The organism is Halorubrum laminariae (genome assembly GCF_024494655.1).
In the GTDB taxonomy this organism is placed as follows: domain Archaea; phylum Halobacteriota; class Halobacteria; order Halobacteriales; family Haloferacaceae; genus Halorubrum; species Halorubrum laminariae.
The window spans coordinates 395,836-451,910 of record NZ_JANHDL010000003.1; the positions used below are offsets into that span (position 1 = coordinate 395,836).

General features: G+C 66.2%; 55 protein-coding genes, 2 tRNA genes and 1 pseudogene (1 of these 58 running past the window's edge). 30 read left to right on the forward strand and 28 right to left on the reverse strand.

What is annotated here, in order from left to right; translation table 11 throughout:
• The 3 genes from NO887_RS08045 to NO887_RS08055 all read right to left on the reverse strand — a co-directional run.
• Positions 1–600, reverse strand: the 5' portion of a protein-coding gene (locus NO887_RS08045) for an aminopeptidase (RefSeq protein WP_256417945.1). The gene continues 480 nt to the left of window position 1, outside the view; the window shows 600 of its 1,080 coding nt (coding positions 1–600); its start codon is at positions 598–600; its stop codon lies off the left edge, out of view.
• Between the two features lie 73 nt (positions 601–673).
• On the reverse strand, positions 674–1,387 hold the full coding sequence (locus tag NO887_RS08050) for a haloacid dehalogenase type II (RefSeq protein WP_256417946.1): 714 nt from the start codon (positions 1,385–1,387) through the stop codon (positions 674–676).
• 245 nt (positions 1,388–1,632) lie between these two features.
• Positions 1,633–2,400: an IclR family transcriptional regulator gene (locus NO887_RS08055; RefSeq protein WP_256417947.1), complete on the reverse strand. Its 768-nt coding sequence runs from the start codon at positions 2,398–2,400 to the stop codon at positions 1,633–1,635.
• A gap of 189 nt (positions 2,401–2,589) precedes the next feature.
• On the opposite strand from NO887_RS08055, the gene NO887_RS08060 reads away from it, so the two are divergent.
• Together NO887_RS08060 and NO887_RS08065 are read left to right on the forward strand one after the other, a co-directional pair.
• A complete protein-coding gene (locus tag NO887_RS08060; RefSeq protein ID WP_256417948.1) occupies positions 2,590–5,070 on the forward strand; it encodes a DNA topoisomerase VI subunit B in 2,481 nt (826 codons plus the stop codon).
• Positions 5,071–6,156: a DNA topoisomerase IV subunit A gene (locus NO887_RS08065; protein WP_256417949.1), complete on the forward strand. Its 1,086-nt coding sequence runs from the start codon at positions 5,071–5,073 to the stop codon at positions 6,154–6,156. It abuts the gene before it with no gap.
• A 315-nt stretch (positions 6,157–6,471) separates the two neighbouring features.
• On the opposite strand, the gene NO887_RS08070 is transcribed toward NO887_RS08065, so the two are convergent.
• Positions 6,472–6,708: a CDGSH iron-sulfur domain-containing protein gene (locus tag NO887_RS08070; RefSeq protein ID WP_256417950.1), complete on the reverse strand. Its 237-nt coding sequence runs from the start codon at positions 6,706–6,708 to the stop codon at positions 6,472–6,474.
• A 124-nt stretch (positions 6,709–6,832) separates the two neighbouring features.
• Between NO887_RS08070 and msrB the strand changes: the two genes are divergently transcribed.
• The gene (gene msrB / locus NO887_RS08075) at positions 6,833–7,246 is read left to right on the forward strand and encodes a peptide-methionine (R)-S-oxide reductase MsrB (protein WP_256417951.1); all 414 of its coding nucleotides are present in this window, start codon (positions 6,833–6,835) and stop codon (positions 7,244–7,246) included.
• Positions 7,247–7,300: 54 nt separating this feature from the next.
• Here msrB and NO887_RS08080 read toward each other — a convergent pair whose 3' ends face one another.
• The 3 genes from NO887_RS08080 to NO887_RS08090 form a co-directional block, all read right to left on the reverse strand.
• Positions 7,301–8,443, reverse strand: a complete 1,143-nt coding sequence (locus tag NO887_RS08080) for a pyridoxal phosphate-dependent aminotransferase (protein ID WP_256417953.1) — start codon at positions 8,441–8,443, stop codon at positions 7,301–7,303.
• On the reverse strand, positions 8,440–8,928 hold the full coding sequence (locus NO887_RS08085) for an Lrp/AsnC family transcriptional regulator (protein ID WP_049982218.1): 489 nt from the start codon (positions 8,926–8,928) through the stop codon (positions 8,440–8,442). Before NO887_RS08085 ends, NO887_RS08080 begins: the two co-directional genes overlap by 4 nt.
• A 100-nt stretch (positions 8,929–9,028) precedes the next feature.
• Positions 9,029–9,139, reverse strand: a tRNA-Glu gene (locus NO887_RS08090).
• Between the two features lie 363 nt (positions 9,140–9,502).
• On the opposite strand from NO887_RS08090, the gene NO887_RS08095 reads away from it, so the two are divergent.
• The 6 genes from NO887_RS08095 (at position 9,503) to NO887_RS08120 (ending at position 12,994) form a co-directional block, all read left to right on the forward strand.
• Positions 9,503–10,501, forward strand: a complete 999-nt coding sequence (locus NO887_RS08095) for a phosphate signaling complex PhoU family protein (RefSeq protein WP_256417954.1) — start codon at positions 9,503–9,505, stop codon at positions 10,499–10,501.
• A 94-nt stretch (positions 10,502–10,595) separates the two neighbouring features.
• The gene (locus NO887_RS08100; RefSeq protein WP_256417956.1) at positions 10,596–10,979 is read left to right on the forward strand and encodes a DUF7971 family protein; all 384 of its coding nucleotides are present in this window, start codon (positions 10,596–10,598) and stop codon (positions 10,977–10,979) included.
• Positions 10,980–11,029: 50 nt separating this feature from the next.
• On the forward strand, positions 11,030–11,311 hold the full coding sequence (locus NO887_RS08105; protein WP_256417957.1) for a ubiquitin-like small modifier protein 1: 282 nt from the start codon (positions 11,030–11,032) through the stop codon (positions 11,309–11,311).
• Complete coding sequence (locus NO887_RS08110) at positions 11,308–11,715, forward strand: MoaD-like domain-containing protein (protein WP_256417958.1); 408 nt, start codon at positions 11,308–11,310, stop codon at positions 11,713–11,715. The genes NO887_RS08105 and NO887_RS08110 overlap by 4 nt, the downstream gene beginning before the upstream one ends.
• On the forward strand, positions 11,715–12,185 hold the full coding sequence (locus NO887_RS08115) for a DUF8048 family protein (RefSeq protein ID WP_256417959.1): 471 nt from the start codon (positions 11,715–11,717) through the stop codon (positions 12,183–12,185). Before NO887_RS08110 ends, NO887_RS08115 begins: the two co-directional genes overlap by 1 nt.
• 92 nt (positions 12,186–12,277) lie before the next feature.
• A complete protein-coding gene (locus tag NO887_RS08120; protein ID WP_256417960.1) occupies positions 12,278–12,994 on the forward strand; it encodes a fumarylacetoacetate hydrolase family protein in 717 nt (238 codons plus the stop codon).
• Between the two features lie 27 nt (positions 12,995–13,021).
• Here NO887_RS08120 and NO887_RS08125 read toward each other — a convergent pair whose 3' ends face one another.
• From NO887_RS08125 to NO887_RS08140, 4 genes are all read right to left on the reverse strand, one after another.
• Positions 13,022–13,933 (reverse strand): tetrahydrofolate dehydrogenase/cyclohydrolase catalytic domain-containing protein, encoded by a 912-nt coding sequence (locus NO887_RS08125; RefSeq protein ID WP_256417961.1) that lies wholly within the window; start codon positions 13,931–13,933, stop codon positions 13,022–13,024.
• A 176-nt stretch (positions 13,934–14,109) separates the two neighbouring features.
• The gene (locus NO887_RS08130; RefSeq protein ID WP_256417962.1) at positions 14,110–16,185 is read right to left on the reverse strand and encodes an AMP-binding protein; all 2,076 of its coding nucleotides are present in this window, start codon (positions 16,183–16,185) and stop codon (positions 14,110–14,112) included.
• A gap of 87 nt (positions 16,186–16,272) precedes the next feature.
• The gene (locus NO887_RS08135) at positions 16,273–16,707 is read right to left on the reverse strand and encodes a universal stress protein (RefSeq protein ID WP_256417963.1); all 435 of its coding nucleotides are present in this window, start codon (positions 16,705–16,707) and stop codon (positions 16,273–16,275) included.
• A gap of 82 nt (positions 16,708–16,789) precedes the next feature.
• The gene (locus NO887_RS08140; protein WP_256417964.1) at positions 16,790–17,743 is read right to left on the reverse strand and encodes a transcription initiation factor IIB; all 954 of its coding nucleotides are present in this window, start codon (positions 17,741–17,743) and stop codon (positions 16,790–16,792) included.
• Positions 17,744–18,101: 358 nt separating this feature from the next.
• On the opposite strand from NO887_RS08140, the gene NO887_RS08145 reads away from it, so the two are divergent.
• Positions 18,102–18,230: a hypothetical protein gene (locus tag NO887_RS08145; protein WP_256417965.1), complete on the forward strand. Its 129-nt coding sequence runs from the start codon at positions 18,102–18,104 to the stop codon at positions 18,228–18,230.
• 3 nt (positions 18,231–18,233) lie between these two features.
• The gene (locus tag NO887_RS08150) at positions 18,234–18,857 is read left to right on the forward strand and encodes an METTL5 family protein (RefSeq protein ID WP_256417966.1); all 624 of its coding nucleotides are present in this window, start codon (positions 18,234–18,236) and stop codon (positions 18,855–18,857) included.
• Between the two features lie 36 nt (positions 18,858–18,893).
• Here the strand turns inward: NO887_RS08150 and NO887_RS08155 are convergent, their stop codons facing one another.
• The 3 genes from NO887_RS08155 to NO887_RS08165 form a co-directional block, all read right to left on the reverse strand.
• Positions 18,894–20,702: a rhomboid family intramembrane serine protease gene (locus NO887_RS08155; protein ID WP_256417967.1), complete on the reverse strand. Its 1,809-nt coding sequence runs from the start codon at positions 20,700–20,702 to the stop codon at positions 18,894–18,896.
• A gap of 99 nt (positions 20,703–20,801) precedes the next feature.
• On the reverse strand, positions 20,802–21,557 hold the full coding sequence (locus tag NO887_RS08160) for a DUF2064 domain-containing protein (RefSeq protein ID WP_256417968.1): 756 nt from the start codon (positions 21,555–21,557) through the stop codon (positions 20,802–20,804).
• Positions 21,558–21,624: 67 nt separating this feature from the next.
• Entirely contained in the window at positions 21,625–22,275 is a 651-nt protein-coding gene (locus tag NO887_RS08165) for an NUDIX hydrolase (RefSeq protein WP_256417969.1), read from the reverse strand.
• A gap of 124 nt (positions 22,276–22,399) precedes the next feature.
• Here NO887_RS08165 and NO887_RS08170 point away from each other — a divergent pair, with 124 nt between their 5' ends.
• Complete coding sequence (locus NO887_RS08170) at positions 22,400–23,818, forward strand: ATP-binding protein (RefSeq protein ID WP_256417970.1); 1,419 nt, start codon at positions 22,400–22,402, stop codon at positions 23,816–23,818.
• A gap of 315 nt (positions 23,819–24,133) precedes the next feature.
• On the opposite strand, the gene NO887_RS08175 is transcribed toward NO887_RS08170, so the two are convergent.
• Together NO887_RS08175 and NO887_RS08180 are read right to left on the reverse strand one after the other, a co-directional pair.
• Entirely contained in the window at positions 24,134–25,138 is a 1,005-nt protein-coding gene (locus tag NO887_RS08175) for a sulfurtransferase (RefSeq protein ID WP_256417971.1), read from the reverse strand.
• 122 nt (positions 25,139–25,260) lie between these two features.
• The gene (locus NO887_RS08180) at positions 25,261–25,842 is read right to left on the reverse strand and encodes a class I SAM-dependent methyltransferase (RefSeq protein ID WP_256417972.1); all 582 of its coding nucleotides are present in this window, start codon (positions 25,840–25,842) and stop codon (positions 25,261–25,263) included.
• Between the two features lie 141 nt (positions 25,843–25,983).
• Between NO887_RS08180 and NO887_RS08185 the strand changes: the two genes are divergently transcribed.
• Positions 25,984–26,589, forward strand: a complete 606-nt coding sequence (locus NO887_RS08185) for a GNAT family N-acetyltransferase (protein ID WP_256417973.1) — start codon at positions 25,984–25,986, stop codon at positions 26,587–26,589.
• A 421-nt stretch (positions 26,590–27,010) separates the two neighbouring features.
• On the opposite strand, the gene NO887_RS08190 is transcribed toward NO887_RS08185, so the two are convergent.
• A tRNA-Gly gene (locus NO887_RS08190) sits at positions 27,011–27,081 on the reverse strand.
• A 199-nt stretch (positions 27,082–27,280) separates the two neighbouring features.
• Here NO887_RS08190 and NO887_RS08195 point away from each other — a divergent pair.
• The gene (locus tag NO887_RS08195; protein WP_256417975.1) at positions 27,281–27,805 is read left to right on the forward strand and encodes a DoxX family protein; all 525 of its coding nucleotides are present in this window, start codon (positions 27,281–27,283) and stop codon (positions 27,803–27,805) included.
• A gap of 13 nt (positions 27,806–27,818) precedes the next feature.
• Positions 27,819–28,109 carry a hypothetical protein gene (locus NO887_RS08200; RefSeq protein WP_256417976.1) on the forward strand — a complete coding sequence of 97 codons (291 nt, stop codon included), beginning with the start codon at positions 27,819–27,821 and terminating at the stop codon, positions 28,107–28,109.
• Between the two features lie 8 nt (positions 28,110–28,117).
• On the opposite strand, the gene NO887_RS08205 is transcribed toward NO887_RS08200, so the two are convergent.
• The 4 genes from NO887_RS08205 to NO887_RS08220 form a co-directional block, all read right to left on the reverse strand.
• Positions 28,118–30,712, reverse strand: a complete 2,595-nt coding sequence (locus NO887_RS08205) for a methyl-accepting chemotaxis protein (protein ID WP_256417977.1) — start codon at positions 30,710–30,712, stop codon at positions 28,118–28,120.
• Positions 30,713–30,772: 60 nt separating this feature from the next.
• Positions 30,773–31,405, reverse strand: a complete 633-nt coding sequence (locus tag NO887_RS08210; protein WP_256417978.1) for a class I SAM-dependent methyltransferase — start codon at positions 31,403–31,405, stop codon at positions 30,773–30,775.
• Positions 31,406–31,554: 149 nt separating this feature from the next.
• On the reverse strand, positions 31,555–33,714 hold the full coding sequence (locus tag NO887_RS08215) for a type II secretion system F family protein (RefSeq protein ID WP_256417979.1): 2,160 nt from the start codon (positions 33,712–33,714) through the stop codon (positions 31,555–31,557).
• Entirely contained in the window at positions 33,711–35,411 is a 1,701-nt protein-coding gene (locus tag NO887_RS08220; RefSeq protein ID WP_256417980.1) for a type II/IV secretion system ATPase subunit, read from the reverse strand. The genes NO887_RS08215 and NO887_RS08220 overlap by 4 nt, the downstream gene beginning before the upstream one ends.
• A gap of 135 nt (positions 35,412–35,546) precedes the next feature.
• On the opposite strand from NO887_RS08220, the gene NO887_RS08225 reads away from it, so the two are divergent.
• From NO887_RS08225 to NO887_RS08235, 3 genes are all read left to right on the forward strand, one after another.
• Positions 35,547–35,999, forward strand: coding sequence for a DUF5793 family protein (locus NO887_RS08225; RefSeq protein ID WP_256418021.1), 453 nt, complete (start codon positions 35,547–35,549; stop codon positions 35,997–35,999).
• A gap of 76 nt (positions 36,000–36,075) precedes the next feature.
• Positions 36,076–36,279 carry a type II toxin-antitoxin system HicB family antitoxin gene (locus NO887_RS08230; protein ID WP_256417981.1) on the forward strand — a complete coding sequence of 68 codons (204 nt, stop codon included), beginning with the start codon at positions 36,076–36,078 and terminating at the stop codon, positions 36,277–36,279.
• The gene (locus NO887_RS08235; protein ID WP_256417982.1) at positions 36,276–36,527 is read left to right on the forward strand and encodes a type II toxin-antitoxin system HicA family toxin; all 252 of its coding nucleotides are present in this window, start codon (positions 36,276–36,278) and stop codon (positions 36,525–36,527) included. Before NO887_RS08230 ends, NO887_RS08235 begins: the two co-directional genes overlap by 4 nt.
• Before the next feature lie 110 nt (positions 36,528–36,637).
• Here NO887_RS08235 and NO887_RS08240 read toward each other — a convergent pair whose 3' ends face one another.
• Both NO887_RS08240 and NO887_RS08245 read right to left on the reverse strand, forming a co-directional pair.
• Positions 36,638–37,474 carry an SAM hydrolase/SAM-dependent halogenase family protein gene (locus tag NO887_RS08240; protein WP_256417983.1) on the reverse strand — a complete coding sequence of 279 codons (837 nt, stop codon included), beginning with the start codon at positions 37,472–37,474 and terminating at the stop codon, positions 36,638–36,640.
• A gap of 44 nt (positions 37,475–37,518) precedes the next feature.
• Positions 37,519–38,049: a nicotinamide-nucleotide adenylyltransferase gene (locus tag NO887_RS08245; protein WP_256417985.1), complete on the reverse strand. Its 531-nt coding sequence runs from the start codon at positions 38,047–38,049 to the stop codon at positions 37,519–37,521.
• Between the two features lie 170 nt (positions 38,050–38,219).
• Between NO887_RS08245 and lonB the strand changes: the two genes are divergently transcribed.
• The 3 genes from lonB to NO887_RS08260 all read left to right on the forward strand — a co-directional run bounded on the left by lonB (position 38,220) and on the right by NO887_RS08260 (position 41,590).
• Complete coding sequence (gene lonB / locus NO887_RS08250) at positions 38,220–40,478, forward strand: ATP-dependent protease LonB (protein ID WP_256417986.1); 2,259 nt, start codon at positions 38,220–38,222, stop codon at positions 40,476–40,478.
• 56 nt (positions 40,479–40,534) lie between these two features.
• A complete protein-coding gene (locus NO887_RS08255) occupies positions 40,535–41,317 on the forward strand; it encodes a CBS domain-containing protein (RefSeq protein ID WP_256417988.1) in 783 nt (260 codons plus the stop codon).
• 78 nt (positions 41,318–41,395) lie between these two features.
• Positions 41,396–41,590: a cold-shock protein gene (locus NO887_RS08260; RefSeq protein ID WP_256417989.1), complete on the forward strand. Its 195-nt coding sequence runs from the start codon at positions 41,396–41,398 to the stop codon at positions 41,588–41,590.
• 124 nt (positions 41,591–41,714) lie between these two features.
• Here NO887_RS08260 and NO887_RS08265 read toward each other — a convergent pair whose 3' ends face one another.
• From NO887_RS08265 to NO887_RS08275, 3 genes are all read right to left on the reverse strand, one after another.
• On the reverse strand, positions 41,715–42,662 hold the full coding sequence (locus NO887_RS08265; RefSeq protein ID WP_256417990.1) for an oxidoreductase: 948 nt from the start codon (positions 42,660–42,662) through the stop codon (positions 41,715–41,717).
• A gap of 105 nt (positions 42,663–42,767) precedes the next feature.
• On the reverse strand, positions 42,768–43,511 hold the full coding sequence (locus tag NO887_RS08270; RefSeq protein ID WP_256417991.1) for a fumarylacetoacetate hydrolase family protein: 744 nt from the start codon (positions 43,509–43,511) through the stop codon (positions 42,768–42,770).
• A 54-nt stretch (positions 43,512–43,565) separates the two neighbouring features.
• A complete protein-coding gene (locus tag NO887_RS08275) occupies positions 43,566–44,774 on the reverse strand; it encodes a sensor histidine kinase (RefSeq protein WP_256417992.1) in 1,209 nt (402 codons plus the stop codon).
• 215 nt (positions 44,775–44,989) lie between these two features.
• Between NO887_RS08275 and NO887_RS08280 the strand changes: the two genes are divergently transcribed.
• Complete coding sequence (locus tag NO887_RS08280) at positions 44,990–45,712, forward strand: metal-dependent hydrolase (RefSeq protein WP_256417993.1); 723 nt, start codon at positions 44,990–44,992, stop codon at positions 45,710–45,712.
• A 26-nt stretch (positions 45,713–45,738) separates the two neighbouring features.
• On the opposite strand, the gene NO887_RS08285 is transcribed toward NO887_RS08280, so the two are convergent.
• Positions 45,739–46,398, reverse strand: coding sequence for a DUF1405 domain-containing protein (locus tag NO887_RS08285; RefSeq protein WP_256418022.1), 660 nt, complete (start codon positions 46,396–46,398; stop codon positions 45,739–45,741).
• Between the two features lie 212 nt (positions 46,399–46,610).
• Here NO887_RS08285 and NO887_RS08290 point away from each other — a divergent pair, with 212 nt between their 5' ends.
• From NO887_RS08290 to NO887_RS08325, 8 genes are all read left to right on the forward strand, one after another.
• Positions 46,611–50,036 carry a type II/IV secretion system ATPase subunit gene (locus NO887_RS08290; RefSeq protein WP_256417994.1) on the forward strand — a complete coding sequence of 1,142 codons (3,426 nt, stop codon included), beginning with the start codon at positions 46,611–46,613 and terminating at the stop codon, positions 50,034–50,036.
• Between the two features lie 27 nt (positions 50,037–50,063).
• Positions 50,064–52,094 carry a type II secretion system F family protein gene (locus NO887_RS08295; RefSeq protein WP_256417995.1) on the forward strand — a complete coding sequence of 677 codons (2,031 nt, stop codon included), beginning with the start codon at positions 50,064–50,066 and terminating at the stop codon, positions 52,092–52,094.
• The gene (locus NO887_RS08300) at positions 52,084–52,692 is read left to right on the forward strand and encodes a DUF7287 family protein (RefSeq protein ID WP_256417996.1); all 609 of its coding nucleotides are present in this window, start codon (positions 52,084–52,086) and stop codon (positions 52,690–52,692) included. The genes NO887_RS08295 and NO887_RS08300 overlap by 11 nt, the downstream gene beginning before the upstream one ends.
• A 2-nt stretch (positions 52,693–52,694) precedes the next feature.
• Entirely contained in the window at positions 52,695–53,339 is a 645-nt protein-coding gene (locus tag NO887_RS08305; RefSeq protein ID WP_256417997.1) for a DUF7288 family protein, read from the forward strand.
• Complete coding sequence (locus NO887_RS08310; RefSeq protein ID WP_256417998.1) at positions 53,327–54,262, forward strand: DUF7261 family protein; 936 nt, start codon at positions 53,327–53,329, stop codon at positions 54,260–54,262. Before NO887_RS08305 ends, NO887_RS08310 begins: the two co-directional genes overlap by 13 nt.
• Positions 54,255–54,752, forward strand: a complete 498-nt coding sequence (locus NO887_RS08315; RefSeq protein ID WP_256417999.1) for a DUF7266 family protein — start codon at positions 54,255–54,257, stop codon at positions 54,750–54,752. Before NO887_RS08310 ends, NO887_RS08315 begins: the two co-directional genes overlap by 8 nt.
• Complete coding sequence (locus NO887_RS08320; protein ID WP_256418000.1) at positions 54,749–55,543, forward strand: DUF7289 family protein; 795 nt, start codon at positions 54,749–54,751, stop codon at positions 55,541–55,543. Before NO887_RS08315 ends, NO887_RS08320 begins: the two co-directional genes overlap by 4 nt.
• 85 nt (positions 55,544–55,628) lie before the next feature.
• Positions 55,629–55,949 carry a transcription factor S gene (locus NO887_RS08325; RefSeq protein ID WP_256418001.1) on the forward strand — a complete coding sequence of 107 codons (321 nt, stop codon included), beginning with the start codon at positions 55,629–55,631 and terminating at the stop codon, positions 55,947–55,949.
• A gap of 3 nt (positions 55,950–55,952) precedes the next feature.
• Here NO887_RS08325 and NO887_RS08330 read toward each other — a convergent pair.
• A pseudogene (locus tag NO887_RS08330) lies at positions 55,953–56,075 on the reverse strand (IS630 family transposase); the annotation flags it as partial.

Here is a 56,075-nt window from a genome sequence, read left to right on the forward strand (position 1 = left end):
GTTGAGCGTGCGGTTGCCGGCGAGATCGAGCGTAAGATCCGTCTCGTCGCCCGAGCGGATCCGAACCTCGTCGGCGTCGTCGAGGATATCGACCATCTGCGCCTGATGCTCGCGTTGGGCGTCCCAGTCGAGCGAGACGGCGTCCCACACGAAGTTCTCGTACGCCTCGGTGCTCATGCCAGCCAACTGCGCGTGGCTCGCGGTCGGATACTGCGTGAGACACCAAGTCTTCGAGAGACGCGTCCGCTTGACCTCCTCTAGGGCACGGTTGTACGCCGCGTTCGTCTCGGGGTCCACGTCGGCGTCCTCCGTCGCGTTCGACCCGCCGCGGGCGATGACGAACACGTCGGCCTCCTCGTAGAGCGCCCGGCGGTGGCTCGGCTCGGTGAACTCGTCGGACGCGCGCTTGAACGCCCGCTGCGCGCGCTTCGAGTAGTTGAGATACACGGGGTTGGCACCGCGGTCTCCACAGATCTCGTGGAGGGCGACCGCCAAGTCTTCCGCCTCTCTCGGCAGTTGAATGACGACGTCGTCGCCCGCCTCGATGCCCGTGGAGTGGTCAGCGATCGTCTCGGCGTGTTCGCGGATGCGTCCGTCCATACGATCACTCGTCCCCCGGAGGGATTACCGCTTGTGGAAGCGGACGGCGCGAGCGACCAGCGCGGTATCTGACTCAGGCCGCGAGCACGTCCGCGAGCGCCTCGGTGTCGTCGACGACGATGTCGGGGCGCTGTGGCCACCCGCCGTAGGGGTTCTCGTGACGATTCAGGAAGGCCCCGCGCATGCCGACCGCCTTCGCGCCCACGAGGTCGAACGTGTGGGCGGTCGCGAACACCACCTCGTGCGGTGCCACGTCGAACGCCTCGCACGTGAGGTCGTAGGACGCCCGATGGGGCTTGTACGCACCCGCGTCGGCGACTGACACGACGCCGTCGAGTTCGGTCTCGAAGTTCGGACGGACGGCTTCCAGCATATCCGGATCGCCGTTCGAGAGCCCGACGAGCGTGTACTCCTCGCTCAGTCGATCCAGCGCGGCGTCGACGTCCGGGTACGGCTGGAGGGTCTTCCACTGTCGGATGACCGCTCGGACCTCCTCGTCGGGCACGTCGAGGCCGATCTGGTCGAGCCGGTAGCCCAGCGCGCGGCGGCTGATCTCCTTGAACGGCGTGTGCGGTCCCGGAATAAGCGAGTCGATCATCGAATCTCGGAAGTGCATGGCGAGGTACCGGCGGAGCAGGATCTCTGGGTCATAGTCGCTCCCGTGGTCGTCGAGCAGCGCATCGAGCGCGGGCACGAGCGTCGCTTCGCGATCGAGAAGCGTGTCCCAGAGGTCGAACGCGATCACGTCGGCCTCCTCGCGGATCGTCTCCGCAGCGATTGTGGACATGTAGCAATCAAAGTGGCGTCTCGATGGCGCTTTAATCTGACGTATGCGGAATAAAATCTGAATATTTTGTAATATCGGACGGGAACGGACGGAGAGAATATTCATTCGCCACTGTCGAACGATAATCTGTGTCAACTCGATCCCCATCTCTACTGAGACCGGCCACGACGACATCGTTACCGCAGGGAACACTGCCAGTCGATGCCCTCGGCCGTGTGTTCGCTATCGGTGAACGCGAAGGATCGTCAGAGGTAGGTGAGGTTGAGCGTGATGTCCTCGACCGCACCGATCAGTTCGTCGCGGTATCGCTCTCGTATCTCGCCGTTCGACGTGAGCCTGTGTGTCGGTCCGGAGACGCTGATCGAGCCGATCACGCGTCCCTCAGCCGAGCGGATCGGCGCGCCAACTGCCGTCAGTCCGTCGACGGTCTCGCCTTCGTTCGTCGCGACGCCCGCGTCTCTGATCGCGTCTAACTCCGCGAAAAGCGCCGCCTCGTCGGTGATCGTCTGGTCCGTCTGGGCCGGGAGCCCCCAGCGCTCGACTATCTCGCCGACGCGTTCCGACGGAAGGTGCGCGAGGATCGCCTTCCCGGAGGCGCACATGTGGAGGTAGCGGGGCCTGCCGAGCGACGTGTCGTTCGGCGCGCCGCGGTCGCCCTCTGCCTTCTCGACGTATATCCCGCGCCCGTGTTCCTCAACCATGAACTGCGCGCTCTCTCCCGTCTCGTCTGCCAGTCGCCGGACGTTGGCTCTGATCACGTCCAGACCCTCGATCCGGTCTTGCGCGTGGGTCGCGACGCGCAGGAAGCGGTTTGAGACCGCGTACTCGCCGTCGACCGTCACGAGGTACCCGAGATCGTGGAGCGTGGCGAGGTGCGCGTGGACCGTACTCGGCGAGTAGTCGAGCGCCCGCGCTAACTGGTTCACGCCGCCGTCCCCGTCCTCAACCATTTGTTCGAGTATGCGGACGGACCGCTCGACCGCGCCGATCCGCTTGCCCTCACCGGTGTCCATACCTCCACCACACCGCGGAGGCTGATAAGTTACCGAACCGCTCGGTCGTGCCAGCGGCGATTTCCGATCGACGCGTCGATTCCGGTGGCGGCGCGAACCTTCGGTCGAGACCGTCCCTCGTGACGGGATACACTTTCACCCCGCTGGCGGTGCGTTTTTAGGTGCCTCGGCGAAAGGAGGGGACACCGAATGACGTCCTTCCAGTCGACGATCGGCGACGAGGAGGGGATCGCGGAGGAGCTGGCCGAGGGTCAGCGCGAGATCTCCATCGCCGAGTTCTTCGAGAAGAACAAACATATGCTCGGGTTCGACTCGGGCGCTCGCGGGCTCGTCACCGCCGTCAAGGAGGCGGTCGACAACGCTCTCGACGCGACCGAGGAGGCCGGCGTCCTCCCCGACATCTACATCGAGATCGAGGAGGTGGGCGACTACTACCGGCTCGTGATCGAGGACAACGGGCCGGGCATCACGAAAGAACAGCTTCCGAAGGTGTTCGGGAAGCTCCTGTACGGGAGTCGCTTTCATGCTAGAGAGCAGTCGAGAGGCCAACAGGGAATCGGTATTTCGGCGGCTGTACTGTACTCCCAGTTGACTTCCGGCCAGCCGGCGAAGATCACCTCGCGCCCGAAAGGGCAGTCACGGGCGCAGTACTTCGAGCTCATCATCGACACCGACACCAACGAGCCGGAGATCAGGGCGGACGAGGAGACGACGTGGGACCGGCCGCACGGCACGCGGATCGAGTTGGAGATGGAGGCGAACATGCGCGCTCGCGGCCAGCTTCACGACTACGTGAAACACACGGCCGTCGTCAACCCCCACGCTCGGATCGAACTGCGCGAACCGGGGCTCGACGAGCCGCTGAAGTTCGAGCGCGCGACCGACGAGCTCCCGGCTGAGACGGAGGAGATCCGGCCGCACCCGCACGGCGTCGAACTCGGCGCGCTGATAAAGATGCTGGCAGCGACCGAGTCGTACTCAGTCTCGGGGTTCCTCCAAGAGGAGTTCACACGAGTCGGCAAGAAGACCGCGGACTCGGTCATTGACAACTTCCGCGACATCTACTACGGCCGGGAACTCTCGTGGTCGCCACCGCGCGTCCACGGCGACCGCGACATCGAGCGGGCAGTCGCGGACGCGGTCGCCAACAAGGGGAAGCGAGCGACGACCGCCTTCGCCGAGGGGGTCGCAGAGATAGTCAGGAACAACGACCGAATCGCCCGCTCGGAGCTCGCGGCCGTCATTGCGAATGTCGCCGAGACCGTCGAGGACGACACGGGCAAAACGTTCGGCGGGACCGTCCGCGACAACGCGGTCGATGCCGCGTGGGCGGCGATTACGGGAGTTGCCGCCGCTGACGCCGCCGAGGACGAGGACACCGACGGGGCGGCCGACGCTTCCGAGGACGCGGACGACGACCCGAACGAGTCGCCGCTGGTCGCCGATATCTACGCCCTCGTCGACGAGGCGACCTCGACGCGAAAGGACGACGCCGCGGTGCAGGCGATGGCCGACGCGCTCGCGCGCCGATTCCTGAACCTCGACGGCGACTCGTTCCGGATCGCCCGCGACGATCTCGATCGGCTCGTCGCGGACGCCGCGAGCTTCGTCGCCGAACAGCACGACGCGACGTTCGGCGAGACCGCTCGCGAGAACGTCGCCGAGGTGCTGTGGTCGCGAGCCCGGACGGTTCCGGACGACCCGCCGAAGGTATCGATGAGCGCCGACGACCGCGACGCAGCCGCCGACCTCCTGTCGGCGATGCGCGAGACCGACATCCTCGCGCCGCCGACCGACTGCCTCGCGCCGATCACGGCCGAACTCGTGGAGGCGGGGCTGCGAAAGGAGTACGACGCGGACTTCTACGCGGCGGCGACCCGCGACGCCGAGGTCCACGGTGGCGACCCGTTTATCGTCGAGGCCGGGATCGCCTACGGCGGGGAGATCTCGGCGGAGGGGTCGGTCGATCTCCTGCGCTTTGCGAACCGCGTTCCCCTCGTCTACCAGCGGGGCGCGTGTGCGACGACCGACGTGATCAAGTCGATCGGGTGGCGCAACTACGGGCTCGACCAGCCGGGCGGCTCCGGGATGCCGAACGGCCCGGCCGTCATAAGTATCCACGTCGCGTCCACGAACGTGCCGTTCACGAGCGAGTCGAAGGACGCCATCGCGAACGTCCCGGCGATCGAAGACGAGATCGAACTCGCGGTGCGGGAGGCGGCTCGGGAGCTGAAGTCGTTCCTGAAGAAGCGCCGTTCGATGCAGCAGCGCCGCGAGAAACAGGATGTCCTCGGCACGATCCTCCCGGAGATGGCGGACAAGGTGTCGGAGGTGACGGGGCGGCCGCGCCCCGACATCAGCGGGGCGCTCGCGCGGATCATGAACAACGTGAGCGTCGAACGCGAGATAGACGGCGGGACCGTGACGCTCGTCGTCGAGAACCACTCAAACGTGAACGAGGTGGTGGAGATCACGGACATCGTCTCGACGGAGCCGACGGACCTGTCTGACGGGACGGTCGTGGACATGGACGACGAGTGGTTCGTCCAGTGGACGCCCGAGATTCCCTCGGGCGACGAGCGGGAACTGACGTATCGGGTGACCGACGACGCCGACTTCGAGGTCAGCGTCGGCGGCGTCGAAACGGAGAAACTCACGGTGAACGCGTAAATGACGACAGAAAGCGACGCACGAGACGAACTGATCGACCTAGCGGCGGACTTCTACGACCAGTTCGCGGCCGGCAAGATCCCCGAGATGGAACTGCCGACGCGGACGAAGAGCAACATCGAGTACGACGAGGAAAGCGGCGTCTGGACCTACGGCGACCGCACGTCAACCCGAAGCGCGAACTCGGTCCGGGGCGCGCGAAAGCTGTTGAAGGCGGCGTACACGATCGAGTTCCTCGCCGCTCAGCTCGACGAGGACCGCTCGTCCACGCTGCGTGAGCTGTACTACCTCTCCGAATCGTGGGACAACAACGAGGCGCAGTTCTCCAGCCAGGACGAGTCGAATGACCTCGTCGAAGACCTTGAGATCGTCACGGGTGTGACCCGCGAGGACTTCCACATGCGGCCGGAAGAGTCGGGCGCGAAGGTGATGGGGCCCCTGAAGCTCCGCGAGCAGACCAACCGCGGCGACCGCGAGATCCACTGTCAGCTCGACGTGGGACAGGGCGGCTACCAGATCCCGAACAACCCCGACACGATCGAGTTCCTCGACAACGACGCCGAGTTCGTCCTCTGCGTCGAGACCGGCGGCATGCGCGATCGACTCGTCGAGAACGGCTTCGACGAGGCACACGACGCCTTGGTCGTCCACCTCGGCGGACAGCCGGCGCGCGCCACGCGTCGGCTGACGAAGCGGTTCCGGGACGAACTCGACCTCCCCGTGGTGGTGTTCACGGACGGCGACCCGTGGTCCTATCGGATCTACGGCTCTGTCGCCTACGGCTCTATCAAGTCGGCGCACCTCTCGAAGTACCTCGCGACGCCCGAAGCGCGCTTCATCGGCATTCAGCCCGAAGACATCGTCGAGTACGACCTGCCGAGCGACCCCCTCTCGGATTCGGACGTGAACGCGCTCGAATCGGAGCTTGAGGACCCGCGCTTTCAGACCGACTACTGGGAGGAACAGATCGAACTCCAGCTCGACATCGGTAAGAAGTCCGAACAACAGTCGCTCGCGAGCCGCGGCCTCGACTTCGTGACGGACACGTACCTCCCCGAGCGGCTCGGCGAGATGGGCGTGCTGTAACGTAGACAGCCACGATCAGCCGACCAGCCACAATTGCCCACCGGCGGCGCGCCGCCGAGCGGCCGACAGGCCGCGAGGAGCCCGCGAGGGAGGTCGGCGGCGGCCGCGCTGCGGTGCTGTCCGCGGCCGCCGCCGACCGAGGCTGGGGAGGCGTGAGGTGCGGTCGCGGTCAGGGCGGGATTCGAATTGAGGGCTTTGAGATTCGAATTGAGGGCTTTGAGATTCGAATTGAGGGATTCGAGGGTTCTCACCCGCACACTCGACCGTACGCAGGTGCGAAACCGTGACCCCACACAGGTGCGAATCCGCGACCGCTCACTCTTCTTCGTATACGATCTCGTCGATCGCGCGTCGCTCGCCGTCGGCATCGTCGTTTGCGTACTTGTAGACGACGCTCTCTGCCTCGTCCGCGGTCGCGTTGTGCGAGCCGTCACAGAGCGCCCCGTCGTCGGAGAGCCCGCACCGACAGACGTAGATCTGGTCGTCGTCGCCCATGTCTGACTCGTCGAGCACCGTCGGTCCCTGCGCCTCGTGGGTCACTTCGCGTGCCATGGTCGCGGATCGGCCGCGGGAGTCAAACCGCTTGCGTCGCGAGCGGTGCGGGATTTCCCTGCCCCCTCACGCCGGTGAGCCGACCCGCCGCAACCCCCTTGTCTGTGGGGTGCGTATCGAAGGTATGAGCGAGACGGGCGAGCGCGATCCGAGCGAGTTGACCGACGAGGAGTGGCGAGAGGGGCTCTCAAAAGAGGAGTATCGGGTCCTCCGCGAGAGCGGCACGGAGGCGAAATTCTCCGGCGAGTACGTCGATCACCACCCCGACGACGGGGAGTACCGCTGTCGTGCCTGCGGAACCGTGCTCTTCGACGCCGAGACAAAGTACGAGTCCGGGTGCGGGTGGCCCGCCTTCTACGCGGCCGAGGAGGAGGCGGTGACGACGACGCTCGACACGAGCCACGGGATGCGGCGCACCGAGGTGCGGTGTGCGACCTGCGACTCCCACCTCGGGCACGTGTTCGACGACGGCCCCGAACCGACCGGCAAGCGATTCTGTATCAACTCCGTCGCGATGGAGTTCGACGGCGACGCGTAGCGCGACCGATAGCAGGCGTGACCGACAGCAGGCGCGGCCGGTCTGCGGACCGCGTCAGTTCCGATCTGCCACGAAGTCTGCGATCCGATCGGTCGCCTCCTTCAGTTCGCGCATCGAGGTCGCATACGAGACCCGAAGATGGCCTTCGCCGCCATCGCCGAAGACGGAGCCGGGGACGACGGCGACCCCTTCCGACTCCAGCAGCTCCTCGGCGAACGCCTCGTCGTCGCCGCCGCAGTCGGGAAACGCGTAGAACGCCCCGCCGGGCTCGAACGTGTCGAGGCCCATCTCGTTGAACCGCGAGACGACGAGCCGGCGGCGACGGTTGTACTCGTCGACCATCTCCGCGACCTCGTCGTCACAGCGGTCGAGCGCTTCGATCGCCGCGTACTGGGGCGTCGTCGGAGCCGACAGCATCGTGTACTGGTGGATCCGGTTCATCGCGTCGATAGCCTCCGCCGGGCCCAAGGCGTACCCCAGCCGGAGCCCGGTCATCGCGTACGCCTTCGAGAACCCGTTGACGACGACCGTGCGCTCGCGCATCCCCGGCTGCGTGGCGATCGAGGCGTGATCGGTGCCGTAGGTGAGCGCGGCGTAGATCTCGTCGGCGATCACCCGCAGGTCGTTGTCGCGGCAGAACGCGGCGACCGCGGCGAGCTGCTCGTCGCTCATCGTCGCGCCCGTCGGATTGTTCGGGTAACAGAGCACGAGGAGATCCGCGTCCGCGGCACCTGCGGCTTCGAGCCGCTCGGGCGTCAACGCGAAGTCGTCTTCGGCTCGGGTCGGAACTGACAGCGGATCGCCGCCGGCCAGCTCGACGCCGGGGCCGTACGAGATGTACGTCGGCTCGTGGATCGCCACGGTGTCGCCCGGGTCGACGAGCGCGCGGAGGGCCAGATCGACCGCCTCGCTCGCGCCGGTCGTGACGAGCACCTCCTCTGCGGGATCGTACCGCTGGTCGTACCGCTCGTGGTGAGCGGCGATTCGCTCGCGGAGGGGGGCCATCCCGCGGTTGGAGGTGTAGGAAGTCCTGCCTCGCTCCAGCGAGTCGATCGCGGCAGTGCGGGCGGCCCACGGTGCCGAAAAATCCGGCTCGCCGACGCCGAGCGAGATGACGTCGTCGCGGGCCTCCGCCAGCTCGAAGAACTTGCGAATCCCCGACTCGGGGATCTCGCGGGCGCGGTCCGACAGCCTCATGGCGACACGGAGAGGCGGTCGTCGTCGTCGCCGTCCTCGAACCGCACCCCGCCGTCCTTGTACGTCTCCATAATGTAGTGAGTCACCGTCTGGGTGACTTCTGGCATGGGCGCGACCTGCTCGGAGATGAACTGTGAGACGTCCTGCATCGTCTCACCGAGCACCTCTACGGCGAAATCGTAGTCACCGGAAACGAGGTGTAAGGCGTCGACCGCCGGGAACTTCGCGATCTGGTCTGCGACCTCCTCGTACCCGGTCTCGCGGTCGAGTTCGACGTTGATCTCGACGACAGCGCGAATCTTCCCCTCGTCGACGCGGTCCCAGTCGATCACCGCTTGGTAGCCGTGGACGACGTGATCCGCTTCGAGCGTCTCGATCGCCCGCTCGACGGCTGCCGCGTCGAGGCCCGTCTGGGCCGCGATGTCGTCGATGTCCTCGCGGGCGTTCCGCGCCAACACGTCGAGTACCTCGCGCTCGGCGTCCATACCCGACGATCGATCGGGGGCGGTTTAGTAGTAGCGACCTCCGCAAGTCGGAGAGCGTCAGGGCGGGCGCTCACGGTATCTCGCGTGGCCCGCAGAGAAGTGCTCGGTCAGGGATTTGAACCCTGGTCGTCGGCTGTCTTCCAAACCGGTGTGCCGACACACCGCGTCTGTCGAAAGGCCAACATGATTGGCCGGACTACACCAACCGAGCGCGATTTACGCTAGCGGTGCACCCAATTTAACTCTTCTCAACTCCCGTCTCTGTGTGACTCGACACCACGGCCGTCGACATGCGGTTCGTCGCTGCGTAGTCTGCCCACTCGCCGGTTCCGTGTCGGTCGCGCCGCCCGTTCGGTCCGAGCGAGTTCCGACAGCGTGTATCGCATCCGATCGAGGGAGACTATCCTAGAATAAATAGAGATATATAGATATGGATGTGTCTCCAAATCCTTCCGATCGTGTCGGGTGTGTCAGGTGGATTTGGCCACCTGTGTCGTCTGTATCTATTTGCTTCCATAAGTGCGGGTATATATTTTGGAACAGATTTATAGTGAATAGACAGATAGTGTGTCGTATGGAGACGAGGAAGGTGCAAGTCACCGGCGGTTCGACGTATACGGTCTCGATTCCGAAGACGTGGGCGACCGACAACGACGTGGAGGCCGGGACGGAAATCGAGTTCCACCCGGACGGTGACTCGCTGTTTCTCACGCCGCAGTCCGAATCGGAGCGGACCCGCGGGACGCTCGACATTTCGGACCTGTCGGGACAGGCGCTCGCTCGGGCGGTGACGACGATGTACGTCAGCGGATTCGACACCATCGAACTGACGAGCCCGGATCTCACCACCGAGCAGCGATCGATGATCCGCGACGCGGTACAGAGTCTCGTCGGACTGGAGGTGTTAGAGGAGACGCGTGACACGGTCGTCATTCAGGACCTACTCGACTCCTCGGAGCTGTCCATCCATAACGCCGTCACGCGAATGCGGCTGATATCGCTGTCGATGCTCGAAGACGCGATCGCCGCGCTCTCCGACCACGACCACGACCTCGCCCGCGACGTGATCGGTCGCGACGACGACCTCGACCGGCTGTGGCTCGTCGTCTCGCGCATCTTCCGTGCGACGCTGCGCACGCCCAAGGCGGTCGAAGAGCTCGGACTGCCACGCGAGGTGTGTTTCGACTACCACTCCAGCGCTCGACAGCTGGAGCGGATCGGGGACCACGCGACGAAGATCGCCCACCTGACGCTAAACATCGAGGAACCGCTTCCCGACGAGGTCGTCGAGGCCGTCGACGAACTCCACGCTGACGCCGTCGAGGTGATAGACACCGCCATGGACGCGCTGTTCGACGAGGACAGCGAGTCCGCCACTCAACGGGCGAACGAGGCGCGAACGGGGGTCAGGGCGATCGACGAGCGCGTGCGCGCCATCGACGAACTGCTCCGGGACCTCGATCCGGCCCGCGCTCAACTGCTCGGGCTCGTGGTCGATTCGGTGTTGCGGTCGGCCGACTACGGCGGCAACGTCGCGGAGACGGCCCTGCAGAAGGCGGCTCCGACGCCGTGATCGGTATCGAGGCACCGCTTCCGAGAGCCCGATAGCTCACGGTCGTGCGGTCAAGTCGCGTGGGTTTTTCACCGTCCCGGCCGGACGGTGCGATATGCCACAGATCGAACTCGGCGTGCCGAAGGGCGTCGTCGAGTCGCTGCCCGAAGAAGAGGGCACGGCCGAACGCGACATGCGTCGAGCGATAGCCGGCATTCAGTCGCGGCTGAACGAGGAGATCGAGGGAGACGACGCTGCCGAGGCGGCCGAGGTCGTCGCCGACGCCGTGGAGCGCATGGAACAGCAGGCGAGCACGTACCACGAGTTCGTTCCGGAACTGCGGGCGTGGGGGCAGTCGCCCATCTACGCGATCGCGTGGCGGAACCTCTACGTCGAACTGATCGGCCAGCTGTACGACCACGACTGGCTCGGCGGCGACCTCGACCGCGAGCGGAACTTCCGGCTCGTCGAAGACGGGATTCGCCTGTCCGACCTGTAGCGATCGCCGTCGTCGCCCGTTTTTAAGCCGTCGCGTCCCGATGTACGTATATGGAACTTGAACTGCGGTTTTTCGCCACGTTTCGCGAGGCCGCCGGCGGGAAGACCGTCGAGGCGTCATTCGCCGACGGCTCGACCGTCGGCGACGTGTTGCGCGAGTTGGAAGACGAGTACGAGGGGATGGCGGGTCGACTGATCGTCGACGGCGATCTCGCTCCGCAGATCAACGTCCTGAAGAACGGACGAGAGGTGCTCCACCTCGACGGGCTCGACACGCCGCTGGCTGACGGCGACCGGCTCTCCGTGTTCCCGCCGGTCGCGGGGGGAACATGACCGATTCGGCCGAGGAGGCCGAGGAGGCCGACGAGACGGGTGTCCCCGACGACACCGTCGAGGCCGATGAGGCGGACGAGAGCAGCGGTCCGGGCGAGTCCGACGACCGTCCGCCGGCCGAACCGGGATGGGAGCGCAAGACGGTCGCGTACCGCGGCATCTCGCGGCGGCTCGCGGCCCACTACCTCGTCAACCTCGGCGGCGAACTCGTTGGTACGGACGACCCTGCGGACGCGACTCGGGTCGACGGGGACGGGTGGCGCGCGACGCTGCGTGCGGACTCCGTGACCGCCGCGGGATCATTCAGTCTCACCGAGGTCACCGTCGAGTTCGCCGGCGACCCGACTGTCCTCGCGGAACTGCTCCCCAGGTACCGCCAGAAAGCGATGCGGGCTGGCGGATGATGTCCAGAGACGATAGAGCAGAGCGGTCGGACGAGCCCGGGGATTCGGACGTGGATGCGGATGGGGACACGGGCACGGGTGTAGACGGTGGTTCCTATCCCATCGAAGGGCCAGCGCTCGTCACGTCGGCTGCGCTGGCGAGCGTCCCCGCGTCGCGACTCCCCGAACTGCTCGGGCGGGTCCAAGCCGACCTCGGTCCGCGGATAGACGCGTATCGACGGCGATACGAGCGGATCGCCGCCGATCCGGACCGCGAGGCGTTCCTCGTCGAGCCCGATCACTGGGAGACCGTCGCCGCGCGGTTAAATCTCACCGCCCGCGAGCGCGACGCCGTCGTTCGGGCGCACGAAGCTGCTGTCGTCCGCGTCGGCACGAGTAGTGCGAAAAGCGAGGAGTTCGAGACCGCCCTAGAGATCCGTTCCGGCGTCGTCATCGGGACCGATAAGGCGGATCAGAGGGCGGATGAGTGACGGATGTTCGCTGGCGGCCCGAGATAGGGATTCACCAACCCGAGACAAGTTTCTACCGACGCCTTTTCACGCCCGCGGAATGAGGTGAGCGCATGCGACTCGCACGCCTGCTCACTCCCGACGGCCCGGTGTCCGGACGCTACGAGGACGGCGCGATCCTCGCCGCCGACGGCAGCTATGAGGTCGGCCGCGACGGCCGCCTGCTCCCGCCGTGTGACCCGAGTGCGCTCTACTGCGTCGGCCGGAACTACGTCGAGACGCTCGATCAGATGGAGTACGAGCGACCCGAGGAACCGGACTTCTTCATCAAGCCGCCGACGAGCCTACTCGCGCACGGTGAGGCGATCCGCTATCCCGACTGGACCGACGAGCTGACCTACGCTGGCGAACTCGTCGCGGTGATAGACGAGCGATGCCGGGACCTTGACCCCGAAGACGTGCCGAGTGTCGTTCGCGGGTACACGATCATGAACGACGTGGACGCACTCGATCAACAGGGGCGGACCGCGCGGAAAGCCTTCGACGGATCGGGACCGCTCGGTCCGTGGATCGAGACCGACGTGGACCCGACGAACCTCGACATCTCAACCACGGTCGGTGGCGAACTGCGACAGGACGCCAACACCGAACTGATGCTTTTCGGCCCCCACGAAATCGTCGCGTACCTCTCGGAGCGGTTCACGTTCGAGCCCGGTGATTGCATCGCGTTCGGGAGTCCCGCAAACCCCGGCTTGGTCGAGCCGGGCGAGACGGTCGAGATCACCTATGAGGGCGTTGGAACGCTGTCGAACCCGGTCGTCGAACCGTAGCGAGCGGACGCGCTTTTCGGCCCCGACTCAGTCGAGATCGAGGTCGACGCCGCGTTGTAACCCGGCAGCTTTCACCGTGTTGTACAGCAGCATCGCGCGAGTCATCGGTCCGACGCCACCGGGGACCGGCGTGATCGCGCCCGCGACTTTGCTCGCGGAGTCGTAGTCGACATCGCCCACAAGCTCGTACCCCTTGTCCGTGTCCGCGTCGACGCGGTTGATGCCCACGTCGATCACGGTCGCGCCCGGATTGATCATCGAACCGTCGATGAACTCCGGGATCCCGGCGGCCGCAATCACGAGGTCGGCATCTCCGAGCTTCTCGTCCAGATCCTCGGTTCGCGAGTGACAGACGGTCGTGGTGGCGTTGCCGACAGGCGACTTCTGTATCAGGAGGTTCGCCATCGGCTTCCCGACGATGTCCGAGCGGCCGACGACGACCGCGTCCGCGCCCTCCGTCTCCACGTCGTACGCGTCGAGCAGTTTCTGTACGCCGTGGGGGGTGCAGGGCTTGAACCGCGCGTCGCCGGCGACGAGCCGACCGACGTTCTCCGGATGGAAACCGTCGACGTCCTTCTCGGGATCGACCTGTCGCAGGACGCTCCGCTTGTCGACGTGGTCCGGGACGGGGAGTTGGACCAAGATGCCGTGAACGTCCTCGCGCTCGTTCAGGTCGTCGATGGTGTCGTACAGTTCGCTCGCGGGGGCGTCGGCGTCGATCTCGACGTGGATCCCGTCGATCCCGACCTCCTCGCAGTCGCGCTGTTTCATCGACACGTACGTCTCGCTCGCGGGGTCTTCGCTCATCAGCACGGTGGCCAAGCCGGGCGTCACATCGGCGGCGGCGAGTGTCTCGACGTGACCCGCGACCGCCTCGCGAACGTCCGCGGCGACGGCGTTTCCGTCAATGATCTCAGGGTCGTCGCTGGTCTCGGTCATACCGGACCGACGGAGAGCCGATATAAAAACTGCGCGGGATCGTGTGCATATATTGGTTGTATGCTCACTATATATCCATGGAAGTGGATCGATCTGTCGTGTTCGGGGCGATGACCATCGTCCCCGTGACCGTCAGGTCGGTCTCGGAGATCGCGAGGTTCGCCCAGGGAAGCCGATCAGTGCTCGTCGGTCTCTTCCGCCTTGTCGATCTCTTCCGCCTTGTCGGTTTCTCCCGTCTCGTCGGTTTCTCCCGTCTCGTCGGTTTCTCCCGTCTCGTCGGTTATGTCCTCGTTTTCGGTGGCTTCGCCGTCTCCGGTCTCACTAGTGGTGTCGTCGTCGGTGTCGCCGTCGTCGCTACTGCTATCGGCGTCGTCGTCACTGATGACACCGTCGTCACCACCGCTGTCGCCGTCCGCTTGGGGTTCGGGTGGATCCGCCGGGTCGGCTGGTTGGAATCCCGCGGTCTCCAGTTCGGCTTCCGGCCCGTCTCGCGGGTCGTAGCCGCGCTCTCGGAGTATCTCGCGGACCTCTTCTCTGTTGACGGTCCCCGAGACTGTCCGAGGAAGTTCTTCGGCGTACGCGATTGTCTTCGGGATCTTGAACCCGGCGAGCCGCGTCCGGAGGACCGACAGGAGTCGCTCGTCGTCTACTGACGCGGGGTCGCTTTCACCGACATCCGCCGTTCGCACGGCGTCAGAATCGCCGACTCCGGTGTCGTCGTCATCGCCGATTTCGGTCGCCTCGGTGTCGTCGTCAACGTTCCCGCCGTCGCTCTCATCGCCACCGTCGTCGTCGGTTCCGTCGTCACTGTCGTTGCCTTCGTCACTGTCGCCGCTATCGTCGTCACGGTCGCCGTTACCTTCGTCGGTGTCGTCGCCCGCGCTGGGGGCGTTGGTTCCGACGACCCCCGAGTCGGCGACGAGCAGCGTGGCGACGCGCTCTCCCCACACGTCGTCGTCGAGACCGACGACGGCGGCCTCTTCGACGCCCGGAACGGCGTGGAGCGCGTCGAGCACCTCGCCCGGCTCGACGTTCTCGCCGCCGCTGATGATCCGGTCGTCGAGACGGTTGAGCACGTACAGGTATCCGTCCTCGTCGACACGCCCCACGTCGCCGGTGTGTAATCCGTGTTCGCCGAACGCCGACCGATCTAGTCGATCCGGCGCGTCCGGATCGACGTAGCCCGGCGTGATCGTCGGTCCGTCGACCACGATCTCTCCCGTCTCCCCCGGGTCGACCGGCGTTCCGTCCTCGTCGACGACCGTGACGGTAGTGCCGAACAGGGGCCTGCCGACGGTTCCGATCCGATCGGTCGTCTGGGTCGGTGTCGCGGTGGCGATCTGCGAGGCTGATTCCGTCATCCCGTAGGTCGGATACACCGGCACCGAGTAGTCGCGACACCGTTCAAGCAGGTCGTCCGGCGCAGGCGCGCCGCCGAGGAGCACCGCGCGCAGCGAGTCCGAGAGCGTTCCACGCCTGTCGAGCATCTGCGTGAGCATCGTCGGCACGAGCGACACGCCGGTCACGTCGTAGGCGTCGATGTCGTCCGCCGTCTCGCCCGGCTGGAACCCCTCGCGGAGCACGAGGGTCGTTCCGTACAGCACCGACCGATACACCGGTGCGAGCCCGCCCATGTGATGTAACGACAGGGACACGAGCCAGCGGTCGTCCGGGTCCACACCGAGCCTGAACGCGGACGCGACAGCGGAGCTGTACACGTTTCCGGCGGTGAGCGGAACGCCCTTCGGATTGCCCGTCGTGCCGGAGGTAAAGAGCAGACAGAGGTGATCGGAGAACCCCCACTCGACCGGCTCTACGGGCTCCGGATCGACAGCGTGGACGGCCTCGACGGCGTCGCTCGTCGGGTCGTCGACCGAGTACACCGGCGTGTTCGCGACATCGTCGACCGCAACGATCGCGGCATCCTCCGTCGGTTCCGCGCAGACGACGGCCGACAGATCGGTCCGCTCGACGCGCTCTCGCAGCTCGCGTCCCGTGAGATCCGGCCCGAGAGGCACGAACGTCGCGCCGATCCGCATCGCCGCGTGGACGAGCCCGACCGTCCCGACGTACGGCGGCGTGAGCACGCCGATCCGATCGCCTTCAGAGATCCCGCGTGCGACGAGCCGACCCGCCGTCTCTGAAACGAGACGGTCGAGGTCGGTGTATGTCCACGCCTCGCCGTCTTCGGCCCGCACGAGCGCGGTCTCGTCGGGCGAGGAGACGACCCGGTGAGACAGCCAGTCCCGCACGGGGATCACCGCGTCCCGTAGCGGAACGACGCCGACCGTTCGACGGATCGCCGCCGGGTGCGGATCGCCGGTAACCCTCCCGACCCGCTACTCATCCGTCGGCTGCCGAACCGTCAGTACGGGAACGTCTGCGGTCCGAACGACACGCTCCGTGACGCTGCCGAGGAGATACCGGTCAAGTCCCTTGCGACCGTGGGTACCCATGACGATCATGTCGATGTCGTTCGACTCCACGTAGTCGCGGATCGACTGGTAGGCGGTCCCCGTCGTGACGGTCGTCTCGCAGTCGACGCCCGCCTCGGCGGCGGCGTCCGAGATGCGGTCCGTCGCCTCCGTACCCTCCTCTTCGAGCGCCTCGACGACGAGCTCTGCGCCGGCTTCGAGCGAGGAGTACGCGCTTCCGTCGACCACGTAGAGCGCGTGGACTCGCGCGTCGTACCGTGCGGCGAGGTCGAGCGCGTGTTCGATCGCCGCGTCGGACGCTGAACTGCCGTCAGTCGGAACGAGAATCTCCGAGTACATTTCGGATGACGGTACGGCCGAAGTGAATAAAAACCCGATCACCGGTGTCGAACGCGAGCCTCCCCCGCCGCGGACCGCCCGATCACCGGAATCCCATCGCTTCGATCTGCTCTTGATACCGGTTGCGGATGGTGACTTCGGTCACTTGCGCGACATCTGCGACCTCGCGCTGGGTCTTCTTCTCGTTGCAAAGCAGCGACGCGGCGTAGATGGCGGCAGCGGCGAACCCCGTCGGGGACTTCCCGGAGAGCAGTCCCTGTTCGGCGGAGACGTCGATGATCTCAGTCGCCTTCGACTGGACCTCCTCGGAGAGCTGGAGCGCAGAGGCGAAGCGGGGAACGAACTGCTTCGGATCGACCGGCTTCAGTTCCAAGCCGAGCTCTTGGGAGATGTACCGATACGTCCGTCCGATCTCCTTTTGCGGCACTCGAGATACGTCCGCGACCTCGTCGAGCGAGCGGGGGATTCCCTCCTGTCGGCACGCAGCGTAGAGGGCGGCGGTGGAGACGCCCTCGATGGAGCGGCCGCGGATGAGATCTTCGTTGAGCGCGCGACGATAGATGACGGAGGCGACCTCGCGTACCGACCGGGGTACCCCCAGTGCGCTCGCCATCCGATCGATCTCCGAGAGCGCGAACTGGAGGTTGCGCTCGCCCGCATCCTTCGTTCGAATCCGCTCTTGCCACTTGCGAAGCCGATGCATCTGCGACCGCTTCTCTGAGGAGAGCGAGCGGCCGTACGCGTCCTTGTCCTTCCAGTCGATCGTCGTCGTCAGCCCCTTGTCATGCATCGTTTCGGTGATCGGCGCACCGACGCGCGACTTCGACTGCCGCTCCGAGTGGTTGAACGCCCGCCACTCTGGCCCGCGGTCGATGTTCCGTTCGTCAAGCACCAGCCCGCAGTCCTCACAGACGAGCTCTTGGTCGGCGTCGGTGACGATCTCCGTCGAATCACACTCCGGACACGAGACCGTCTCCTCGTCCGACTCTCGCTCCGTGTCCCGCTCCTGTTGGCGCTGACGGCTCGGACGTTCCATTATAAGGTTTCTGGTTACTGCCGCATTTAAGTCTTTGTCCGATCGGGCGGTCACGTGTCTCTGTCACGTCGGTGGGCCCGCGAACCGATCGCCCGACTGCGACGCCGCGATGGCGGTTCCGCGCATCGCTGTCGTGGCCCCGTGCTTCCGCGAACTGGCACGCAGCCCGTGTGGCGAACACGAAACGTGACCGTCGCTCGCGGTCGGGAGTCCCTATCGCCGTCTGCCGGCCCAGTTCGTCACGCGCTCGTGCCGGCTATCGCGCCGGCGTTCGTCGTTCGACGGCGATCGTCCGAGCGTGAGTATTACTTTTGAACATTCACGAACTGTTTTATCTTACTCTCTCGTGCGTCGCGGTATGCACACGACTGGGTCCGGCGGTGTCGACCAAGACAGTGTTCGGAATCTGAGGATCGGTGTGAGCGACGGACGAACCGAGACGATCGGACGGGTTATCCACCGTATCAGCGGCTCGAACGACACCTGACAGATGGCGTCGAAACGCTCGCTCGCGGCCAAACTGGGCGTCGTCACGGGCTTCGAGAACCCGCAGGCGTCCCTCGAACAGTATCCGACGCCGCCCGAGTTGGCCGCCCACGTGATTCACCTCGCCGACCTCCATGGCGACATCGACGGTCGGACCGTGATCGATCTGGGTACCGGCACGGGAATGCTTGCGCTGGCGGCGGCCCTCCGCGGACCCGCCCGCGTCTTCGGCGGCGAGATTGACCGCGCCGCGCTGGCGACCGCGACCGAGAACGAGCGCCGCGTCGCCGCGAGCGCGCCCATGCACTGGATACAGGCCGACGCGACGCGACTTCCGCTTTCTGTCCCCGACCCCGTCACCGTGGTGATGAATCCGCCGTTCGGCGCGCAGGACGGCCACCGAAACGCGGACCGCGGCTTCCTACTGACCGCGAGCCGCGTCGCCGACGTCTCCTACTCGGTGCACAACGCCGGGAGTCAGGAGTTCGTCGAGGCGTTCGCCGATGACGAGGGCGGCGAGGTGACGCACGCGTTCGCGGCCGACTTCGCGATCGACGCCCAGTTCGACCATCACACCGAGGCGTCCCGCGAGATCGACGCCGAGGTGTACCGGATCGTCTGGAGTTGATCACGGCGACCCGTCACGGTGCGGGGTAGTCCGTCCTCACTGCCGTCCCTCGTACTGCTCCTGCCGGGCGATCTGTATCCGCGTTCCATCCCGTTCGGCGTACACCCGAGACTCTTCCCGAACGACCGAGATCCCCAGTACCGTGACCGACTCGTTCGTCGCGGGGAGCGGTGCGGCCTCGGTCCGTTCCTCGTGTTCGACGCGGAGTTCGAACCCCTCGTCGACGGGAGCGATAGAGGCGTTTCGGCCGTCTATCCGACCGTCCACGCGCGCCGGTTCGCTCGCGAACAGGGTTGACCGCGTCTCGTTTCGGATCGCGTCGACCCGATACGCCGTCTCGCCGCCGGCGGCGACCCAGCCCGTCCGCTGGATCCAGACGGTCTCGCGCCAGCCCGTTCCTCCCACGTCGACGGCGCGGTACCCCCAGAACGCCAAGTTCCCCCGCGAGACGGCGGTCGTCCAGATCTCTCGATCCGGATTCGAGACGATCACCCCCGACGTGTTCACCGATGTCGACCGGCCGAACGCCTCGACGTCGACGGCGCTCACGAGTCGGTTCTCGACGTTCTCAGCGTAGGTGATCTGGTACCCATTGATCTCGATCGGGTCGCCCGGGAGATCGCCGCCGTCGTCGACGGTCACGAGGTTCGGAACGACCGCGGGACCCGCGACGGCGGCGAGCGCGGCGAGGAGACAGAGCAACCCGACCGCGGCCGGCGTGGCTGACCGGACCGCGTCGCGGACCGTCTCGGAGCGCGAGACGGCTCGATCGGGCCACAGCGGCTCGTCGCGACCGACGGCTGCGACCGCGACGATCGCCGCCAATAGGGCGAACAACCCGAGCCCGAGCGCGCGGTACAGCTCGAACCGCTCGCCGCCGAGATACCAGTAGATCGCCCAGAGTCTACGGGACGCGCCGAACAGCAGCACGCAGCCGAACACGGCGAGTGTGGCGACTCCCGACCGACCGTCGCCGGTGGGGACGCGAGAGCGGGCGTCGGAGCCGAAGCCGGAACCGAAGTCGAGCCCGGAGCCAGACCCCTTCTCGCGTCGGCGACGAACCAGCCACACCGCGGCGAGCGCGCCGACGATGAGCCCGAGCGCGTGCCCTTGCACGGCGACGTTCGCCCACCCCGGCGGGCCGTACGAACCGCTCGCCTCGCCGAGCGCCACCGGGCTGCGGAGCGTCCAGTAGACGACGCTCGCGAGGGTCGGGCCGGTCAGCGCCGCGAGCGACCGGACCGGGTAGTGGACCAAGGCGAACCCCCAGAGCGCGAAAACGGCGGTCGAAAAGCCGATCACTGGGCCGAGCGTGAACAGCGACGAGAGCACCGCGAACCCGAGGATTGCCCCCGGAACGACGACGAACGCACGGACGTACGGGTTCGAGACGAGCGCGCGGTCGCCGGCAGACTCGTCAAGGAGGTTGTCCGTGATCGAGGTGGTGCGGTCGCGTCCGCCCGCCCCGTGGCCGTAGGCGTACTCGGCGATACCGCCCGCGACAAGCGCGGACAGAAGGTTGCCGGTGAGGTGTCCCAGTCCAGAGTGTGCGAGCCCGGCCCACAAGAGCCCCTCCGGGTAGAAGTACGACCATGACCGAAACGGAATCACGACGGGTCGGTAGGGATTACTGATCCCGTCTTGGACGAACAGATAAACCGCGACGACGACCGCGAGCGAGATGAGCGTGCCCCACGGGACGCCGTAGAGGAACCGCGATCGCATCGCGCGCGTCCACGCGCCGTCGGGCCGGTCGAGCGCGTAGACGACGAACACCGCGACGGCGACGAGCGCGAGGCCGACGGCGAGGTGCGCGGCGTCCGAAAACACCACCCCAGTCACCATGTCGTACAGCAGCCGACCGTCGCATATCAATCCGCGGGTGGTTCTCCCTGCAACGAGGGTGGGCGTCCCGGTAATCTTCGGATGGCTCCCGATACCCGTTCAGTCGCGCACGACGCGCGTCTGGCCGTCCTCGACGACCACGTCGAGCCCGTGGTCGTGGACGAACGCGGCGGTGTGGTCGGGGACGACGCGCTCGGCGGCGAACCGAGCGCGCAACATCGGAATCGCGTCGAGCAGATCGCCGCCGTCGGAAAGCGACGGCGCGGGTTCGACGAACTCGACGTCGAGGCCGGCGTCGCGGCCGCGGGCCGCCAGCGTCGGGAGGCTCGGCGCGTCGAACGCCCCGTCGAAGTCTATCGGCTCGGTGAACCCCGCGTAGTAGGTCCGGCCGCGGGTCGAGGGACCGAGCACGACCTCGTTCGTCCGGAGCTTCATCGCGGCCGAGTCGACGAGGGTCCGCGAGAACAGTGGTGCGCTCGGCGTGACGACTGCGACGGAGTCGGCGTTCTCCTCGCGCAGCAGGTGCGTGACGGTGTTTCCGGCGCGCGCGCCGAACGACGAGCCGACCTGTCGCTCGAAGCGGACATCTTCGGTGCCGCCAAGCGTGTCGGCGACAAGCGACCGGAGTTCGGCCTCCGGGGCGATGTCGGTGCGGTGCTCGGCGGGGAGGTCGTCGTCGACCGGGTAGTTGACGAGGAGGTCGCCGCCGGAGCGGTCGACCGCGAGGACGGCGTCGCGGAACAGCGCCTCGTACAGTTCGGCGGCCTCGGCGGTCGACAGCGGTGTCGACTCCGCGATCCCGGTCGCGACGAGCCCCTCACGGGGCGGCTTCGCCAGCACGACGACGACGGTCATGTCTTGAAGCCAGTCGCCCGCGCGCCTTCAACTCGCCGTTTCGGTCGCGGCGGCGGCCGGTCCGAGATCAGGCGAAGTCGCGCCGCATCGCGATCTCGAACCACGGGCACAGCCGGAGTTGTCGGTACAGTGCCGGATTCTCGTGGAGGTGTTCGTAATCGGCCCACAGCATGCCGCCGATCTCCTCCTCGTCGGGGTCGATGTCGGTGTCATCAAGGGTGACTTTCAGCACCGCACAGACTTCCCACTCGACGCCCTCATTGGGGTAGTAGCGCTTGTACTCGAACTTGTCCGTCATCCGGAGATCGTCGTACTGGTCGGGCGTGATACCGAGTTCCTCTTCGAGCCGCTTCGCGGTCGCGTCTTCCTGTGACTGCCCCTCGACGGGGTGGGAGGCGACCGTGCCGTCCCAGTGGCCGTCCCACAGCCGTTTGTTCGGCGCGCGTTGGGCGAGTAGGATCCGCCCATCGGTGTCGTACACGAGACAGGTGAACGCGCGGTGCCGGATCCCGTCGCCAGTGTGGGCGTCGAGCCGGTTCACGGTTCCCTGTTCGACATCGTCGGGGTCGACGGCGATCACATCTTGGCTCGCATTTTCGTGCGGGGAGCCAGTGGCGGCTCCGCCAGCGTCGTCTTCGTCTGTGGCGGCCGCACCGGCGTCGCCGAGTGCGGCCTCGTCTCCGGCGTCTCCGGCGTCGACCGCGTCCTCAGTGCTCATGCTACACCGGTCTCTCACCAAGGATAATAAGCGTTCGATACGCGAGGTGGCGAGCGAGGGACGTGCGCGAACGGTCGGACGCAGTTCGACGCGCTTAACAGCGTCCCGGAGCTATATCGTGCGGATGAGTGATCCGGCGCTCGACGTCGTCGAGTTCGTGTTGACGACGCACCTCTACACCGAGAACCGCGATCTCGACGAAAACGACCTGCCACCCAGGTTCCGTCAGGTGTTCTGGTCCGACGACGCGGCCGAGGACGCGCCGGGCGGCGTCGATCGACCGATAAAGGCGACCGACGGGGTGACTCGCACCGCCACCGGCGTCGACCGTCCGTGGGAAGCCGTCTCAGAGCTGCTTTTCACCCAGCGAACCGACTTCTCCGGCGAGATATCGCTGACCCAGCCCGAGATGGCGCTGGAGTGGTACGTCGACCACGCGGACGACGACAGGATCGGGGCCAACCCGACGATCGTCGCCGCCCTCGCCGACGCGGACGACTTCGACGCGCCCGTGACGCACGAGGAGTCTAGGGACAACGTGCGTCCGGTGCAAGCCGATCGCGTCTGGATCGACGCCCTGCTCGATGAGTACTTCGACGAGGAGGAAGACGCCGAGATGCTCGATCTGGTCAACGTCCGCGCGCCCGAGGAGATCGAGACGACCCTCGACGACCTCGTGCTCACCGGCGACCAAGAGGGCGAGATCCAGAAGATCGTGAAGGCGATCGAACACCGCGAGTACCTCGCGAGCATCGGGCTCCGCGAGATCGGGAAGCTGCTGTTCGTCGGACCTCCGGGAACCGGAAAAACGACGATATCTCGCGCGCTCGCACACGAACTCGGTCTCCCGTTCGTCGAGGTGAAGCTCTCGATGATCACGAGCCAGTACCTCGGTGAGACGGCGAAAAACGTCGAGAAGACGTTTGAGGTGGCGAAGCGTCTCTCTCCGTGTATCCTCTTCATCGACGAGTTCGACTCCGTCGCGAAGACCCGCCGGAGCGACGAACACGCCGCGCTGAAACGCGCCGTCAACACCCTGCTCAAGTCGATCGACGAGGTCTCGCTGATCCGCGACGAGGTCCTGTTGATCGGCGCGACCAACCACCCCGATCAGCTCGACGCTGCCGCGTGGCGTCGGTTCGACGAGATTGTCAACTTCCCCAAGCCCGACCGCGACATGCGCGCCGACATCCTCCGTGTCGTCACAAAGGAGATGGAGATCGCCGACTTCGACCCCGAGGAGGTCGCCGACCGGACGAGCGGGCTCACGGGATCCGACCTCCGGATGGTGCTCCGCGAGGCCGTTCTTGGCGCACTCACCGAAGACCGGATGACGATCACACAGGAGGACGTGATGGCGGCCGTCGAGGACTTTGAAGAGCGCGATAACCTGAAGAATATGGATATGATCGACGGCGAGGGCGCAGAACTACTGGGAGAGACGGGCTCCGACGAACAGGACCACGCCCACGACGAGTCGACTGACGACGGCGCGCACGATCACGATCACGACCACGCCGCGCACGGCCCCTCACACGATTGAACCGCGCCGTGACTCTGTGAAGCGGCGTTCGATAGAACTCCGCAAGAGAGTAGAGTATATAACCGGACCCGAGCGACGGCGACGATCGTGGATAACTGTAAACAACTGGCGTTGCGGTGCGGTCGGCGCGCCGGTGAGCGACGCGACGCGGCGCGAACCGCCCGCGAGGGATGCGGCGAGCGAGGTGTGAGCGAAGCGAACACCTCGATTGCGAGCGGTGAAACCGCGAGCAGTGAGCCGCGAGGCTGGGGAGGCGTGAGGTGCTGGGCTGTGCGGTGAGACCCGAGAGGACAGCCGCGATACCGATAGTGTCGACTACGCGAACGTGTCGATCACCGTTCCCGTGTCCTCGCCCGTGGTGTAGTAGTAGCCGTTCTCTTCGGAGAGGGTTCCCCAGTCGGCCCAGCTCCCCTCGTAGTTGCGCACGTCCTCGAAGCCGAACTGATCGAGGACGAACCAGCCGACCGACGCTCGGATAGCGGTCTGGCAGTACGCGACGACCGTCTCGTCGCGCGAGAGGTCGGCGTCGTCGATCCACAGCGTTTCCAGTTCCTCGGGCGTTCGCAGCCGACCCGCCTCGTCGTCGATGCTCTGGACGAAGTTGAGATTGGTCGCGCCGGTGACGTGCCCGAACCGGCCGAGGTCACCGCGCTGATCGACACCGTAGTACTCCGCGGGCGAGCGCATGTCGAGTATCGGGACCGACGCGTCCGACTCGTCGACGTTCTCGGCGACGAACTCGCGGGTGGCTACCACGCCGGTGTCGAGTTCCGGCTCGTAGGTCGCGTCGCCCGACTCCGGTGACGAACCCGTCGTCTCCTCGCCCGCGGCGTCCCAGACGGTGAATCCGCCGTCGAGCAGACTCACCTGTCCCTCGTGGCCGAGGGCGTTGAGCGTGTAGATGGCGTACGTCTCCCAGAGGTTCGATTCGGCACCGTACACCACGACGTCGTCGCCCGATTCGATCCCAGCCTGCGAGAGTGTCCACGCGATCACGTCGGGGGATACCTCGAAGCCGTCCGGCGTCTCCTCGGCGTAGCTGTCGAGCATCTCCGAGTCGGGGAAGTGATGTGCGCCGGGAATATGCGCGTCGCCGAACGCCCCCTCGTCGCGGACATCGAGGAGGTGTACGTCCTCCAGATTCTCCGAGAGCCACTGGCTGTCGACGACGCCGTCAAACTCCGCCGCGGCGGGAGTGGTGTACGCCGCTGGCGGCTCGCTGTCGCCGCTCGAACCGAGGCAGCCGGCCGTCGCCGCGATCGCCGCGCCGGCCGAAGCCAATACCGCCCGTCTGGAGGTCCGCGTCTGTCGGTCCTGCATTCACTGACAGACACGGGCGTCACGGGCATAACCCTGTTACAGGAGGTCCGTCTTACCGCCGCGCGTGACGGAACCCCGCGCCTCGTCGCCGGCACCGGCCAGTCTTGCGAGGTCACGGAAAGTCATATTTTTCGTTTGACACCTGCGACCGTGTAACCGACGCCGCGGTCGACGATCCGCGGATCGAGCCCGGCGTCGTCGAGGGCGGCTGCGAGGTCGCTCGGAGCGCGGAACCGCGATGACATCCCGATCGCGTGCTCGGCGGCGACGAGGCCGCGGCCCAGCGGATGCGTCGGGTCGAACTCCCGGATCACGACCGCACCGCCGGGCGCGAGGACGCGCGATATCTCGTGAATCGCCGCCCCGTGGTCAGGCAGGTGGTGGAAGGCGTCGACGATGGTGACCGCGTCGACGCTCGCATCGCGGATCGGAAGTCGCCCGGCGTCGCCGGCGACGGCCGACAGCCCCCGCTCGCGACGGGCGCGAGAGAGCATCTCGCGGGAGGCGTCCACCACGAATATCTCCGGTCCCGCCAGCGCGGCCGCGGCCCGCCCGGACCCGCCGCCCACGTCGAGCAGTCGGTCGATCGGTCTGGTCGCGTGGGCGAGGCCGGCGGCCAGCGCCTCGCCGTCCGCCGGCGGCATCGCGAGGTCGTACAGCGGTGCCAACCGGTCGAAGAATCGAACGTCGCCGAGACCGTGCATATCTGCGTTCGGACCCGGCAGAACCTAAATCCTCTCGCGGAACGATTCCGGTTTGCATTCCGCGCGAGCCGACCAGACGCGGCCGCAGATGAGTCGTCGACCGTCCGGTCGCATATATGCGACCGAGCCGTAGCCGCCGGCATGGAGTACGCGCTCGTCTGTGAGCCCGGGGCGGATGCCACGTTGCGGCTCGACTACCGGGCGTTCGCGTACGCCGGGAAGTTCGTCCTCGGCGCGCCGGGAAAGGCGGTGTTGCGGACGGCGGACGGCTCGCCGGCCGTTCCGGAGTGGGAGCCCGACGAACCGCTGGCTCCGGCCGTCGACGAGAGCGCGTTCGACGACGACGTGGTCGCCGCCGTCTCCTTTTCACCGGACCGGACCGATCCGGACCGCTGCCGGATCCGATACGTCACGGTCCACGTCGCGCGGCGCGGCGAGGGACTCGGGCCGCGGCTGATCGATCGCACCGTCGAACGGCTGGCGAAGGCGGGCTACGACCGGGTTCGGATCGCGGTCAACAACCCGTTCGCGTACGCGGCGCTCTACAAGTGCGGGTTCGCGTACACCGGCGAGCAGACCGGAATCGCGGAGTTGGAGTTGGCTCGCCCGGCCGACGCGCCGGCCGACGACGACGCCGAACGCTACCGATCGGGACTCCGGGCGTTCCGCGAGACCGACCGCGACCTCGATCCGAGTGAGGCGCGATTCATCTCGGAGCGATTGGACGACGACGCCGGTCGTTCCTGATCGAGCTGGCCGGTGTCGCCGGCGGTCGCATCCGGACTCGATCGCGAGCGTAGAGCGATGTGGTCTGTGCGAACAGAACGCTCGGCGATTTCTCTCACTTCGTTCGAGAAATGCGCCGGCCGGGACTCCCGCGAGCGAAGCGAGTGGGAATACGGGCGGCGCACGACCGAAGGGAGTCTGCTGAGCGAAGCGAAGTAGACGTTGACTGACAGAGTCAGTCAGAAGTGCGCCGGCCGGGATTGTGAACCACGGTCGCTCTGCTCGCTTCGCTCGCGACGCTCCCTGATTCAAATCCCTCGCGCATCTTCCCGCACGCCTCACTCGTCGCTATCGCTCCTCGTTCGTAGTGGAGAAGATGCGCCGGCCGGGACTCCCGCGAGCGGAGCGAGTGGGAGTACGGGCGGCGCACGACCGAAGGGAGTGCGCCGGCCGGGATTTGAACCCGGGCCATGAGCTTGGAAGGCTCAGGTCCTACCACTAGACCACCGGCGCGCGTCTACACGTAGGCCGAACTGTTTTGATAAACGTTCCGTGTTCCGACGCCGTTGTGCACGTGTCGACCGATGCGTCATATAAAATACCACAGTATCGCGGGCCGTTCCAGCGCTCTTAGAACGGTTTTCAGACGTTTAGAACCGTTCTAGGTTTCTATAGGTGTAGCCACCCAACGTGCACCTGTGAGGTGACGACGATGTCATACCAAGCAAGCAATCCCCTGGTCGAAGACGTCGAGTTCGCCCTGGACGGTCCGTGGGCGGCGTACTGGATCGCGTTCCTGCGCGTCGTCACCGGGTGGTGGTTCCTCCACGCGGGGATCACCAAGCTCATCGAGGACGGGCTCTCGTACACCTACGGCACCGCGTACATGCAAGAGATGTCGGGAACGGCCCTCGGCGGCATCCCGGTCTGGATGGGGAACAACCTCGCGTGGCTCATCGAGCCGGGCGTGCCCCTGTTTGAGACGCTGATCGGGCTTGCGCTGATCGTCGGCGCGTTCACCCGCTTCGCCGCATTCGGCGGGGTCATCTTCATGGTCCTGTTCTGGATCGGCAACGCGGACTTCGCCAACGGCGTCGTCAACGGCGACTTCATGGGCCTGCTGTTGTTCATGACGGTGATCGCGCTCGCGGCCGGACGATACTACGGGCTCGACGCGGTCATCGAGAAGCTCGATGTCGTCGAACGACACCCCAAGCTCCGATACCTGCTCGGCTGAGAGGTGACCACCAATGACAACCACTGACATCATCGACAGAGCGGCGATGGCGCTGAGCGCGGGACTCATGCTGCTCGGCATCGTCGGCATGGGGATCGTCGAGATCCTCGCCGGCCAGCCGTACAGCCCGGTTCCGATAACCAACGAGGCGGGCGAGGTCGTGGCGACCCCGCTCATCTCGCCACAGCTCCGAACCGGCGTCGTGCTGGTCGGTATCGTGGTGCTCGGGCTGTACGCGGCCTACAAGATCGTGGTCCCGGTCCCCGAGGAAGAACGGACCGGCCACGAGACCGTCGCGGACTGAGCCCGCGGCTACTCTTCTGCGTCCACGTCGCGACCGCCAGCGACTCCGTCTCTGTTCTCTGTCGTGGCCGAGTCGGTCAGATCGGTCGCGTCGTCGTCTGGTGAACCGTCAGATCCGGAATCGGAATCGGCTGAGTCGCGGTCGATCCCGCCGTCGGCGCTCATCGCGCCCTCCGCCTCACCGTCGCTTCCGGCGTCCCCATCGACGCCGCTCGTCCCGAAGTCGAACTCGGTGTCTGCGGAGCGGTCACGTGCGGAGTCTCTGTCGGCCTCGTTCTCGCTGTCGTCGAAGGCGATATCATTCCCGTTGTCGGCGTCGACGCCGGACTGACTCGCGTCGTCGGTACCAGTCGCGATGTCGCCGGCAGCGTCGGTCGCGACCTCGAACCCCTCGGTCATCCGCCGCAAACTCCGCGCTCGGTTGGTCAGGTCGTGCGCCTGATCGGAGACTTCGCCGAGTGTCGCGGCCTGCTCCTCGGCGGTGGAGGCGACCGTCGTCGCCTCCGCGGTCGTCTGTTGGCTCACGCCGGCGAGGTCGTCGACCGCGCCGGTCACCTCGCTGACAGACGACGCCTGCGCGTCCATCGCGCCCGATATCTCCTGAACGCCGTCGTCGGCCTGTGTCACCCGCTCTTCTACCTCGTCCAGCGCGTCCTCTGCCCGCTCGACGGTCTCGACGCCGTCGTCGATCCCCTCGCGGATCGCCTCCATCTCGGCGACCGTCGCATCGGTGCGCTCGCGGAGTCCGTCGATCAGCGCCTCGACCTCGGCAGCCGATTCTTGGGTTTCTTCGGCGAGTGACTTCACCTCCTCCGCGACGACGGCGAACCCGGAGCCGGCCTCGCCGGCGCGGGCGGCCTCGATGCTCGCGTTCAGCGCCAGCAGGTTGGTCTGATCGGCGATCTCGGAGATGGTCTCAACGATCGCGTCAACCTCCTCCATCTCCGCCTCCAGCCGTGATATCGTCTCCGCGGCGGATTCCGAGCGGTCCTCGATGTCGTGGAGCTGCTCTGTTGCCCCGACGGTCGCCTCGCGTCCCGTCTCGGTGACCTCGCTCGCGCGCTGTGACGTGGTCGCGACCTCCTCGGCGGACGACGCGACCTCCTCGACGGTCGCCGACATGTCCTCCATCTCTCCGGCCACCTCGGAGAGACGGCGGCTCTGTCGCTCCGCGCCAGCCGATATCTCGTCGACTGCGTCGCTCGTCTCTCGACCCGCCTCGGCGACCTCGTCTGCGCCGTCGGAGACCGCCTCGCTCTTCTCTGCGACCGCCGCGGCGAAGGTGTCAACCTCGGCGATCGCCGTCTCGAGTTCGTCCATGGCTTCGTTGAACCCATCGGCTATCTCCCTGAGCGCCTCCGGGTCGTCGGCGTCAGCGTCGAGCCGGGCCGTGAGGTCACCGTCGGCGCAGTCGTCCATCGTCTCGCCGAACGCCGCCGCTCGCGCCTCCAGCTGCTCTGCGAACGCCTCGCTCTCCGATTTCGCCGTCTCAGCGCGTTGCCGCTGCGTTTCGGCCGATTCGATCTGCTCGCGCAGGGAGTCGCGCATGGTCGAGAACGCGCCGTAGAGGTCGCCGAACTCGTCGCGGCGGTCCGTGTCGAACGCCACGTCGAGTTCGCCCGATTCGAGCGTCCTCGCCTTCCGCTTGAGCTGGTTCAGTTCAGTGACGGTTCCGCGGCCAAGCGTCAGTCCGAACAGCCCCAATCCGACGACCGCGACGCCGACGATCAGAAGCAGATTTCGCCCGATCATCCCAGAGAGCGCGTACGCCTCTGTGAGCGGGACGTGGACCCCGACGTACCAGTCCTCCGTGGCGACCGGCGCGTACGCGGTGAAGTACTCGGCGTCGTCGGTGAACGCGAACATCGCAGAGGATACGTGACCGACCGCGGACCCGTTGACCATCTCGTCTCGCATTCCGTCGTCGTATCGCTCGCCTGCGACGGCGTCGCGATCGCTCGCGCCGATCGTCCCGTCGGCCTCGACAACCGTGGTGAACGATCCCGCCGTCGGCTGTCGGAGATCCCCGATGATCGACGCGAGCGATACCTCCATCATGAGGTAGTTGCGCCCCGGCGTGTGGGCGGCGTACGCGACGTGTCGCTCGCCGTCGCGCTCGTACGTCGGAGAGGTGTACGTGTCGGAACCGACTAGGAGGTCGTCGCTCATCCAGTCCCGATCGACGAGCGCGGCACCTCGGTCGTCGTCGGTCGAGGCGATAAGCGTCCCCTCCTTGCGGTTGACGTAGTGGAGCGCGACGATATCGTCGGCCTGCCAAGAGAGATGAGAGGTGAGGTAACTCTCTACTTGTTCGGGCTCCCTGTCGAGTCCGAAGGCGTCGTGGTCAGCGAGATCCCGGGCGGTCGTGCGGCGCTCGTTCGTCCACACGTCGATCTCCGTACCGCTCAGCTCCGCGACCGCGGTGTAGTCCTGTTGGGCAGACGATTCCAAGCTGTCGGTCGTCTCCGCGTACGTGACCGCCCCGACGGCTCCGATGGCTCCGACGACGAGCAGAACGACGATCGCGAACTTCGCGAGGTAACTGCGGGTGATCGCGTCGGGGGTCACGCGGCGGACCAAGCGACCGAGCGGCGTGGGACTCATTGTTCCGACGGGGACATCGAGGGTGCTTTAATCCTCACTCGAATATATCTGATCTGATAATCAGGAGTCGTCGCCAGCGACGACGGCGTAGCAGTTCCCGCTGGAGATGGTCGATTCGACGACGGTGAGGTCGCTCTCGGCGAGGTCAGACTCGAACTCCGGCGGCGCGTAAATGTGATAATACCGAGGGACGGTCTCACCGCCCGGTAACGTCCAGTCGACGGTCGTGTCGAATCCCTCCTCGCGGTCGAAGCGATCGTGCGCCGTGCTCCACGCGCTCACCAGCGCGACTCCGTCGGCGTCGAGGACTCGGGCCAGCTCATCGAGGCTGCGGACGCGCGCGTCCCGCGAGCGCAGGTGGTGGAGGGTCGCGACGTACACCGCGAGTCCGACCGCGTCGTCGGCGATCGGGAGCACTGCGGCGTCACCGTGGACAAACGACGCAACGTCGGCGAATCCCCGCTCCCGCGCTCGCTCGACGGCCTCGCTGAGGAGTCCGCGACTGAGATCCACACCGACAGCGGAGTGGGTGCGGTCGGCGAGCAGTTCCGTGTGTCGTCCGTTACCACACCCTACGTCGAGCGCGACCGCAGCCGTCCGGTCCGCGAGGAACGACTCGACCTCCGGCCACGGGTGCTCTCGCGTCTTCGAGAAGTGCACGGCGATGCGGTCGTAGGTCGCCTGCGGGTCCATACGGACGGCTCGGTGCCCGGCGATATAGGTCCGGTGACAGCGTCCGGTGCGTGGCGGAAGCCGCGATCGATCGGCGGGGCGGCGCTGGCGGCCTGCGAGGCGACGCGGCGCGGACGCCCTGGCGTATCGCCTCCGAGGTCGGCGCGGCCTCAGACGAGGCCGATCAGGAGGAAGGCGACGAGCGTCACTGCGAGCAGCACGACGACGTGTTTCACGCCGTCACGGACCGATCCCTCGCCGAGCTGTCCGGCGACCAGCCCGGAGCAGACCGCCTGCACCGCCGCCGCGTGGAAGAACAGCTGCTCGTAGGCGAACGCCTCGATGTCGCCCAGCCCGTCCACGATCCCGGACTGGCCGCCGGGGAGGCCGCCGCCGGCTGGGTCGCTCGGGATCGCCGCCGACTCGACGGCGGGAATGAACGACACCGAGAGCGCGGCGATGATCCCGAGGAAGACGAAAAAGGAGATGTAGATCACGACGAGGTACGTGAGCATGACCTGCCGGCGCTCGCGCCGAAGCGACCACGTCGCGCGCGACTCTTCGGCGGCGATCCGGAGCACAGGGCCGATGTCGCCGCTCGCGTACATCGCGTTCGCGACGAGCGTGACCGCCCGCGAGACCATCGGCGATCGGACGCGCCGCTCCAACCGCCATAGCGCCGTGGCGGCGTCGGCTCCCCAGTCGATGTCGCGTCGCGTCCGTCGCACGTCCGCCGTCAGCGCCTCCAAGTTCGAGTCGGCCACGCGTCGGATCCCTCCGACGACCGAGGTTCCGGCCTCGTTGACGCTGGCGAGCCGATCGAGGAAATCGGGGACCGCCGCCTCCCGTCGCCGTACCCGGCGTTTGCCGACCTCGTAGACCGCCGCGTACGCGCCGAGCACGGCCGCGGTCGCAGCGATGAACGGCGTATCGAACTGATCGACCACCTCGGTGGGCGTTCCGCCCGTCACCGGAAGCACCGCCGCGAGGAATCCGACGAGGGCGACCGGCACGGCGACGACAAACACCGTGTGCGGCTCGGCGAGGACGCTCGCGAGCGGCGATTGTATCCACTCGCGGACCCCTCGGAGGCGGTCGTACACGCGGAGCCGCTCCCGGCTCGCCGTCCACGGATCGGTCGAGCCCCCGCCCGCGCGCTCGACGCCGGCCGCGTCCGGAGCGCGGGCCGTCGATCCGCCGTCGGCCTGTGTCGCCGCCGAACGGTCCAGCGCCGCGCCGCCGCGGGGCGACTCGCCGTCGGACGCGTCGGAGACGGTGACGGTCTGGGTGCCGCCCACACCCTGCGCGACGCTGTCCACGTAGATGACGAACCCGAAGGTCGCGAGGGGTAAGCCGACGTACACGACCACGCGGAGCAGCGGGAGCGTGTCCTGTAACACGAGCCCGATCACGACGAGGATCGTGATGAAAAACAGCGGCCCGGCGACGAGCGCGGTGACGTACGCCTCCGCGAACGTCGAGAGCAGTTCGAGGTACTGCTCCTGTTTCGACTCGGCCTCCTCTTGATACCGATCGTACTGATCGCTGAGAAACGTCGATATCGGCTGCCCGGTGCCGAGCACCGACGCGAGGTTCTCCGCGAAGTCGGCGAGATCCTCGCTCGGCGTCCGGCGTGCGGTTCGCTGGAGCGCGGTGAGCGCGTCGGTGCCGAACGCGTTCATGTCGCGCACCGCGATCGACAGCTCCGTCGCGGCCTCGCCGTAGACGGCCTCGTTCTCCGCGACCGTGTCCATCACCCGAGGGAAGGCCATCCCCGACCGCGAGAGCGCGTACATGAACGCGACGGTCCGCGGGAGCGTGGCGTCGATCTCCGTCGACCGCGTGTGAGCGCGCTGGCGCAGCAGCTCCCAGCGACCGTAGTACGTCCCCGCCGCGAGCACGCTTCCGACCGTCGCCGACGCGAACGCCAAGAGGAGGAACAACCGTAGCGGTCCAATCTCGGTGAGTCCCGCGACGCCGGCGAGAAACGAGAGCGCCTCGGGGAGCACGCCGCGCAGCGTCGCCTCGCCGACCTCCAGCATCGAGAGGAGCCCGCCGACGGCGTACACCGCGATGACGCTGCCGGCGACGCCAAGCACGCCGGCATATAAGAGCGTCTTGGACGCGTACACGCGGTGGGTCCCGGCGACGTGCGCAGCGCGAAGCCGGTCGCGCTGTCGTTGCCGGCGCTCGGCATCGGTGACGACCGCGTCGCCGAACGCCAGCAGCGCGATTCGGGTGACGAACAGGTTTGCCCGGCGGCTGACTGCCGGAAGCAACACGCCCATACACAACGCGATCGCGACGATAAGCGGGAGGTACGCGATCATCCCTGTCCGACGCCGCCGTCGGTGGCTCCCGTCACCTCTTCGCCGTCGTCGGTGGCTCCCGCCCCGTCGCCAGCGTCGTCCCTCTCGTCGACGCGCGATTCGAGCCGCTCCATCACGCGTTCGGCGTCCGCGTAGTACTCGTTGACGAGAGAGGTGAACGTCCGGTAGTCGGTGACACCGAGGTCTCGGAGCAGTTCGAGGAAGCGCTCGCGGCGCTCGATCTCGCGGAGCAGCTCCGATCGAGACCATCCCCGCTCGTCGGCGATCTCGTCCATGAGCGACGAGTCGTTCCGTCGGAACTCGTCGCTGTCGGCGCGCCACTCGAACGCCGAGGAGTAGTCGAGTTCGCCGGTTCGCTGATCGATCCCGCCGATCTCGCCGATGGTCTTCGCGCGGCGCACGCGCTGCTCGCCTGACCGCGTCAGTGTCTGGATCGAGAGGATGTCGAGCGACTGCACCATCGCGCGCGGGACATTAATCGGCTCGTTCTCCAGCCGGTTGATCACCGTCTCGATCGAGTCGGCGTGCATCGTCGAGAACGTCGTGTGCCCCGTGTTCATCGCCTGAAACAGCGTGATTGCTTCGTCGCCGCGGACCTCGCCGACGATGATGTACTCCGGGCGGTGTCGCAGCGCGGAGCGGAGCAGGTCGTACATGTCGATATCGGTGCCCTCGTAGCGACGCTCACGGGTGACAGAGGAGAGCCAGTTGTCGTGGTACAAGGAGAGCTCTCGCGTGTCCTCGATGGTGAGCACCTTCGCGCGCGGCGGGACGAACATCGACACCGCGTTCATGGACGTGGTCTTCCCGGAGGCGGTGCCGCCCGCGAAGATGAGGCTCTTGTTGTGCTCGATACAGAGCCAGAAGTACGCCATCTGCTCGATCGAGAAGGTGCCGTACTCCACGAGATCGATCGGCGTGAACGGGTCCTCGGCGTACTGGCGGATGGTGAACGCGGAGCCGCGAGGCGTCACCTCCTCGCCGAGCGCGAGCTCCGCGCGCGAGCCGTCCGGCAGCGTCGTCTCCACGATCGGGTCGCCGACGGAGACGTGTCGGCCGGACTGCTGTGCGAGCCGGATCACGTAGTTGTCCAAGTCCTGTTTGCCGAACGAGACGTTCGTCTCGATGTCGGTGTACTCGTCGTGGTAGACGAATATCGGCAGGTCGTAGCCGTCACACGAAACATCCTCGATGTGGCGGTCGTTGAGGAGGGGATCGATCCGTCCGTAGCCGCGGAAGTCGCGGTAGAGGTAGTACGCGAGCGCGTGAAAGGTGTCCATCCCGGCGTCGACGCCGTAGCTTTCGAGCAGCGACTCTAGTTCCTCGCGGAGCGTCGCCGTGTCGGTCTTGCCGGTCCCTTCGCGGTAGAGAAGCGGGTCGCGGATGTCGTCGACGACGCGGTCGAGGAGGTCGGTCTCGAACCGGTCCAAGTTCGGCTCGACCGTGTAGTACCGGTGTTCGCTGTCAGCGTCGTCGTAGGTGACGACGACGTACGCGTACGGCGCGTTCACCCAGTATCGGTCGACTTCGCGTTCGCCCTCTGGGACTGTGAAGGACGCGACCGGGCCGTCCTCGCCCGGCCGAAACGGGCGGATATCGATGTCCACGCCACGCAGCGTCTCCCACACGCGCGCGAGCCGTCGCCGAAGGTGCTCGACGCTGCCTCCGGCATCGGTCCTACCGGTGTCACTCGCCATCTCGTTACCGATGGTATGCGCCGGGGCGATTTAAAATCCCCTCGGCGAATATTGGTACTGAGACCCGGTCGTGGTTGGGGAGGTCTCCCCGCCCGTCAAGTTGATACGGGACGGCCGCAAAGGATGAGACAGGCAATGCGGCGTGACTACTTCGAGTTGACCGTCGAGGGCGTCGACGACGCCCGGGCGACGCCCCTCGTCCGCATCGACTTCCGTGGACCCGAGGGGCTGTTGCGCAACCGCCTCTCGGACAGCGACGGCGATCTGCTCGACGCGAGCGACATCGACGTGGCGTATCGCCTCCGTGAGCCGCTCGCCGAGGCCGACGACCCCGACGGCGTCGTGGCCGTGACGAACCGGTACACCGGAGACTTCGTCCTCGAACTCAACGAGACCGCCACCGATGTCCTCCCCTTCATCCACGCTGCTCGCGACTCCGCGGGCGACGAAGACGCGCACTACCGCGTCGAGATTGACGTCGAGGGCGACCGGCTCGTCGCCTACGACAAAGACACGTTCCTCGTGTATGACCACGAGGGGAACCTCCTGCGAAACGAGAGCTTGATCCCCTCGGGCGTCGAACTCTGAGCGGTTCTACATAAGGATCGTTCCACCGACTCGGGTCGACAGAACGCTTATTCGGCCGTATCTACTACTGAAAGCTATGAGCACGGGCCACGAGATCCGCCTGATCGAGGAAGACGATGGCGGCTGGTCGGCGATCCACGAGGAGTTGAACGTCGCCAGCCAAGGCGAGACGCGTGAGGAAGCCCTCGCGAACCTCGACGAGGCGGTGGAGTTGACCAAAGAGGCCCGCGAGGCTGACACGGACGCACCGGAGCCGGACGCCCCGTGGTTCGAGGGATGAGTGGCCCGCCTCGAAACTTCTCTGGACGAGAGATCGTCGGCGTTCTCGCTTCATTCAATTACCGTAAAGACCGCCAGCGCGGGAGCCACGTGGTTCTGAAGTACACGAACCCAGACACTGGCGAGGTCCGAACTGTCACCGTTCCGCTGCACGACCGGGTGAAGATCGGGACGCTCCAGTCCATCGCCGACCAGTGCGAGGCGGAGGATTTCGACGCGTGGTGTAACTGGATCGACGAGCATCGCTGATCACTCGAAGAAGACTTCACCGGATTTGGCGAAATTGCCCTCGTCGCGGAAGATCTCGCAGACGACTTGCTGGTGATCGTTTGGCCCACTCAGTCGAGACAGGCCGATTCTCACAGACTCACGTTGTCGGCGACGAACCGCACCGAGTCACCGGGACGCGCGTCGAACGCGCCGTCGCCGCGGCCGTCGTTCACGTCGCACTCGACGTAGCCGTGGCTCCCGACGGTGACGAGCCGCTCGCCGGGATCGACCGCACCGAACGTCTCGACGACCGGCGTGAGGTCGCCGTCGACGCGGATCCAGTCGCGCTCTGCGATCAGTTCGCCCGGCACGTTGGTTATCACGTTCCCGAACCGATCGATCGCGAGCACCTCGCCGTCGACGGCGGTCACGCCGTCGTCGTCGCGCTCGACGCTCGGCTCTGGAAAGACGAGGTCGACCGGGTCTGGCGCGGGCGAGAGGTCCTCCAGTCCCGCGAGCGCGTCGACGACCGCCGTCGGTCCCATCTCCGAAACGGATCCGTCCGTCTCGTCGGCGAGCGCCCCGTGGACGCGCGCCGCGGTCGGTGCGAACACGTCGCGACCGTGAAACGTCGCGCTCGGCGGATCATCAACGTCGATCGTCCAGATGTCAACATCATCCTCGGCCGCCGCCAGCGCCCGCGCGGGCGGCATTGCGAGGCCGTTGTCGGGAGCGACGACGACGTGCGAGCCGGCGCGAACGACGAGGGCGTCGCGCCCGGTCCCGACGCCGGGGTCGATCACGGCGCAGTGGACCGCCGGGGGGAACTCCGGGAGGACGAACCGGAGCCAGAAGGCGGCCGCACGCGGGTCGCCGCGGGGCAGGTCGTGGGCCACGTCGATCAGTTCGGCGCTCGTGTGCCGGCGGATCACTCCCTTCATCGCGGCGGGATACGGCGAGCCGAAGTCGGAGGTGAGCGTGATCACACGCGATCCGAGTCGGGCAGGTGCTTAAAAGGGGCGGCGTCGCGTCACTGATCCGACGGTCCCGCGCCGTTCGAGTCGGTCTCTGCGATCCGTCGGATCCGCTTTACGCCGCCGATCTCCTCGACGACGCTGACGACGGCCTCGGGGACGAGCGTCTCCCAGTCGCGGCCGTGAATCATACGCTCGCGGAGTTCTGTCCCCTCCAACACGTCGCGGCGAAACATCGGCGACTGGCGCACCTCGACGCCGGCCTCCTCGAACAGCCGGACGACGAGCGGGTTGTTCGAGTACGCCACCTCGAACCGCGGCGTCATGCTCTGGACGTGGCTCACCCACACGGAGTTGCGGTCGAGGTCCTCGATGGGGACGACGTAGGTCGTGACCGGGAGATTCTCGACCGCCTTTGTCACCATCATCACGCGCTCGCCGGCGGTGAACGGGTTTCGGGTGGTGTGAGAGTCGCCGGCGGAGCCGATCCCCAAGACGAGTTCGTCGACCTCCGCCGCGATCTCTTCGACCATGTGTTGATGACCGTCGTGAAACGGCTGGTACCGCCCGATGTAGAACCCGCGCATGGATCGACATACTGCGGGCCTCGTTTATAAACTTCGTGAGACCACTTCGTCGTCGTTTTCGAGGTCGTAACAGCACCTACGTGGCGATCTGTCGGATTCACCGCATCGGCCGCCGGGGAGAAAGTATATCAGTTGCCGACCCTTCGTTTTCCGTAGCGACACCCGATTCTATGAGTAACGAAAAGGACACGAACGACCCGCCGACCGGGGACTCCGAGCGTCGCGAGGACGCCGGCTTCGAGGAGTCGGAGCCGACGGACGACGGCGACGACGCCCCGAACCACTCCGGTGACGCCGGGTCAGCGCCCGACGACTCGCCGGAGTCGCCGAGCGACGACTCCGGCGGTGACGACTCAGCGGAGGTCTGGGACGACACCGTCGTCATCGAAGACGATCCGAGCACCGACGGCGTCAGGACGGGACGAGAGGAATCGAACGGAGTCGCCTCCGACGACGCCGAACCGACCGACGACGGCGGCATCGACGATCTCGGCAGTACGGTCGAAGTCGAGGGTGCCGAGATCGACGACGATCCCGACGAAGACGACCTGCTGGGCGGCCTCAAGATCGACACGACCGCAGAACTCGAGATCCCGGATCGACTCGTCGACCAAGTGATCGGGCAGGAACACGCCCGCGACGTGATCATCAAGGCGGCCAAACAGCGCCGCCACGTGATGATGATCGGCTCGCCCGGGACCGGGAAGTCGATGCTTGCGAAAGCGATGTCCGAACTGCTCCCGAAAGAGGAGCTACAGGACGTTCTCGTCTACCACAACCCGGAAGACGGTAACAAGCCGAAGGTACGAACGGTCCCCGCAGGCAAGGGCGACCAGATCGTCGAGGCGCACCGCGAGGAGGCGCGAAAGCGCAACCAGATGCGGTCGCTTCTCATGTGGATCATCATCGCCGTCGTGTTGGGCTACGCGCTCATCATCGTCGGCCAGATTCTCGTCGGAATCATCGCGGCCGGCGTCGTCTACCTCGTCTTCCGCTACCTCAATCGTGGTTCGGACGCGATGATCCCGAACCTGCTCGTCAACAACGGTGACACGCAGACCGCGCCGTTCCGCGACGCGACTGGGGCACACGCTGGTGCGCTGTTGGGCGACGTGCGGCACGACCCGTTCCAGTCCGGCGGGATGGAGACGCCAAGCCACGACCGTGTTGAGGCCGGGGCCATCCACAAGGCGAACAAGGGCGTGCTGTTCGTCGACGAGATCAACACGCTCGATATACGGAGCCAGCAGCACCTCATGACGGCGATTCAGGAGGGCGAGTTCTCGATCACGGGCCAGTCCGAGCGCTCCTCTGGCGCGATGGTCCAGACCGAGCCTGTCCCCACCGACTTCGTCATGATCGCGGCGGGGAACCTCGACGCGATGGAGAACATGCACCCGGCGCTCCGGAGCCGAATCAAGGGATACGGCTACGAGGTGTACATGGAAGACACGATCGAGGACACCCCCGAGATGCGCCGGAAGTACGCTCGGTTCATCGCACAGGAGGTCGCGAAGGATGGTCGCCTGCCGGAGTTTACGGCCGAAGCCGTCGAGGAGATCATCCTTGAGGCCAAGCGGCGGTCGGGCCGGAAGGACCACCTCACGCTGAAGATGCGGAACCTCGGCGGGATGGTCCGCGTCGCCGGCGACATAGCCCGCGGCGAGGACGCCGATCTGACCACACGCGACCACGTGCTGCAGGCGAAGGGGCGCTCGCGCTCCATCGAACAGCAGCTCGCGGACGACTTCATCGAACGCCGGAAGGACTACGAACTGCAGGTCTCCGACGGCTATGTCGTCGGCCGCGTCAACGGCCTCGCCGTGATGGGCGAAGACTCCGGGATCATGCTCCCGGTGATGGCCGAGGTCGCGCCCTCGCAGGGCCCTGGCGAGGTCATCGCCACGGGCCAGCTGAAGGAGATGGCGCAGGAGTCGGTGTCGAACGTCTCCGCGATCATCAAGAAGTTCTCCGACGAGAACATCTCGGAAATGGACATCCACATCCAGTTCGTGCAGGCGGGTCAGCAGGGCGTCGACGGGGATAGCGCGTCCATCACGGTCGCGACCGCCGTGATAAGCGCGCTGGAGAACGTTGGCGTCGACCAGAGCCTCGCGATGACCGGATCGCTGTCGGTGCGGGGCGACGTGCTTCCCGTCGGCGGCGTCACCCACAAGATCGAGGCGGCCGCGAAGGCCGGCTGTACCCGGGTCATCATCCCCGCCGCCAACGAGCAGGACGTGATGATCGAAGACGAGTACGAAGACATGATCGAGGTCATTCCGGTGAGCCACATCAGCGAGGTTCTCGACATCGCCTTAGAGGGGGAAGCCGAGAAGGACTCACTCGTCTCCCGACTCAAGTCGATCACCGGGTCTGCGCTCAAGGAGAGCAACGTGTCGAGTCCGTCCAGTCCGAGTCCGCAGTGAGACGTAGCGAGCAGTAGCGCCTCCCTTTTTAACCCACGAGGGCTTTATCATCGCCGATGAGCGGCAAACCGACCGTCGACGAGTACATGACCCGCGATGTCGAGACGGTGAGTCCGGACGAAACCGTCGGGACGGTCGCGCGTCGCATGGCCGAAAGCGACGGACACAACGGATTTCCGGTCACGCAGGGTCGGACCGTCGAGGGGTTCGTCTCGGCCGCCGATCTCCTCCTAGCCGACGACGACGCGCCCGTGTTTACGGTGATGTCCGACGACCTCGTCGTGGCGCACCCGGACATGAAAGTGACCGACGCCGCACGGGTCATTCTCCGATCCGGAATCCAGCGGCTTCCCGTGGTCGATGACGCCGACAACCTCGTGGGTATCATCTCAAACACCGATGTCGTCCGGTCCCAGATCGAGCGGGCAACCCCGAGCAAGGTCGGGAAGCTGATGCGGACGCTCGAACAGATCCACGGCGTCCCGCTCACGGAGGAGCGCCGCGAGGTCCGACTCACCAACCTCACGCCGACGCAGGCGCGAGTGTACGCCGACGAGCTGGAGGGACGCAAGTACGAGTTGGAACGAGGGCTCGCGGAGCCCCTCGTCGTCATCGACAACGACGGGACACTCCACCTCGCGGACGGCCACCATCGGGTGATGGCCGCCCACGAGAGCGGCATCGAGACGATGGATGCGTACGTCATTGTCCCGGACGTTCGAATCGATCTCGGCATGGCCAAGACCGCCGAAAAAGAGGGACTCGACGACATCACCGACATTGAGATCGTCGACTACGCTCGCCACCCCCTCGTGGAAACGACGAAACGGCTGCAGTGATATCGACACGCTGAGCCGCTGGTATCCGGCTGTGGATACACAACACTTATCATGCAGTCAGGAGTACCTCAACGTGCGATGGCGACAGGCAAGGTCGACTTCTTCAACGACACCGGCGGCTACGGATTCATCGAGACTGACGACGCTGACGAGGACGTGTTCTTCCACATGGAAGACGTCGGCGGCCCGGATCTCGAGGAGGAACAGGAGGTAGAGTTCGAGATCGAGGAGGCCGACAAGGGGCCGCGAGCGACGAATCTCACTCGACTGTAAGCGTCTCACCGGCTGTAGACTCCGGGTAACGCCGGTACGACGCTCCCGTACAGCACGCACACCGCGTCTCGTGTATATCATCATCGCGAGTGACTGCCACACCGATAGCTGCGTGGGCGCGGCCTCAGAGCGAGAGATCCACGCCTGTCGCCTCGACCGAGAACTCCCAGAGGCGGCGGGCGTCGTCGAGGTCGTAGGACGCGTCGTTTGACCGCCCAACGGTCGGCGCTCCGCGCATGTTCAGGAGGCCACCCGGCTCGACATACGCGCCGCCGTCGACATCGCCCGTCGCGGCGTACAGCAACGGGAGCGCGCCGGTCGTAGCGTCTTGGCCGAACACGGCGTTCGCGACGCGCATGACGACGGCAGCGAGAGGCGTCCCGCTCTCTTCTGCGGTCCGTAGCTGGAGGTTCGTTGCGGCGTATCCCGGGTGGCACGCGACGCTGCGAACGCCGAGGGCGTCGGCGGCCGCGTCGATCCGTCGCTGGAGTTCGTAGGCGAAATGCAGATTCGCGAGCTTGCTCCGGCCGTACGCGCCCCACTTGTCGTACGACTCCTCCCAGTTGAGATCTGAAAAGTCCATCTCGCCGCGCTCGTGTGCGCCGGACGACTGGGTGACGACGCGCGCGTCGTCGACGCCGTCGGCCGCCACGAGCAGTGGAAACAGCCGACACGTGAGCGCGAAGTGGCCGAGGTGGTTGACGCCGAGTTGGGTCTCGAAGCCGTCTTCGGTCTCACGTCGTGGGATCGCCATCACGCCAGCGTTGTTGCACAGCGTGTCGACAGCGTCGTAGTCGTCAGCGAGTCCTTTGGCGAACGACGCGACGGAGGTGAGCGAAGCGAGGTCGCACTCGCGCACGTCCAACGCGCCGTCCACCTCGCCGCCGGCGTCCGAACGGATCTGGTCGGCGGCGTCCGCGCCGCGGTCGACGCTGCGACACGCCATGACGACCGTCGCCCCCTTCGAAGCGAACGCCCGGGTGGCCTCGAATCCGAGCCCGCTGTTCGCGCCGGTGACGACGACCGTCTCTCCGTCCAACCGCGACATCTCGTCGGTCGTCCATCCTGCCATGTGCTACCCGAGACGCGTCACCACAAGAAACCTGTCGGCGACGGCGTCACGCGAGCACGTTCGGCGTCGAGCCGAGTCGGACACGAGACCTGCACGCCGCGTCGATCAGGGAATCCGCACGTCGTGTTCGAGGACGCCGACGCCTTCGACTTCGACTTCGACGGTGTCGCCGTCGGAGAGCGCGCCGACGCCTTCGGGCGTGCCGGTCGCGATCACGTCGCCGGCTTCAAGCGTCATGTACGTGGTGATCTCTTCGATCAGCGTCGGCACGTCGAATATCTGGTGGGCACGGTCGCTCGACTGCTTCGTCTTGCCGTTCACGCGGAGTTCGACGCTCGCGTCGTCGGGCACCTCGTCGGGGGTGGCGAGGACCGGTCCGAGCGGCGCGGCGTTGTCGAACGCCTTCCCGCGCACCCAGTTCTGCTCGCGGTTCTGGTCGTCGCGGTTCGAGATGTCGTCCATGCAGGTGAAACCCGCAACCACGTCCATCGCGTCGTCGGCGTCGACGGCCTTGCACTGCTCGCCGATGACGACCGCGATCTCGGCCTCCCAGTCGATTCGGTCTTTGCCGGCCGGGACGGTGACGGTGTCGCCGTGGCTCGCGAGCGCGTTCGGCGGCTTCAAAAAGAGTAGCGGGCGGTCGGGCACGTCGTTTCCCAGCTCCGCGGCGTGATCGGCGTAGTTGCGGCCGATACACACGATCTTCGACGGATCGGTCGGCGGCAACACGTCGATCTCTGGCGAGTCGAGCGCGTACTCCTCGTCCGCGAACGCGACGGTGTCGCTCGCGGGGTCGTAGGTGCCTTCGCGGATCGATCCGGCTGGGTCGCGGAACCGTACGCGGTGCATGGTCAGCGATTGCGAGGGCGTGGCACAAAGCGTTCCCGGTTCGGGCGGCGATCCTCACCGCCGCCGGAGGCGGATCGAGACGTCGTTGCCGCCGAGATCGCTGGCGGCGAATGAAAGCTCTCCGCCGAACGTCTCGACTGTCAGTTCGGTCAGCCAGAGCCCGAGTCCGCTCCCGTGATGCGTCGGCGTGATCGCCTCGCCGTCGAGGATCACTTCACGCTCGTCGGGCGGTATTCGCGGGCCGTCGTCTTCGACGTGGAGGATGGCCCACTCTTCGCGCGTGTCGTCCGTCGCGGCCGCGTCGTCGATACTGACGCGGACCCGCGGCGTCGCGCTCGGGTTGTGTTCTATCGCGTTGTCGACGAGGCTATCGACGGCGTATCGCAGACGGCTGTCCCCGATCACGGACGCCGACTCGGGCAGCGAGAGGGATATCTCGGCCGCGGGCGAGCGCTGGCGGTGATCGTCGACGACCGACCGGACGAGCGGGACCGGGTCGATCTCGTCGCCCTCCTCGGCCGGTCGCCGGAGGACCCGCCGGATGTTGCTCGCCTCCTCGGCGAGGTGCTCCAGTTCGTGGGCCGCCCGCTCGATCGTCGCCGCCACGTCGACCGTTTCGGGATCCTGACGATCCATCTCGGCGAGCAGCCGCGTCGTGTGTCCCGCGACGACGTTCGCGTTGTTGCGGATGTTGTGTCGGAGGATGCGGTTCAACACCTTCAGTCGGCGCTCGTTCCGCGATATCTCCGTGAGATCGGTGTAGACGGCGAACCCGCCGTCTCGCGCCGCGCCGGTTCCCTCTGCGTACGGCACGCCCCGATACAGGAACTCCCGGAGTCCGGTCGCCGTCTCGCGTTTAACCTGTTGGTAGTTGACATCACCCGCGACAGAGCGCTCGTCGAGTCGACGTGCCTCTTCAAGTTTCCAGTCGGGGACGATCCAGTCGTTGAGCGACCCGCCGCGTATCTCGTCTGGGTCGTAGCCGAAGATATCAACGAACGCGCTGTTCACTGACCTGACGATCGGTTCGCCGTCGACGAAATCAAACTCGACGACAGCGTCCTGCACGTGTTCGATGAGGTGTCGATAGCGGCCCGGGACACCGCCGCGGTCGGAGCGGTCCACGCGCACCGGGTCGCCGTGGCGGTCGTCCCCGTCTGCGGACGTCGACCCCTCGCAGCGGTCGTCTCCGGCGTGTCTGTCCGCCCCGTCCTCGCGTCCGTCGGCCTCGTCGTCTCCTCGATCCGATCGGTCACGCACCATGCTGTGGCTCCGAGGTCATCCGGTTTTTCTACGATGATCCGGTTGTTAAGCGTGTAGTCGGGGGTCGTTATTGCGATGTCGCGGCGAAGAAGTGATCGAACAAAATATTTCACTCCCCTTTCGTGTGGAATGGTCGCCACTCGTGGCTGTTTTTAGAGCGGGTTCACCGCGGTGTCGGATTTTATTAGTGTCCGTCGAGATGGCTTGACCGGACTATGGAACTCACCTGGCACGGCCACTCGACGTGGCACGTCGTTGTCGACGACACGGAGTTGCTCATCGACCCGCACTTCGACAATCCGAAGACCGACGTGGACCCCGAAGAGTTGGACCCCGACTACCTCCTGTTGACGCACGGGCACACGGACCACATCTCGGACGCGGACCGCTACGAGGACGCGACGGTGGTCGCGACGCCGGAACTCACAGGCTACGTACAGGACACCTTCGGCCACGAGAGCGCGGTCGGCGGCATGGGAATGAACATCGGCGGTACCGTCGAGTGCGGCGACGCGTGGGTGACGATGGTGCGCGCCGACCACTCGAACGGCATCGACACCGGCTACGGAACCTCTGCGGGAATGCCCGCCGGGTTCGTGATCGGCGACAAGAAGCCGACACAGGAGTCCGACTCTGACTGCACGACGTTCTACCACGCCGGCGACACGGGACTGATGTCGGAGATGGTCGACGTGATCGCGCCGTACCTCGAACCCGACGCCGCCGCGCTCCCCGCCGGCGACCACTTCACCATGGGTCCGGCCGGCGCGGGGATCGCGGCCGACTGGGTGGGCGCTGACGTGGTGTTCCCGATGCACTACGACACGTTCCCGCCGATCGAGATCGACACGCGGGAGTTCGTCAGCGAGGTGAAGGCCGCGGGGGCCGCCGCGGAGCCGGTGGTGCTCGACGGCGACGAGACCTACGTCTTGGAGTGATGGCGGAGTGAGGCCGGAGCGTCGCCTCACAACCGGCGGAACGACCGGCTCGCGAGTGCGATGGCACCGACTCCGATCGCGAGGGTCGCGCCCGCCAAGACCGGCCCGGGCTCGTACAGCAACGGCGGGTGGTACCCGAGCCCGTAGTCGACGGCGGTATTGACGCTGGCGAGCGCGAGCGCCGCCGCGAGCGCGCCGCGCGTCGTCCGCCCGAACGCTGGAAACAGCAGCGCGAGGCCGACGAAACAGAGGTGCGTCCCGATCACGCCCCAGTAGTAGACCAGCGCGTCGGGCGCGGCGAGGTACGCGCCGACCGCGAGGTTCAACGAGACGAGCGGCCAGAGACCGAACTGGACGAGCCAGACGAACGCGACGGTGTGGAGGTACACCAGCGGGCGCGACGCCGGTGCGTCGTCGACGACGCTCTCGCCGGCTCGAACCGTCGGAACGATGCTCGCGAGAACGCCTCCGCCGAGCGCGACTGCCACGGCCGAGTCCGCGTACAGCGGCCACAGCCACACGGGGACGTCGCCGGCTGTCGGGGCGTAGTAGCCGACGCCGCCGACGAACATGAACGCCGTGAATCCGAGGACGACCGCGAGGCTCCGTGGCGTCCCCAGAAGCTCCGCCGTGACGGCCGCGCGGACCCGGCTTCGGACCGCCGGATCGCGGAGTCGTCCGAGCAGCGTTCTGGCCGTCGTCAGGTGATCGCGATCGCGACGTGACACACCGAGTGATCTGTACGCCGCTGACGTAAAACCGCTCCTCCCATGCTGGAGGTATGTCCTCCCGACACGCCAGTTGCGGTGAAGACGTGTTCAGTCGCTGACGCGTGGTGATTATCACTCGCGGATTTTTGCGAGACACCTTTTTTAGTGCTCGTGGATTTCTCGAACTTATGACCACAGAGGACGCTGAACGCTCTCCTCCGTCGCCGGACGGTGCTGCGGGATCGTCGGCGTTCGACCCGCCTGCTTCGGCGGGGCAATACTCGTGGCGTTGCTTTTTATCAGATATCGGCCGAGAAGACGCCGTTGTGACGCTGTACGACGATATCGAAAACGACCCCGCCGTTCCGGCAAGCGCCGTTCGTGCCCGTGTTCCAGACGGTGTCGACCGCGTGACCCGCGTTGCCGGCGTTGACGAGCCGTTTACGAGCGACGGTGACGCTTCGGCCGTCGAACATGAGCGCGCCGGCGAGGAGACTCTCGTCGTCGATTCGGACGACGTGATCTGCAGTGCCGCGGCAGTCGTTCCGAACGGTGCGGACGACGAGTCTGGTCGAGTCGTCGTCGCCGGTGACGACGTGACGGTCATCCCGCAACGACAGCCGGCACCAGACGAGTGGGCGCGCGCCGGTCTCGACCCGAGCGAGTTTCTCGGATTTGACCCCGACGCGACGGCAGAGCGGCTGGCAGCGGGCGCGACTGCCGCCAGCCGCCTCCGATCCCACAGCGGCCTTGAAGACACACGCGCCGCCGAGGGGACGCCGATCGTGAAGGGCCGCTACACGTGGGACGACTACGCCGAGGAGTTCTTTTTCGACGAGGACGGGAATCCGCCGACCGATGAGGACGGAGTGTCCCGCGAGTTCGGACGCGCCGACAAACGGGAGGCGCTTGGATTCGATCCCGACCGGACCGAACCCCTCCTCGGGGCCGGCGAGAGCGCAGCGGCCGACCTCGCAGAACTTGTCGACGAGCGTACGGTGAACGTGAATCCCGACGTCGACGAGGACGCGTTCTTCTCGACCGACGACGGCCACGCGACGCTCGCGAACCGCTACGACTTAGAGAAGGCGGTACCGCTGCCGAAGAAGGCGCACTTTCGTGAGATCGAGCGGTACTGGGTGAACAAGCCGTACGCGTTCGTGATGGTGTTCCGGTCGACGAAGGAAAACGAGGTGAAGTACTACGCGGTGCAGCCGTACCGGACCGAAATCGAGACGGACCTCGTCGAGTTCCTCACCGGGAAGCTCCGTACGTCGATCAAGTACGCGGACGAGGCGATCGCGGGCGGCGACGAGACGTTCCGCGAGGGCGTCATCGTCGACGAGACGCTGACGCTGCTCGATCGGTACGGGCTCTACGACCACGCCGAGAGCGGGCGCGGAGCCGTCGACGACCTGATCGACGGCCTCGCCGACCGGTTCGGGTTCGACGCCACGGCCGGAATCGCTGGACGTATCGCGGAGTCACTGGGCTACGAGTCGCCGAGGGAGGGAAGCGCGGCAGGGACCGCTGTGCGCGCACGACCCGAGCCCGCGGTGCTCGCGGAGGACCCGGAGACGCTCACCGATCACCAAGTCGAGAAGCTGCTGTATTACCTCAAACGCGACTTCATCGGCTACGAGCGCATCGACCCGATAAAGTACGACATCAACGTCGAGGACATTTCCTGTGACGGCTACGACTCGCCCGTCTTCGTCTACCACTCCGACTACGAGCAGATCATCACGAACGTGTACCACGGGACCGACGAGCTTGACGACTTCGTCGTGAAGCTGGCCCAGCGCTCCGGGAAGGGGATCTCGAAGCGCCGCCCGCAGGTGGACGCCACGCTCCCCGACGGCTCTCGTGCCCAGCTCACGCTCGGCCGCGAGGTGTCCGACCACGGTACCAACTACACGATCCGCCAGTTCAACGACGTTCCGTTCACCCCGATCGACCTGATCAACTGGAAGACGTTCTCGCTCGACGAGATGGCCTTCCTGTGGCTCGCCATCGAGAACCACAAGAGCCTGATCTTCGCCGGCGGCACGGCCTCCGGGAAGACGACGAGCCTGAACGCCGTCTCGCTGTTTATCCCCTCGAACGCCAAGATCGTCTCCATCGAGGACACCCGTGAGGTCGAGCTTCCCCAGCGCAACTGGATCGCCTCTGTCACCCGACCGTCGTTCTCCGATGATGACAAGGGGGACATCGACGAGTTCGACCTGCTGGAGGCCGCGCTCCGTCAGCGCCCCGACTACATCGTGATGGGCGAGATCCGCGGCGAGGAGGGTCGCACCGCCTTCCAAGTCATGTCGACCGGCCACACCACGTACACCACCTTTCACGCCGACACCGTCGGCGAGGTGCTCAAGCGGTTCACCACCGACCCCATCAACGTCTCGAAGACGATGTTCACCGCCCTCGATCTGGTCTCCGTACAGACGTCGACGCGGGTGCAGGGCCGGAAGGTGCGCCGCAACAAATCGCTCACCGAGATCAACCACTACGACGCCGAGAACGACGAGATCAACGTTCAAGACGTGTTTCAGTGGCAGGCGGAGACGGACGAGTTCCTCCAGATGGGCGACTCGAACACGCTCGACGACATCATGTTCGACCGCGGGTGGAGCCGCGAGACGCTCGACGCGGAACTCCGGAAGCGTCGAATCGTGTTAGCGTACCTCATTGATCGCGGGCTCAACAGCTACGCGCAGGTGGCGGCGACGTTCCAAGCGTTCATCAACGACCCCGAGACGGTGCTCGCGCTGATGGCAAACGAGGAACTGGAGCGCTCGCTCGAAGATCTCCGCGAGATGGAATCCGTCCTCATCAATGTCGACCGCGACAAAGAGGCGATGGTCCCGCGCCCGGATCCAGACGAGGCGGGCCGCGCAGAGGTCGAATCTATCCTCGAAGAAGCAGAAGATCTGTTCGCCCAGTATCGCGGCCGGCTGCCAGACTCCGTCGCGGACGCGCTGCTCGACATCGCGCCCGCCCGCGACGTGGAGGCCGATCCGAACGCGACCCGCGAGACCCTTGCGTCGACGGCGCGGGAGGCGGCGACGCTCGACGACGCGGTGGTCGACGCCATCGGCGTCGAGTCGGACGCGCTCGATGCGGGCCTCCTCGACGGCACGGACTATCTCGACGCGGACTCTCTCGCCGGAACCGACGTTGACGGCGAGACCGATCCCGTTTCCTCCACGGGAACCGACGCCGACGGTTCATCCCCGTTGGCAGGGTCGTCGACGCCGTCGCGCCCCTCGAACACGCCGGATCACGACGCGTTCGAGGGCGTCGCCGACGCCACGCCCACGTCGGAAATCGACAGCCGATCCGGAGACGAGGAGGGCAGCGGCGACCCCGGTGGGATCGACTTCGACGAGCCTTTCGAGGAGGGGATCGACGTGTTGGGTCCGGCGGGGATCGACGGCGAGCGGGAGTCAGACGACGAAACGGACGAGGACGCGGTCGGCGGCGAGCGGGAGTCGGACGACGAGAAGACGGACGGTAGTGAGGTGTCTACCGACGAGGAGGAAACGGACGACGACGAGGAGGAGACGGACCGCAATTGGGGGTTTGGCACCGTCGATCCTCCCGAGGAGGGGTGAACTGATGCATCGAGCGAGGTTGGCCTTATGAGCGTCGATACGGGCGTTGGCGACGGATCCGTCGACGGCGACCTCCTCGCAGAGCTGTTTTACCCGGCGTTCGAACTGCTGTTCGATCCCGACGGCGACTTCGTCGGCGACGTGGAGCGAACGCTCGCGGAGGCGCGCATGCCCGATCAGGTCGAGATGTACGTCTCGCGGGCGCTCGGCGCGGGCATCCTCGTCGGCGGGGCCCTCTGGCTCGTCGGCACGCTCGTGGGATACGGCGTTTTCTCGTTGGGGCTTCTCGATCCGAGCTCGCTCTCGATCGGCGCGCCGGCTCCCACGCCGGCGATTCGGGATCTGCTGCGGTCGCTCGTCGTGCCGACTGCGATCCTCCTCAGCGGGATCGTCTTCGGCTCATTGGGCTTCGCGACGGGCTTCGGCGGGCTCGTCGCGATCCCGTACTCGCGGGCCTCGGCGCGAGAACGCGAGATCAACCTCCTGCTCGCGGACTCCGTCTCGTTCATGTACGCGCTGTCGGTCGGCGGGCTCAACCAACTGGAGATCCTCCAAGCGATGGCCACCGCCGAAGACACCTACGGCGAGGTCTCTCGCGAGTTCCAGAGCATCGTCAACGAAACCGAGTACTTCGGGACCGACTACCGGAACGCGATCCGCCAGCAGTCGATGGAAACACCCTCGGACGAACTCTCGCAGTTCCTCGCGGACATGCTCTCGATCGTCAACTCCGGCGGCGACATGGAGAGCTTCCTGAAGGACAAAAAGGAGAAACACCTCCGCACGTCGAAACAGGAGCGCGAGATGACCTTAGAGACGCTGGAGCTGTTCGGCGAGATGTACATGACGCTTTCCTTGTTCCCGCTTTTACTCATCATCATCCTCGTCATCATGGGGATGATGGGCGAGTCGGACGATCGGCTCCTGTACGCGACGGTGTACGCGCTCATCCCGCTGACGGGCGCAGGCTTCTTGGTGCTCGTCTCGACGGTGAAACAGGACGAGCCGGGCGACGGCTACCTCCAGCCGGACGGCGGCAGCGAGCGGCTCCGACAGACGAGCAAAGAGGGCCTCTTCCACTTCGGTCTGGTCGAGGCGTTCGTCGGGCGGTTCGGCGTTTTCGACCGGATCCGAGACAGAGAGGGGACGTACAAGACGATGCAGATCCTCGCCGCGCCCCACCTGTTCTTGCGTGACAACCCGCTGTACACCCTCGCGCTGACGGTGCCGACCGCGCTCGTCGTCGTCACCGTCGCCGCGATCGGCGGAAGCGCCCCGATGACGTTCGACGGGTGGGTCGCCCGTCCGGTGTGGTCGACGTTCGTCTGGGTGTACGTCCCCGCGTACTTGGTGTTGGTCCCGCTCGCCGTGTTCCACGAGTGGAGTCAGCGGTCGAAGCGAGCGATCACGGGAAAGCTCTCCGAGAGCCTCCGGAAACTCTCCTCGGCGAACGACACCGGACAGACTCTCCTCGAATCGGTCGAGACCGTCGCGGACACGTCGAGCGGGACGCTCGCCGAGGAGTTCGAGGTGATCCACGCCAAGGTGAATTACGGGATGAGTCTCCGGGACGCGCTCGTCGAGTTCAACAACGCGTACGCAGTCCCACGGCTGGCCCGGACGGTGAAGCTCATCTCAGAGGCGCAGGAGGCATCTTCACAGATCACGGACGTGCTGACGACGGCGGCACAGGCCTCCGAAAATCAGGATGACATAGAGCGCGATCGAATCTCCCGGACCCGGATGCAGGTGGCTATCATCGTGATGACGTACGTGACCTTACTCGGCGTGATGGCGATCCTCCAGACGCAGTTTATCGACGTGATGGGTGGGCTCTCCTCACAGGCCGATGGAGGCTCTGCGGGCGCGGGATTCGGCGGCGGTGGCGGCGTCGACCCCGACGTGCTCTCGCTCCTGTTCTTCCACGCGGTGACGCTGCAGGCGATCCTGTCGGGGTTCATCAGCGGGTACATCCGCAACGCCGACATCGTCTCCGGCGTCAAGTTCGCCGTCGTCCTGTTGACGCTCGCGTTGGGGGTGTGGATCTATGTGGGGTAATCGTCGCGGGCGGGCCAACCCGAGTCCGGGCGACCGCCGAACGCGACTCTCGCTCGGCGGCCGTCGCGCGCAGACGCCGATCGATTTCGCGGTCGGCGCGGGGGTGTTCCTGTTGACCCTCGCGTTCGTGGTCGCGTTCGTTCCGTCGCTTTTCGATCCCTTCGCCGCGGCCGACACGGCGTCCCCGCTTGTAAGCGATCGCGTCGCCGCCGGCCTCGCAGACGATATCCTCGCCGTGTCGCCCGCGGAACCGGGCGTGCTGTCGCCCGCCTGCACCGTCGCCTTCTTCGAACCGGACGAGGCCGATGCGGTCGATCTGGACGAGGCGGACTGTGCCGCAAACATCACCGCGAGCCCGGCCGCCCAGTTTCATCTCGATCGCGACGTGCAGGTCGTGATCCACGATCTGAACGAGTCGGACCCGAGCAAGCATCCGGCTGAGATCCCGATCGAGACCCGAAACGGAACCTTCGAGAACGTCGAACTCGTCCGGACCGACGGCGATCCGAACGCCGTCGGCGCGGACGAGGTCACCGTCTCACAGCGACTCGTCTCGATCCACGGCGACCAGTACCGCCTCACGGTGCGGGTGTGGTGACGATGGTGGGACCATCGGAGCGAAATGGAGGCGGACGGACCGACCGCGGACAGGCGCACACGCTCGAAGCGTTCGCGGCGGCCATCCTGCTCGTCACCGGGCTGACGTTCGCGCTGCAGGCGACCGCCGTGACGCCGCTTTCGGCCAGCACGTCGAACCAGCATATCGAGAACCAACAGCGCGCGGTCGCGGGCGACCTGCTGGCGACGAGTGCCGAGAACGGTGACCTCGAAGCCGCGCTGCTCTACTGGGACCCGGAGGCTGACTCCGAAGACGGGAAGTTCGTCGGGACCGGCGAATACGCCGCCCACACGGAGGGCGGGCCGCCGAACGACTTCGGCGAGACGTTGAACCGGACGTTCCTCGACAGAAGCATCGCGTTCAACGTGGTGATCCGTCACGGCGACCGCAACGAGAACCGAACCGCCATGGTCGACATGGGATCGCCGAGCGACAACGCCGTGACGGCGACGCGGTCGGTTGCCCTCCCCGAAGACGCCAACCTGACCGCACCCGGACACGAGGACACGACGCTCCGCAGACTGGCAGACGACACCGATCCCGGCGCGTTCTACGTCGAATACGACACCGCCGACGGCAACGTGTACGACTACGTGGAGGTGGAGATACTCGTATGGCGGATGTGACCGCGCCCGCCGCCGGCGACGATCCGAACCGTGGCCGCCTCCGCGACGACGATCGCGGCCAGCTCCTGTTAGTCGCCGGGCTGGTCATGGCCGTCTCGCTTGTGGCGCTCGTGGTCCTGCTGAACGCGAGCATCTACAGCGAGAACCTCGCGACGCGCGGCGTCGAGGCGGCAGACGGCGAACCCCTCGAAATCAGGGCTGCCGCGGTCGACGGCACCGGAACCCTGATCGACGCGACGAACCGCGGGCAGCCCGGCAGCTACAGCGCCGCGGAGACAGACATCGAAAACGGCATCGTGGATCTCGACAGACGGCTCGGCCGGACCGCGGCCAGACGGGGCGGAATTGCGAATCTGAGCTTGACAGACGATGAGCTTCGAGAGGGCCGGTACGTCACGGGGTCGCTGGACGATTCGTCGAACGTCTCTGCGGTCGAGCAGACGCGATCGTTCACCGTCGCTGCGGATACGTCGTCGACGGACGAAGATAACCCGTTCACCGTCGTGTTCAACCGAACCGGTTCGAACACCACGCACGAGGCGTACGCGTACGAGTCGAGTTCCGGCACGGTCGTCGTCGAGACGGGCACGAACGGGACGAACGTGACCGAAGCGTGTCGGATAGACGGCATCGAAGACAGCCGCGTAACAGTCGATGTCACGGGAGAATCGGTCGACGGCGAGTCGTGTCCCGGGATCTGGCCGACGGAACTCAGCGAGGAATCCGACGCGTACGTCATCGAGTTCGCGAACACCGCCGACGTCGACGCCGAGATGGCTGCGACCGTGCTCTCGGACGGATCTGTCTCCTCCTTGGAGACGACGCCGGCGGTGTACGACGCCACGCTCCGATTCCGCTACCGCACCGCAGACCTCCGGTTCGAGACGACGGTCCGGGTCGCTCCGGGTGAGCCGAATGACTGATCCGTTGTCCGATTTCGCCGGCGACGACCGCGCCGTGAGCGTCACCGTCGGCTACGTGCTGACGCTCGCGATCGGCGCGCTGTTGCTCTCCGGGGTCGTCATCGCCGTCGGCGGCGTGATCGACGCGCAGACGCAGCGGACGGTCGAGAGTGAACTCTCGGTCACCGGACAGACCGCGGTCGCGAACCTAGAGAGCGCAGACCGACTCGCCCGCGCCGCAGAGGCCGATCGCCCGGGGAGCGAGGGGGCCGTGACCGTCACCGTCGACGCCGACCTTCCGACGCGGATCGCGGGGAGGGGGTACCGGATCGAGATCAATTCGAGCGCGGTCGTGGTTCGGACCGAGCGCCCCGATGTCCGAATCGAGATCCCACACGCCGCGACCGGAGATGTGTCCGAGACGACCGTCCGAGGCGGCCCGATCCGTATCAGCTACGCCGTCGCCGACGAGGACTCCGAATCGGGAACGCTGGAGGTGACGGAGCAGTGAGCGACCGTTCTGGCCGCGCCCCGACGATCGCGCTCGCCGACGGCGGTCTCGTCGGGTTCGGGGACGACGACCGCGCCGTGAGTAACGTCGTAGGGTACGTCCTCGTGTTCTCGCTCGTCACCGTGACGATCGGAACGGTGTTCACAGTCGGGCTCGCGGGGGTGGAAGACAGACAGGAGGCGGCACGCGTCGCGAACGTCGAGCGGGCCTTCGAGGTGTTCGACGACAACGTCCGGGACATCCAGCGGTACGGCGACCCCAGCCGGTCGACCGAGGTGCGGTTGAACGGCGGGCGACTGGCCGTCGCCGACGCAGCAACGATATCGGTGGAAAACGAGAGCGGGGGATCGATAACGGGACCGATCACCACTCGTCCGGTCGAGTACACGAACGGTGACACGACGATCGCCTACGAGGCTGGCGCGCTGTTCCGGACCGACTCGGGAGGAACGGCGATGCTGTCAGCGCCCCGATTCGTCGCCGACGGGGAAACGGTCCTGCCGGTCGTCCGACTGTTCTCGGTCTCCGGGGCGACGACCGCCGCTGGCGACGACACCGTCCAGATCGAGGCTCGGACGCCGAATGACGGGAATATCGGCCGGTTCGAGGATTCAGACGACCCACACAAGATTCGGATCGAGTCGTCGAGAGCACCGGCGTGGGGTCGGTACTTCGAGCGCACCGTCGGCTTCGAAGCCGTCACCGCGAACGAGACCGTCGCGAGCGCGACGCTCACCGAGACCCCCGTGTACGTCCGCCGGATCGCTATCGACATCACGCTACGCGCGTGAATTCTGGTCTTGGTACGCAGTCGCGCTGTGGTGCGTGTGCGACCGCGATCCCGCCGTTTATATACGATCCGCGGTTGCTTCCGACATGAAGTTCTGCGACGAGTGCGGCTCGATGATGAAGTCGGGCGAGGGCGAAGACCACTGGGTGTGCGACTCCTGCGGCTACGAGATCGGACGCGAAGAAGCCGACGACGAGTGGACCACGGAGTCGCAGGTCGAATCGGAGATCGTGGACGTGAGCGACGCCGAGGACAAAGGACTCCCGAAGACCACTGCCCACTGCCCCGACTGCGGTAACGACCGCGCCTACTGGTACATGCAACAGATCCGCTCGGCCGACGAGTCCGAGACCCGCTTTTTCGTCTGTACCGAGTGCGAGCACAAGTGGCGTGAAGACGATCACTGATACTTAAGGACATAAATACTTAAATACATTAGGCGTTTTGAGCTGGTCGAGTGCAGCGAGCGCTGCCTCCTGAAGATCGTCGAGCGTCTGAAACAGTCGGTTGCCAAGTGCTCGATTGAGTCGTCT

Coding starts and splice junctions, on each gene's coding strand:
- NO887_RS08050 (WP_256417946.1), bottom strand. CDS start 1,387: ATGTCCACAATCGCTGCGGAGACGATCCGCGAGGAGGCCGACGTGATC.
- NO887_RS08055 (WP_256417947.1), bottom strand. CDS start 2,400: ATGGACACCGGTGAGGGCAAGCGGATCGGCGCGGTCGAGCGGTCCGTC.
- NO887_RS08060 (WP_256417948.1), top strand. CDS start 2,590: ATGACGTCCTTCCAGTCGACGATCGGCGACGAGGAGGGGATCGCGGAG.
- NO887_RS08065 (WP_256417949.1), top strand. CDS start 5,071: ATGACGACAGAAAGCGACGCACGAGACGAACTGATCGACCTAGCGGCG.
- NO887_RS08070 (WP_256417950.1), bottom strand. CDS start 6,708: ATGGCACGCGAAGTGACCCACGAGGCGCAGGGACCGACGGTGCTCGAC.
- msrB (WP_256417951.1), top strand. CDS start 6,833: ATGAGCGAGACGGGCGAGCGCGATCCGAGCGAGTTGACCGACGAGGAG.
- NO887_RS08080 (WP_256417953.1), bottom strand. CDS start 8,443: ATGAGGCTGTCGGACCGCGCCCGCGAGATCCCCGAGTCGGGGATTCGC.
- NO887_RS08085 (WP_049982218.1), bottom strand. CDS start 8,928: ATGGACGCCGAGCGCGAGGTACTCGACGTGTTGGCGCGGAACGCCCGC.
- NO887_RS08095 (WP_256417954.1), top strand. CDS start 9,503: ATGGAGACGAGGAAGGTGCAAGTCACCGGCGGTTCGACGTATACGGTC.
- NO887_RS08100 (WP_256417956.1), top strand. CDS start 10,596: ATGCCACAGATCGAACTCGGCGTGCCGAAGGGCGTCGTCGAGTCGCTG.
- NO887_RS08105 (WP_256417957.1), top strand. CDS start 11,030: ATGGAACTTGAACTGCGGTTTTTCGCCACGTTTCGCGAGGCCGCCGGC.
- NO887_RS08110 (WP_256417958.1), top strand. CDS start 11,308: ATGACCGATTCGGCCGAGGAGGCCGAGGAGGCCGACGAGACGGGTGTC.
- NO887_RS08115 (WP_256417959.1), top strand. CDS start 11,715: ATGTCCAGAGACGATAGAGCAGAGCGGTCGGACGAGCCCGGGGATTCG.
- NO887_RS08120 (WP_256417960.1), top strand. CDS start 12,278: ATGCGACTCGCACGCCTGCTCACTCCCGACGGCCCGGTGTCCGGACGC.
- NO887_RS08125 (WP_256417961.1), bottom strand. CDS start 13,933: ATGACCGAGACCAGCGACGACCCTGAGATCATTGACGGAAACGCCGTC.
- NO887_RS08135 (WP_256417963.1), bottom strand. CDS start 16,707: ATGTACTCGGAGATTCTCGTTCCGACTGACGGCAGTTCAGCGTCCGAC.
- NO887_RS08140 (WP_256417964.1), bottom strand. CDS start 17,743: ATGGAACGTCCGAGCCGTCAGCGCCAACAGGAGCGGGACACGGAGCGA.
- NO887_RS08145 (WP_256417965.1), top strand. CDS start 18,102: ATGCACACGACTGGGTCCGGCGGTGTCGACCAAGACAGTGTTCGGAAT.
- NO887_RS08150 (WP_256417966.1), top strand. CDS start 18,234: ATGGCGTCGAAACGCTCGCTCGCGGCCAAACTGGGCGTCGTCACGGGC.
- NO887_RS08155 (WP_256417967.1), bottom strand. CDS start 20,702: ATGGTGACTGGGGTGGTGTTTTCGGACGCCGCGCACCTCGCCGTCGGC.
- NO887_RS08160 (WP_256417968.1), bottom strand. CDS start 21,557: ATGACCGTCGTCGTCGTGCTGGCGAAGCCGCCCCGTGAGGGGCTCGTC.
- NO887_RS08165 (WP_256417969.1), bottom strand. CDS start 22,275: ATGAGCACTGAGGACGCGGTCGACGCCGGAGACGCCGGAGACGAGGCC.
- NO887_RS08170 (WP_256417970.1), top strand. CDS start 22,400: ATGAGTGATCCGGCGCTCGACGTCGTCGAGTTCGTGTTGACGACGCAC.
- NO887_RS08175 (WP_256417971.1), bottom strand. CDS start 25,138: ATGCAGGACCGACAGACGCGGACCTCCAGACGGGCGGTATTGGCTTCG.
- NO887_RS08180 (WP_256417972.1), bottom strand. CDS start 25,842: ATGCACGGTCTCGGCGACGTTCGATTCTTCGACCGGTTGGCACCGCTG.
- NO887_RS08185 (WP_256417973.1), top strand. CDS start 25,984: ATGGAGTACGCGCTCGTCTGTGAGCCCGGGGCGGATGCCACGTTGCGG.
- NO887_RS08195 (WP_256417975.1), top strand. CDS start 27,281: ATGTCATACCAAGCAAGCAATCCCCTGGTCGAAGACGTCGAGTTCGCC.
- NO887_RS08200 (WP_256417976.1), top strand. CDS start 27,819: ATGACAACCACTGACATCATCGACAGAGCGGCGATGGCGCTGAGCGCG.
- NO887_RS08205 (WP_256417977.1), bottom strand. CDS start 30,712: ATGAGTCCCACGCCGCTCGGTCGCTTGGTCCGCCGCGTGACCCCCGAC.
- NO887_RS08210 (WP_256417978.1), bottom strand. CDS start 31,405: ATGGACCCGCAGGCGACCTACGACCGCATCGCCGTGCACTTCTCGAAG.
- NO887_RS08215 (WP_256417979.1), bottom strand. CDS start 33,714: ATGATCGCGTACCTCCCGCTTATCGTCGCGATCGCGTTGTGTATGGGC.
- NO887_RS08220 (WP_256417980.1), bottom strand. CDS start 35,411: ATGGCGAGTGACACCGGTAGGACCGATGCCGGAGGCAGCGTCGAGCAC.
- NO887_RS08225 (WP_256418021.1), top strand. CDS start 35,547: ATGCGGCGTGACTACTTCGAGTTGACCGTCGAGGGCGTCGACGACGCC.
- NO887_RS08230 (WP_256417981.1), top strand. CDS start 36,076: ATGAGCACGGGCCACGAGATCCGCCTGATCGAGGAAGACGATGGCGGC.
- NO887_RS08235 (WP_256417982.1), top strand. CDS start 36,276: ATGAGTGGCCCGCCTCGAAACTTCTCTGGACGAGAGATCGTCGGCGTT.
- NO887_RS08245 (WP_256417985.1), bottom strand. CDS start 38,049: ATGCGCGGGTTCTACATCGGGCGGTACCAGCCGTTTCACGACGGTCAT.
- lonB (WP_256417986.1), top strand. CDS start 38,220: ATGAGTAACGAAAAGGACACGAACGACCCGCCGACCGGGGACTCCGAG.
- NO887_RS08255 (WP_256417988.1), top strand. CDS start 40,535: ATGAGCGGCAAACCGACCGTCGACGAGTACATGACCCGCGATGTCGAG.
- NO887_RS08260 (WP_256417989.1), top strand. CDS start 41,396: ATGGCGACAGGCAAGGTCGACTTCTTCAACGACACCGGCGGCTACGGA.
- NO887_RS08265 (WP_256417990.1), bottom strand. CDS start 42,662: ATGGCAGGATGGACGACCGACGAGATGTCGCGGTTGGACGGAGAGACG.
- NO887_RS08270 (WP_256417991.1), bottom strand. CDS start 43,511: ATGCACCGCGTACGGTTCCGCGACCCAGCCGGATCGATCCGCGAAGGC.
- NO887_RS08275 (WP_256417992.1), bottom strand. CDS start 44,774: ATGGTGCGTGACCGATCGGATCGAGGAGACGACGAGGCCGACGGACGC.
- NO887_RS08280 (WP_256417993.1), top strand. CDS start 44,990: ATGGAACTCACCTGGCACGGCCACTCGACGTGGCACGTCGTTGTCGAC.
- NO887_RS08290 (WP_256417994.1), top strand. CDS start 46,611: ATGACCACAGAGGACGCTGAACGCTCTCCTCCGTCGCCGGACGGTGCT.
- NO887_RS08295 (WP_256417995.1), top strand. CDS start 50,064: ATGAGCGTCGATACGGGCGTTGGCGACGGATCCGTCGACGGCGACCTC.
- NO887_RS08300 (WP_256417996.1), top strand. CDS start 52,084: ATGTGGGGTAATCGTCGCGGGCGGGCCAACCCGAGTCCGGGCGACCGC.
- NO887_RS08305 (WP_256417997.1), top strand. CDS start 52,695: ATGGTGGGACCATCGGAGCGAAATGGAGGCGGACGGACCGACCGCGGA.
- NO887_RS08310 (WP_256417998.1), top strand. CDS start 53,327: ATGGCGGATGTGACCGCGCCCGCCGCCGGCGACGATCCGAACCGTGGC.
- NO887_RS08315 (WP_256417999.1), top strand. CDS start 54,255: ATGACTGATCCGTTGTCCGATTTCGCCGGCGACGACCGCGCCGTGAGC.
- NO887_RS08325 (WP_256418001.1), top strand. CDS start 55,629: ATGAAGTTCTGCGACGAGTGCGGCTCGATGATGAAGTCGGGCGAGGGC.